This window comes from Acinetobacter sp. IRS14 (genome assembly GCF_034650275.1).
In the GTDB taxonomy this organism is placed as follows: domain Bacteria; phylum Pseudomonadota; class Gammaproteobacteria; order Pseudomonadales; family Moraxellaceae; genus Acinetobacter; species Acinetobacter oleivorans.
Genome location: NZ_JAOVFN010000023.1, coordinates 1 through 50,067, shown reverse-complemented (window position 1 = coordinate 50,067; position 50,067 = coordinate 1). Strand labels below are relative to the sequence as shown.

Sequence of the window (50,067 nt, the reverse complement as noted above, 5' to 3'; positions counted from 1 at the left end):
AAAGTAGCCATGCAGCAAGCCAGCTCAACTTGGGTAACTTAAGCCATCCAAAAGATAAGGCGGAAAGTGATGGTCGTGGTGAAGGCTTCGAACTCAGAACAGACCAATGGGGAGCGGTAAGAGCTGGTAGTGGCTTACTCGTTAGCACTCATAAGCAGGATCAAGCTCAAGGCGTACACCTTGATGCAAATGAGGCCAAACAACAAATAGAAGGCGGCCTTAGCAATGCCAAGGCACTCAGTGAAGTAGCTAAAAATCAGCAAACTGACCCGTTAGAAAATTTAGAAAACCTAAAGTCGTTTATTGAAAAACTTGAGCAGCAAGACAATGCAAAAGCCAAATCGTTTAAAGAAGCGATTATGCTGCTAGCGAGCCCAAATAGCATCGCGCTGAGCAGTAATGAAGACATTCACCTCAGTGCAGATGGGCAGCTAAATCAAACTGCTGGAGACAGCATTAATCTGTCTACTCAAAAGAACTTGATTGCACATGCTCAAAATAAAATTAGCCTTTTTGCGGCTCAAGAAGGGGCGAGACTCTATGCAGGCAAAGGTAAAGTCGAGATACAAGCGCAAGGTGATGGAGCCGATTTAATTGCCCGTAAAGCTGTTCAGGTGATTTCGACCGAAGACAAAATCGAAGCGACCGCAGCCAAAGAAATTGTACTCACCGCAGGTGGCTCTCAGGTCAAAATTACCGGTTCGGGTATTTTTATGACTACAGGCGGTAAGTTTGAGGTGAAGGCTGGGCAACATGTGTTTATGGGGGGCGGGAGTGCGAATTCTAATGTTCCTGCGTTGCCAGATTTACGAATGAAAACTGAGCATCGTAATTTCCAAGCTATAGATTCATCTAAGAATGAACCATTAGAAGGAATACCTTATTCAATTTTGAATAAAAGAACGGGAATAAAATCTTATGGTTTTACTAATGAGAAAGGAATGACGAAAACCATAAAATCAGCTGAAAATGATGAATTAGTTGTTAATTGGTTCGAACAGGAAGATAGGGTAAATGGCGAATAATTCAACAACAAGTACTACAACGAATACAGCTAATCCACCGACCCAGAAAGTTCCTTTGAAACCAGAAGCTGAGTTACATCTATTAGTAGGGAGTGCTTATGGAGAAGGAGATAAAGAGTCGCCCTATGGCCATACTGCTGTTTATATTAAGTTGAAAGGTAAGGATTACATCTATGATTTTGGTAGATATGGAAAAACGAAACCTGAAAGCTTTGGTATTTTTACTTTAGAGGGGGCTAATAGTCCCCGCGGAGAAGGAATATTAAGGATTTGGAGTAGCTTTGACGCTTATATTGCTGATGAAAACAGCCAAGGGGTAGGAACTTCAAAAACTAGGACAACTCATGCCTATGGTTATAGAATTTTTGATAGTCAGGCTATGTTGGTATTAAATTATTATAATAATTTATTGAAAACAGCCACATTAAGACGAAATGAAAAATACTATAAAAGTTATGCTTTATCTCAGGACTATTTTGCTTTGGCCCCTAATTGCACTACTCAAAGTTTAGAGGCAACGAAAAAAGCAATTCCAAGTATGGCGAAATCAGGCAATATGTTTGTAAATGCTGAGAAAGTACTATCTACTACAGTAAAGCTAGCATTTAAAGCAAGTAAATATGAAATGCCAAAATACCTATTTTTACCCGATAATTTAAATGATTATTTAATGAAGTCTCCTGATGTAAAAGTAGATATTAAAAATACATATCATCTTAAAAAGTAGGGATATATGAAAAAAAATCTGGTAATAATCATATTAGGAATTTTGTTTTTAGTTCAATTAGTTTTAAATTTTTATCTGTGGAGCTCTAGAGAAATGCCTAAGATACATATTTTAGAGAGGCCTCTAAAAATTTCTTCAAATGGTGATAATTATTCAGAATATACAATCCTTCCAGCAGGGACTGTTTTATATGATGATAGTGATTCTTTAAATAGAAGAGTTATGGTTTATTTCAACTTGCAAGGTGTTGATTTTAAGTTTGAAGAACAAGATCCAGAAATATCTAAACAACCAAGTGAAGTACGCTCTATTAGAAGCACAGAGCTAAGTGATATTTTAAAAACTATTCCTTTAACTAAGAAAGATATTTATTTAATCATTAAATATGATGACAGTATAAATGACTCTGTACGCTCTATTTTATTTAAAAAATACAAAATTGATCCTTCAGAGTATGAAAATAATTAAAAAATTATAAATTTTAAAAAAGTAGAAGAAGCGTAATTAATTACGCTTCTTCTATGTTGGTTTAACTTTGCTTTTCATTAACCACTACAATTTTGCCAATTGTCTTATTAGATTCAACCAACTGATGTGCTTGCTTAATTTTTTCAGGGTTGATAGGGTGTAGAGATGTAAGCCTTGGTGAAATAATAATATTTTGATCAATTAGCTTTGCAATATGACCTAAAATTTCAGATTGTTTTGCCATATCTGTAGTTTGAAAACTAGAGTGTGTAAACATAAGTTCCCAATGGAATGACAGGCTTTTTTTCATCAATAGATTGAAATCTTGCAAATGAGAAAAAGGCACAATATTACAAATTTTTCCAAATGGCTTAGTAATACTTGGCAGAATATTAAAATATGAATCTGGTGAGTTACAGATCAAGACATAGTCGACCTCAGAGTAACCCAATTTGGCTAATTGAGTTGGAATGTCTTGAGTATGATCTACGATATGATCGGCACCTAATTTTCGACACCAATTACTCGTTTCTTGCCGTGAAGCTGTAGCGATAACTGTTAACTGTGGTACAAGTTTAGCAAGTTGAATTGCCATTGAGCCTACACCACCAGCACCTCCAATCACTAATAAAGATCTTGATTTATTAGTATTTTGAAGCTGGTTGTTTGAATGAGCAGAGCTAATCTGAAGTGATAGTCTTTCAGCTAATGCTTCCCATGCAGTTAATGATACTAAGGGAAGAGCTGCCGCATCTTCTATAGAAATAGTGGTAGGCGCATGAGCAATTAATCTTGAGTCAATTGCATGATAAGTACAATTACCTCCGGAACGGCTAATATCACCTGCATAATAGACTGTATCTCCAATTTTAAATTTTTCAGAAACATGTGAACCCATTTCAGTAATAGTTCCAACAACATCCCATCCTAAAACTGTAGTTTGCTTATCTTTAGTTTTTCTACGTCGCGCACGCGTATCGGCAGGGTTAATTGAAATTGCTTGAACTTTAACAATAACATTGTGAGGCAGTGCTTCTGGGTAAGGAATTTGAACATCCATAAACGAATCTGGATGCTCAAGTTCTAATGGCTCACAAATAGCAACCGCATAATTTATTTTGCTATCCATAGTCTTATGCGATCAGTTTCTCGACATCACTCATCACATCTTGCTTTGTTTTCTCATAGTCAGTATTCACTACTGTAGGTGAAATATGGATATTCTCAATATCACTTACACCAATAAACTTTAACCAGTCATTAAGATAAGGCGTTGCAAAGTCAGAACCGAAATTATTAGAAATACCTTGGTAATACACACCACTAGCAATCACTACATATGCTTTTTTATTATTTAACAAGCCTGCGTAACCAGTAGATGGGTCAAAACCAAAAGCCCAACCTGGCTGAGTTACGACATCAATAAACTGTTTTAAGATGTAAGGAATGTTATTGTTCCAAAGAGGTACGTTAAATACATAGATATCGGCAGATGCAAAGCGGTCATACACCTCTTTAATTTTTGTCCATGCTTCTTTTTCTTTAGAGTTTGAATCTTGTCCTGTAAATAATGCCATTTTGGCACCCACAGCATTTTTATCGAACGCAGGCAGATCATCTTCAAAAAGATTAAATTCATCAACAACCAAATCAGCGTGCTTTATTTTAAGCTGAGTAATTACTTGTTCAGCAATAAGTAAAGACTGACTATTCTCACCACGAGTTGATGAGTTGATATGAAGGACTTTCATAGTTTTCTCTATATTAGAAATATTTTAATACATTGTTATTTAATAAATAATTTTAAATTCATTAAATAAATTTTTCATCAGGAATTGTTTTAGGCAGCTTGAATTGCTTCACCACAAAGAGAGACAGTTTCTTGTTTATGTTGATGTAAGTACCAGAACTGCTCCGCAATCGTTTCTGGATGTACCGTGTAGCTTTTATCTTGTGCGCCAGGTGTTCCATCAACAAAGCCATTCACAATGACTTGGCTCACGTAAACATTTGAGTCAGCGAGACTATGAGCAAGTAAGTTGGTGGTTTTATATTGAGCGGCGGCAGCAATTGCTAAAGATGAATATTCTTTAGCAACCAAATCTATTCCCACTGCATCGAACGCAAAAATTCCATTGGTTGATAAAATACTACCGTTATTCTTCTCTAAATCACGTAGGCAAGCTTGTACCGTAGCAATATAGCTTGAAACACGAATATGGAAGCTTTGGGTGAGGTCTAGCGGATTGGTTTCTAAGATGTTGCCTTCAATATCATGGAAAGCGTTCCAATGAATATTTTTAATCTCTCCGAATTGGTCTTTAATACGTTTTACGAGATTTGGTATGTCTTCCAGAACTGCTAAATCACATGTAAAAGCATAAGCTTCTATACCTTGTGTTTTAAGTTCTAGAATGGCTTTCTCGAGTTTTTCAGCATTTCTTGCCACTAACCCGATTTTATAGCCTTCTTTACCAAACTTATGTGCTACGGCTTTGGAAATACCTGTTCCATAGCCAAAAATTATAATATTGTTGTTCATTATAAAGTTCCAAAAAAACCAACTATTTGGTTGGAAATATTTTATAATATGTTTTAATAATATATGCAAGTGAAAAATAATTATGTCGTGGGATACTGAAGGAACAAAACAAAAAATTTTGAAAGCTGCAATTAGTGAGTTTGCTTTGCATGGTCCAGATGGCACCACTGTTGATAAAATTGCAAAAATTGCAGGTGTTAACAAAGAGCGTATTTATAATTATTTCGGGGCTAAAAGAGATTTATTTGCGGTCGTTTTAAGTAATGAATTAATTAAAGTTGCTCAGTCTGTACCTCTTAAATCTTTTGAAGAAGAAGATATTGCTGAATATGCTGGGCGTGTATATGACTATCATTGTGTACACCCTGAACTGAGTCGTTTATTGCTTTGGGAAGGGTTGATTTACTCTTCACAAGAAGTACCAAATGAAAACATCCGCTGCGAAAATTATAACTGTAAAATTGAAGCAATTAAAAAAGAACAAGATGAAGGAAGGGTAACCGATGAAATTGAAGCAAGCTATTTAACCTTCCTGATTTTAGCACTTGCAAATAGCTGGTTTATGTTGCCTCAAGTTGCCAGAATGTTTACCCCAGTCGAAGATATTGATAATCCTCATGAAAAGCGTAGAGCAATGATTATAGAATCGGCTAAACGGTTGCTAGTGAAGTAGTTTTTATAATTAATATTGATCTTAAGTCAGAACATTCTAAATAAATCACCTAAATTAATTTTTAATTTGACTTCTCTATCTTCCTATCATAAATTAATTGGAACGATCATTCCTATTAAGTGTATGTATGCGTACAAAAGAATTTGAAACTGATGAAATTGCTGATGCTGCAATGCAGGTTTTTTGGCGTCATGGTTATGCTGCTACTTCAGTTCAAGACTTGGTCGACGGTACGGGACTATCTAGAAGTAGCCTTTACAGCACCTTTCAAAACAAACAAGGGCTTTATCAACAAGCATTACAACGCTATGAACTTTTAACTACACTAAATAATGTGAAGCTATTGTCTGGTTCAGGTTCAGCTAAGGCACTCATTCGGCAATTACTTCTTAATATTGTTGAAGATGAGCTAAGTGATCCGGAACATAAAGGATGTCTCGTTGCAAATGCATGTTTAGAACTGGCTGGCCATGACGAAGATGTCGCTAACTTTGTTGTAAGTAACCTACAGAAAATACAATATGCTTTAGAGAGTTTGTTAATTAAAGCTCAACAGTCTGGTGAAATTTCTTCTACCCAAAAACCACGCGCGTTAGCGAGTTTTTTTGTAAATACTATCCAAGGATTACGTGTTTTGGGAAAAGGCAGCCCGCTTGAACAAAGAAAGCAATGTTTAATGGATGTGGTCGAGGTTGCTTTAAACGTTTTATAAAATTCATTTAAACCTTAACTATTGTTGAGCTGAATAGTTAAGGTTTTTATTTAACTTAAATTGGAACGATCATTCCTAAATAATGATTTTAGTTCACATGGAGAACAAATGTCTTCCCATCCTAACCTTATAAAACAAGCTTATAGCGATACAGAGCAGAGTAAGTACGCTTTAAAAGAATTTGAGAGTAAAGCTTTATGAATATTAAGAGTAATGAAACATCTCATCAGGTAACTGATGAGTTCTCTACTCAATTACCAATTTGGAAACTATTGGCTTTTACAGTTGCAGGTTTTCTGACCATCATGACAGAAACCATGCCAGCAGGACTTTTGCCTCAAATCAGTCAAGGCTTACATATTTCAGAAGCTTATGCGGGGCAGCTTATAGCCGTGTATGCATTAGGTTCTGTTTTAGCGGCAATACCTCTTATTAGCCTTACCCGTAGTTGGAATCGGAGACCTTTATTACTCAGTGCTATTGCAGGGTTACTTTTATTTAATGCGATTACTGCCTTATCAAATGATTATATTCTGACTTTGATTGCTCGCTTTATTGCAGGGATGGCAGCGGGTGTTATTTGGGGGCTTTTAGCAGGTTATGTAAGACGCATGGTGGCAGCATCGTATCAAGGACGAGCTTTAGCAATTGCTGGGGTTGGCCAGCCTATTGCTTTATCAATTGGTGTTCCTTTGGGTGCATGGTTGGGAACGTTGTTTGAATGGCGTGGCGTATTTTGGATTATGTCTTTATTGGCATTGATTTTATTTGTCTGGATTCGTTTTAGTATCCCTGATTTTGCGGGGCAGGCAGCACAAAAAAGAGTGCCCATTTTAAAAGTTCTTTTAATGCCGGGCATCAGAGCTATTTTAGCAGTTGTCTTCCTTTGGATATTGGCTCATAGCATTCTTTATACTTATATTTCACCATTTTTGGCCTCAACAGGGCAGCCATACAACGTTGAGACTATCCTGTTTATATTCGGCATTTCTTCAATTGTAGGCATTCTCATTACAGGGATGTTCATCGACCGTTCATTAAGAAAAATAACGCTTTTGAGCTTATTTATCTTTGCAATTGCGACCGCACTCTTGGGTGTTTATAGCTCTTCAAGTTTTGTCGTACTGGTGGGTGTTGTGTTATGGGGAGTAACTTTTGGTGGTGCTCCAACACTATTACAAACAGCTCTGGCAAATACCGCGGGTCACGAAGCAGATGTGGCGCAGTCTATGTTGGTCACGGTATTTAACCTTGCTATAGCTTCTGGTGGAATGGTTGGTGGTGGATTACTTGAAAGTTTTGGGGCAGCCTATTTTCCATGGTTTATGCTGGTTTTTGCCCTGATCGCGCTATGTACTGTTTACCATGCACGTAAACATGGTTTTATTTCTTCATAAAAGATTTTTGCCCTTCATAGTTAAAAAGTGAAGGGTGATTTACTTTTTATAATTTGATGTACTGTCACTCAAAATAGTTAATGAATTGGTAAAATAAACCGAAAAAAACAAATAAAGTGGAATTTAAATTTAACTAATTATTATGAAATGGAAATATATTCTTTTTAATTTGAATTTTTGCGTAAAAATTACCAAAAATATTTAAAATTAGCTGTTCTTAGAAAAACAATCCCACAGGGTGCTGGCTAAACTATATCTCAAGGGTGTGATAGGGATCGAAAAGAGTAGCATGCACCAAAACGTATAACGTTAGTGTGTACTCACCCAAAAGGTCTCGATTCGGCTTAGGACGCTATAGATCAAAAGTTTATAGGCATAAGGTTCTAACTTACAAAGTTATAATTGTTGAAGTAAACCATATACGGTTTCCCTTGACACCCTAAAAAATTCTCTATAATAAAAACGATACTTTACAAGAATATAATTCATGAATAAGCCTTATCTTTCTGCCTTGCCGCATGACAGCCAAATCTCATCTCAATTGAACAATGCTTACTTCCACGACTCATGGAGTATTGTGCTTGGTCAGCCTGACCTGAATGTATTTGAGCAGCTTATTAAACTGTTCCATCACACCCCGCAGTGGATAGAGTGGAGCATGAATGTGCGTAATAAAATTACTTCAAAGATTGGGCTTAAAGATTTAGGAAGTTTTAAGCAGATTGATTCGAATAAAAAAGAAAATGAATATATTGCAGGTGACCGAATTGGAATTTTTACCTTGTTACAACGTACCGAAAATGAGTTAGTCATTGGAGATGATGATAAGCATTTGAATGTGACTTTATCTATTTATAAAAATGAAGATACCCAAGTGCTTACAGTGACTACAGTGGTACATATTAAAAATCTACTTGGGCGATTGTACATGATACCTGTAATTCCTGCTCATCGAAAAATAGTACCAGCGACTTTACAGATATTAGGTTAGAGTACTATTTTTATTTACGATGCGATCAGCAAAAATCGTTTATATACTAATCTTATTATCATAATAACGAGCTGAATAATATGGAAAATAAAAACCATTGTCGCCAATGCGCCGTTTGTGGAAAGAGTTTTCCCTTAAAAGATCTTGTGTCTGGTGAAGTCATTCGGAATGTCATCAGTGATGAAATTATAAAAGATCATCCAAACTGGACTTACTCAAGCTTTATTTGTCGAGCAGATCTGGCAGATTATCGAATTAAATATGTTCAGTCGCTATTACGCTCGGAGAAAGGCGAATTATCTAATTTAGAAAATGAAGTGATTGGCAGTATGCAACGCCATGAGCTGATTAGCCGAAATACAGAAACAGATTTTGATCAAAAATGGACGCTTGGAGAAAAACTGGCAGATAAAATAGCCACTTTTGGGGGAAGTTGGGCGTTTTTAATTTGTTTTGCTCTATTTTTAATAGGCTGGATAATTTTAAATACAGTCGTGATGGTAGTACGTCCAGTCGATCCGTATCCTTTTATTTTGCTTAATTTAGTTCTGTCATGCTTAGCTGCAATTCAGGCACCGATTATTATGATGAGTCAAAACCGTCAAGAAGCCAAAGACCGCTTACGCTCTCAACATGATTATCAAATTAATTTAAAAGCCGAGCTTGAAATTCGTCATTTGCATGAAAAAATGGACCATCTTTTATCGCATCAATGGGAAAGGCTTGCACATATTCAAGAAATTCAGCTTGATCTTTTAGCAGAAATGAATAAAAAACGATAAAGATTTTCTGAGTTTCACGTGGAACATGAGTAGAGCGTTATAGATTATTTTGCGGTAGGTCTGAAATTTCTTTATGATCTGCCGCCATGCTCCATTGCTGTTTCTACGACCATGCCTTTAAACGACAACTTTGTTTACGCTCCACCACAAGAGCCGCTTTCAATTCTATTTGAAGATGACGATTTGATTGTGGTTGATAAACCTGCGGGTTTGTTGTCGGTGATGGGTCGTTTACCTGAGCATCATGACAGTGCTTATTTAAGGGTGCTGGAAAAGTTCCCTTTGGCTAAAGTGACGCATCGTTTAGATATGGCGACGTCGGGCCTACTCATGTTTGCTAAACACCGTGATGCAGAAGTTGCGGTAAGTAAAATGTTTCAGGCTAGAACAGTCAAAAAACATTATATTGCTTTGGTGCAAGGCCAAGTGGCAGAAGAGGGTAGCGTTGAAGTTCCGCTCATTACCGACTGGGAAAATCGCCCGAGACAAATTGTACATTTTGAACTAGGTAAACACGCTAAAACCTTGTTTCAGCCTTTGGTTTATGACGCTCAAACAGATCAAAGTCGTGTTTTACTCGAACCAGTAACAGGGCGTTCACATCAGTTACGTGTGCACATGATGCATATTGGTCATCCGATTATGGGCGACAAGTTGTATCACCCTGAACCGAAACGTTTTCATTTAAACCGAATGGCTTTACATGCTGCATATTTGGCTTTTCAGCATCCATTGCAAGGCATAGATGTAGTCATTGAATCGCAAGTGCCTTTTTAAAATTTATATACAATTAAAAATTCAATTTGGTGCAATTGGGAACGGAATATATACCCAAATTGCAATAAAAGTCGGGTATTCTTGATGTCGAATAATATTAATACTGCGACAACAACAAGGATCACTTTATGACTCGTGACTACGAACAATTTCCAGATGACGATAACGGCAATGTACTTTGGCAAATGGCTGAAGATGGGGATGATTTAACCGAGCTGCATGAAATTGAATTTTCAATTGCTTTTCAAGATCAAAAAAATGCAGAGCAATGTGCGCTTTATTTGCTTTATCAAGAACAAAAAGTTTCACTTTTCCAAGATGACTCTGTTGAGCCAAACGAGTGGGTGATTACCATCTTCGTTAACATGGAACCTGAGTATTCAGATATTGTTGATTTGGAACAATGGTTTGCCAGCATCGCTGAAAAATTTCAAGGCGAATATGATGGATGGGGCTGTATGGCCTATGTCTTCGAGGAAGGCGACGACGAAGATGACCTGTTGCAGTAAGGTCTAAAATAAAGAGTAGGAGATAATCATGAACCTATCTCAAAAACAAATTGCAGTACGGTTTTTAGAGCTTGCCGCAGCTGGCGAAGTCGATGAAGCTTATAGCAATTACACCGCACCGAACTTCAAGCATCACAACCCTTATTATGCGGGTGATGCAACTTCTTTGAGGGAAGGAATGCGTGAAAGCGCGGCTGAAACTCCAAACAAAGTCTTTGATGTTCAACATGTCATTGAAGAGGGCGATTTGGTTGCTGTGCATTCAAAACTTGAAATGCAAATGAATGGGTTAACCACCTTGGCTGTGGTCCATATTTGTCGTTTTGAAAATGGAAAAATTGCTGAGTTTTGGGATATTGGCCAAGTACAGCCCGACCCGCTCGTCAATGAAAATGGTATGTTCTAATAAAAAAGCCCGAAATAATTCGGGCTTTTTGTTTATGTATGAATTAAAACTTCCACTGTGCCGAAATTGAAGCGTTGAGTGGTTCCCCTGGTTGAACCCATAAATCACTATAGCTTGAAACATAGTAAGTTTTATCAAACAGGTTATTTACATTCAGTTGATAGCGTAAACGGTCAGATGGAGCATAGTAAGCATTTAAGTTTACGAGGGTATAGCTTGGTAAATTAAAGCCATTATCAAGATTATGTCCACTGCGTTCACCCACATAGGTAAGGTTGGCACCTACGCCTGCTTTTGTTGAGCCTTCTTGTAGAAACTCATAATTGGTGCTTACGGCACCTTGGTGTTTTGGAACATTGCTTAGACGAGCGCCTTTTGCTAAGTCTTGGTCTTTTTCAATTTGAGCATCGGTATAGCTATAATTTGCATTGACGAACCAGCGGTCAGTGATTTGACTATTTAAGTCAAACTCAATTCCTTTACTACTCACTTCGCCTGCTGCGGTTTGAAAGTTACTGTCAATTGGGTCGGTTGTCAGTACATTTCGTTTTTTCATTTTAAACAAAGCGAGACTCAGCACACTTTGGTCATTCAATTTATATTTGGTGCCGACCTCATAGCTTTCGCCTTTTTCAGGGGCAAAAGTCTGACCATTTCGGTTCATACCACTATTCATGGCAAATGAGCGGCCATAGTTGCTATAAAACGCCCATTGCTCAGAGGCTTTAAAATTTACTCCGAAACGCGGACTATTTTGGTGAAGTGTCTGATTGTTTTCGGTTTGTTTTATATGGTTTTTAAAGTCTTGCTCGACCTGATCAAAACGGTTACCAAATAGCACACTCCACTGATCATTAAAAAAGATCTGGTCTTGAATGTTGAGTGCAAAATAGCGTTGGCGCTCTTTAGTGTTGGTAAATGGAGCTAAGCTAGGTAAATATTTACCATATTCAGGTTGGTAAATATCAATAGTATTCACTGTAGTGTCAGAGTTTGAATCATGGTTCCGACGCAGTTGATATTGTTTATAGTCGAGTTGACCAAGCTCGGTTGAAAGCAAAATTTCATGGCGAGCCCATGAGGTATCAATCTTGCCAAGTAATTCTGTCTGAGCCAGTACGTCTTCACTCGTATAATCACGATAGCGACGTTGACGTTCTAAAGTACGTCCATCGGCTTGCATACGCCGAGGTTCGGTCGCAAAGCCGACCATTTTGGCATCTTTATAGCTGACAGCACTATTTAGCTTCCAGTCAGGGTTAAATTCGTGACTCAGACGTAATTGGTAAAAGTAATCTTTTATTTTCAAATCGCCGTCGTCAGGTTCACCTGTAAAGGTTTTCGGGTCCATCACAAACTGATGATTGACGGTGCTTACACCACGGTCAAAGGTTCCTTTATGCTCTGTAAATTCACTATCAAAGTCGAGTTGTGTTTGGTCTGAAATTTTCCATGTGAGCTGCGGTGAAAAGAACCAGCGTTCACTACTGACATGATCACGGAAGCTTTGATTATCTTCATGAGCTACTGCTACACGATAAGCCAGTTCATCGTTAATAGGGGCAGTGTGTTCCAGACTAATTCGATATTGTTCTTGAGTATTGGCACGTAGGTTAACTTCACTTTCGCTTTCCCACTGTGGTTTTTTACTGTTGAGGTTCAGCAAACCACCTGTTTCGCCGCGACCATATAAAGCCGCCATTGGCCCTTTTAAAAACTCTAAAGATTCAATGTTCACGACATCTTTTGGCGCACTAATCCCTCGGTTGACACTCAAACCATTACGGATCATAGAGGCGCCTAAATTGGGATCGGTACCAAAACCACGGAAAGAGTAGTTATCCCAAAAGCCGCCACCAAAACTGTTTTGATGAAAAACCCCACTCACTAAGCTTAATGCGTCATCAATCCGTTGAACGTCTTGTTGTTCCATAATTTGTTTTGAAACATAAGCACGATTAAAAGGAACGTCTAAAACATCGTGAGAAAATTTAGTCGCCGAGCTATTTTGACTCACACCTTCTTGGGTACTTTCAGCCTGAATACGTATGGTTTCAAGTACCGTTGACGTTTCTTCTGCCCAAGTGAATGTCGATATAAATGATAGACCCAACGAAGACAACAATCCTAATTTGTGTTGCATAAATAATCAGCCATGAAAGACAAAAGAAGTTTAATGTAATAATATAACGTTACATTATTTTATTGATTACCGCTATGTCTTTAGAAAAGAATATTGAACGTTTACAGTCGATTGATGCATTGCGTGGTTTGGTGATCATCATTATGTTGCTCGACCATGTAAGAGAAACTTTCTATTTACATAAACAGGTTACCGATCCAATGGACGTAACAGTAACAGAACCAGCATTATTTGGCAGTCGATTATTGGCGCATATTTGCGCTCCGGTTTTTGTACTTTTAACCGGTATTTCTGCGTTTTTATTTCAATCAAAAAAACAGGACTTACAACAAACGCGTGCCTTTCTATTAAAACGTGGCTTATTTTTAATTGTATTAGAGCTTACGCTTGTGAATTTTGCATGGACAGCGACTTTCCCACCCGAAGTCATTTATTTACAGGTGATTTGGGCGATAGGTATTAGCATGGTGGTGCTAGCTTGTTGTGTAAGTTTGCCTTTGCCAGTTCTTGCTAGTGTAGCTTTGGTCATTATTTTGGGGCACAACTTATTAGATTCTGTGCACTTCTCACAAGGCATCCTACAGAATATATGGTTCGTTTTACATGAACGTGGCTGGCTTGAGTTTGCGGGTATCAAGCTTCGTACAAGTTACCCTGTTTTACCGTGGATTGGGGTGATTTTATTAGGCTACGTTTTAGGCCAGTTCTTTAGTTCAAAATATACAGCAAAGCAAAGAAGCCGCACTTTACTCAGCCTTGGTTTAGCAAGTATTGGGTTATTTATTTTACTGCGTTTTATCAACGTCTATGGTGATCAGCCGTGGCAACATTTTGAGTCATTACAACTGAGTTTGATGAGCTTTTTTAACCTCACCAAGTATCCACCGTCTTTGTTATTTATTTTGCTGAATGTTGGAATAGGGTTGATCGTGCTGGTTGCTTTTGAACGTATGCAGCAATATTCATTTTTAAAACCATTGGTGGTATTTGGCTCGGTGCCTATGTTCTTTTACTTATTGCATTTATATGTGCTGAAACTGATGTATGTGTTTGCACTCAGTGTATGGGGAGCTAATTATGGAAATTACTTATCGGTCAGCCATGTGTGGATGTTGTGGTTAATCACAATTGTACTGTCTTTTGCACTCTACCCAGCGGTTAAGTGGTTCTCAAAGTTCAAACATCAAAATAAACATATTTCGATTTTAAAATATTTCTAATTTCTAAAATGTGAGTAAAGCGAGTTCAATAATGCTCGCTTTACTTGCTTACATCTAAATACAGAGTTTCTTTCACTTCTTCCATGACCACATAACTGTGTGACGATGCCGATGCGGGGAGTTTCTTTAATAGATCGCCTAATAAGCGGCGGTATGCGCTCATTTCTTTTAAACGCGCTTTTACAAGGTAGTCAAATTCACCTGAAATGAGGTGACATTCGAGTACTTCAGGAATCTCAACGAGGTCTCTGGCCACTTGGTCAAATACATCACCAGATTTGGCAGATAACTTAATTTCTAAAAAAACGAGCAGGTTACGGTCTACGTAGGCTGGGTTTAGACGGGCGTAATAACCCATGATAATGCCATCGCGTTCGAGACGTTTTACACGCTCTGAACAAGGGGTGGTAGAGAGGTTGACTCTCGATGCCAATTCACTAATCGCAATTCGTCCTTCGCGCTGCAAAATGTCCAGAATCATGCGATCTATACGATCTAAGGGGCGCATAGATATTTCCTCTTTTTTTAAAATTCTCGCGAGAAAAACATAAATTTACCTAGATTATACCCTAAAAAACAGTGAAATAAACTATTGAAGCAGAAATATACTAGTTAAATAAACTGGTGTGCGTGAGGGAATGGAAATGCGCGTAATTGTATTAGGTAGCGGCGTTATCGGAGTGGCAAGTGCCTATTATCTAGCTCAACAAGGAGCTGAGGTCACTGTTCTTGACCGTCAGGCAGGTCCTGCTGAAGAAACAAGCTTTGGTAATGCAGGTCAAATTTCGCCAGGGTATTCGACCCCTTGGGCAGCACCAGGAATTCCTTTTAAAGCTGTGAAGTGGATGTTCCAACATCACGCACCGCTTGCGATTAATTTAGATGGCAGCATGTGGCAGTTACAGTGGATGGCGCAAATGCTGAAAAACTGTAATCCACAAAGTTATGCTGTGAACAAAGAACGTATGATGCGTGTGGCTGAATACAGCCGTGATTGCTTACGTGAACTTAGAAAAGATACAGGCATTAATTACGAAAACCGCGCTAAAGGTACTTTGCAGTTATTCCGTAAAGAAGCGCAAATGGAAGCGGTTCAACGCGACATTAGCGTGCTACAAGAGTGCGGCGTAAGCTACGAATTATTAAATGGCAACGAACTTGGTCGTGTAGAACCAGCTTTGGCAAATGCGCAAGATAAACTCGTTGGTGGTTTACACTTACCAAATGACGAGACAGGTGACTGTTATTTATTTACCAATGCTTTAGCTCAAATTGCTAAAGAGTTAGGTGTTAACTTCCAGTTCAACCAAGACGTAGAAAAATTGATTGTTGAAGGCGATGAAATTAAGGGCGTTCAGGTCAATGGTAAGGTCTTAACCGCAGATCGTTATGTTTTAGCATTTGGTAGCTATTCACGTGATTTCTTGAAACCACTTGATCTACAGTTGCCTGTATATCCTGTGAAAGGTTATTCGTTGACGATTCCAATTGTTGACCCTGCTTTTGCTCCTCAATCTACAGTGCTTGATGAAACCTACAAAATTGCGATTACGCGTTTCGACCAACGTATTCGCGTAGGTGGTATGGCTGAGTTAAGTGGCTTTAACTTAGGTCTTAACGAAGACCGCCGTGCAACTTTGCAAATGGTTACTCAGGACTTATTCCCGGGTGGCGATATGGCACAGGCATCTTTCTGGACAGGTTTACGTCCAATGACACCAGACAGCACTCCAATTATTGGCGCGACTCGCTTTAAAAATCTGTTCTTGAATACAGGTCACGGTACTTTAGGTTGGACCATGGCATGTGGTTCTGGAAAATTAATCAGTGACATCGTATTGAATCATAAGACTGAAATCAGTACAGATGGTCTTTCAATTCAGCGTTATTCACACGCGCATGCTGCATAACGGACGTTAGGAAAGTACTCATGCCTCGTCCTATTACCGCAGTCATCCACCGTCAAGCCTTACAAAATAACTTGGCGGTGGTACGCAAGGCTATGCCAAACAGTAAGGTCTTTGCCGTTGTAAAAGCCAATGCTTATGGACACGGAATTGAACGTGTTTATGAAGCATTTAAAGCAGCAGATGGCTTTGCCTTACTTGATCTTGATGAAGCAAAACGCATTCGTGCTCTAGGTTGGACAGGTCCAATTTTGTTGCTCGAAGGGATTTTCTCTCCTCAAGATTTATTTGATTGTGTGCAGTATCAACTTAGTTTCACCATTCATAGTGAAGCGCAAATCGAGTGGGTAGAAAAGCATCCTTATCCAGCTCAATTTGATGTTTGTCTAAAAATGAACAGTGGTATGAACCGCCTTGGTTTTAAACCACAGCACTATGTTCAGGCATGGAAACGTTTAAATAGCTTGGCAAATGTGTCCAAGATTACGCACATGATGCATTTTTCAGATGCAGATGGCGATCGTTTCGGCCAGCAAGGCATTGATTATCAAATCACTGCATTTGAAGAAATTATTAAAGATTTACCGGGTGAAAGGTCGGTAAGTAATAGCGCGGCAATTCTGCGTTATCAAGACCAGCTCAAATCAGATTATGCACGTAGCGGCATCATGCTCTATGGCAGCTCGCCAGACTACCCGACGCATAGTATTGCGGACTGGGGCTTACAACCGACCATGAGCCTACGCAGTGAAATTATTTCCGTTCAGCATTTAGAGCCGAAAGAAAGCGTAGGTTATGGCTCAAACTTTGTCGCAGAGCAGCCCATAACGATTGGGATTGTCGCTTGTGGCTATGCCGATGGTTATCAGCGTATTTCACCAACAGGTACTCCGGTTTTAGTGGAATCGGTCCTTACTCGTACAATTGGCCGCGTCAGCATGGATATGTTAGCAGTCGATTTAACAGGCATTGAGAGTGCCAAAGTCGGCAGTGAAGTCGTGCTTTGGGGCCAATCAAGTACAGGCGTCGTTTTACCTATTGATGATGTCGCAGTTTCATCCGGTACGGTGGGCTATGAACTGATGTGTGCTGTCACCGCCCGTGTTCAATTTATTAATCAGGTATAAGGAAATCCGAATGTCTAATTCAGATATACAAAAGATTAACACTAACGAAGTCATGAGCGCCGTGACTGTTTTTAACAAAGTGGTTTATCTGTCAGGTCAGGTACCTAAAAATACCGAGCAAGACGTGGCAGGCCAAACTCGTGAAATTCTTGCAACGATTGATGAACTTTTGGCATTAGCCAATACCGACAAATCTCGCTTGCTCTCTGCACAGCTCTATTTGAAAAATCTTTCTGACTTTTCAACCGTAAATGCAATTTGGGTTGACTGGTTAAAAGGGTGTGTTGCTCCATCGCGTGCCACAATTCAGGCCGATTTGGTCAATCCAGATTGGTTAATTGAAATTGCCGTGACGGCAGCACAAAAGTAATTCGTTTTTACTCCGAAAATGATGATGTATCTAACAGAAGGAAGATAGATACGGTTTAACCAGTCATTTTTGGTGAACAGATTCAGTGACTTATGGTATACGGTTCGATTTTCGCCATAGGTTGCTGATCTTAACAAAGGAATTCAAAAAGGAATTTTAATATGACAACGGCTCGTCATTCAGATACGGAAAATTCTCCTGATCATCTGCAACGAAAACTGTCTAACCGTCATTTACAACTGATTGCAATTGGCGGTGCAATTGGAACTGGCCTATTTATGGGTTCGGGCAAAACCATCTCCCTCGCAGGTCCTTCAATTCTTTTAATCTATATGATTATTGGAGGAATGTTCTTTTTCTTAATGCGTGCAATGGGCGAGTTGCTCCTTGCAAATCTGCATTACAAATCTTTTGTTGATATGGCTCATGACTTGATTGGTCCTTGGGCCGGTTATTATTTGGGCTGGACCTATTGGTTAGGTTGGGTGCTGGTGGGTATTGCGGACCTTTCAGCGGTCATTAACTATTTGAGCTTCTGGCTCCCCGATGGCACGAGCTTTTCACCAACGCAACAAGCCATGATTAGTGCAGGTTGTGTGATGTTTGTCATGGGCCTTAACCTACTGACTGTACGCCTATTTGGTGAAATTGAATTTTGGTTTGCACTCATTAAGATTTTAGCCATTATTGGCCTGATCGGAGTGGGTGGCTATATGATTTTCAGTCATTTCCAAGCTCCGCAAGGCGCTGTTGCAAGCATTAGCAATGTTTGGTCACATGGCGGTTTATTCCCGAAAGGTACAGAAGGCTTCTTGGCAGGATTCCAGATTGCCGTGTTTGCTTTTGTCGGGGTTGAACTGGTTGGTACAACAGCTGCTGAAACCAAAGATCCCGAGAAGAATTTACCGAAAGCAATTAACGCGATTCCGGTACGTATTATTTTGTTCTATGTACTAGCACTCTTTATTGTGATGTCAGTAACCCCGTGGGATCACATTCGTGCAGACAAAAGTCCGTTTGTTGAGTTGTTCTTAAATGCTGGTATTCCTGTTTCAGCTATCATCATGAACTTGGTGGTACTGTCTTCGGTGATGTCTTCAATGAATAGCGGTGTATTTTCAACCAGCCGTATGCTGTTCGGTTTATCAAAAGACGGTCAGGCACCAGGTGCGTTTGGACGTTTGTCAAAACGTGCAGTACCTTCAAATGGTTTGATTTTCTCATGTATTTTCATTATGGGCGGGGCAGTGCTTCAGTACTTTGTTCCAAACACGATGGAAGCATTTACTTTGGCAAGTTCACTTTGTGTGATTCTATTCATTAGTGTCTGGAGTCTCATCATGGTGTGCTATTTACGCTATCGTAAATTACGTCCTGAATTACATGAAAAATCTACTTTTAAAATGCCGGGTGGCATTTGGATGAGTTATATCGTTTTGGCATTTATGCTTTTCACTTTAGTGATTTTGGCACTTGAGCCAGATACATTGAAAGCACTCTATGTTAGTCCTGTATGGTTAGTTATCTTAGGCGTTACCTATCATGTGCTCTATAAACCACGTATGAAAAAACTAGGACGCGAACTCGTCAACGATCATTAAGTTTTATTAAAAGCCAATCAAACATGATTGGCTTTTTTTATTTTCTTTCGATTTTTTATCGGAATAATGTTGTTTATTTTTAACTCAATAGAGCAGTTTAGAGGGGGGCGTAAAAGCGACATCTAGCATTATCACATGCTACACTCCGGCTAATCTGGAGAATCCAGATATGTTAATTAAAATTGCCGTGAAGGCAGTACATAAATAATGTGACTTAAAAAAACAGGACAAACGATTTATCAATTAAGGAAAAAATATACTTGAACATCTTGTCCTGAGGTATAGACTCAGCAACCCACGATATACGGTTCGTTTTTCTCCCTATAGGTTGCTGATTTTAAGTTAAGCAAAATATAAAAAGGACTTCTAATATGACAATGGTTCATCATCCAGATGAGGCAGGCTCCCCTGATCATTTACAACGGAAATTAAATAATCGCCATCTACAAATGATTGCAATTGGCGGTGCAATTGGAACCGGTCTATTTATGGGCTCGGGCAAAACCATCTCCCTCGCTGGTCCTTCAATTCTCGTGATTTACATGTTAATTGGTGGCATGTTTTTTTTCTTAATGCGTGCATTAGGTGAATTACTACTCGCTAATTTGCATTACAAGTCATTTGTCGATATGGCATATGATTTGATTGGCCCATGGGCTGGTTATTATATAGGTTGGACCTATTGGTTAGGCTGGGTACTGGTCGGTATTGCAGATTTATCTGCGGTCATTAACTATTTAAGTTTCTGGCTGCCCGAAGGCGCCAGTTTCTCACCAACACAACAAGCCATGATTAGTGCAGGCTGTGTACTATTCATTTTAGGGCTTAACCTTCTTACGGTGAAGTTGTTTGGTGAAGTTGAATTCTGGTTCGCACTCATTAAGATTTTAGCCATTATTGGCCTGATTGGAGTCGGTGGTTACATGATCCTCACTCATTTTCAAGCTCCGCATGGTGAGGTTGTGAGTGTAAGTAATGTGTGGTCGCATGGCGGTATATTTCCAAAAGGCGTAAGCGGATTTTTGGCAGGTTTCCAGATTGCCGTGTTTGCCTTTATTGGCGTCGAATTGATTGGTACAACAGCCGCTGAAACGAAAGATCCAGAGAAAAATCTACCGAAGGCAATTAACGCGATTCCAGTACGTATTATTCTATTCTATGTGTTGGCACTTTTTGTAGTGATGTCAGTGACTCCTTGGGATCACATTCGTGCAGATAAAAGTCCGTTTGTTGAGTTGTTCTTAAATGCGGGTATTCCTGTTTCAGCCATCATCATGAACTTGGTCGTACTGTCTTCAGTGATGTCTTCAATGAACAGCGGTGTGTTTTCAACCAGTCGTATGCTGTTCGGTTTATCGAAAGATGGTCAGGCGCCAAGTGCCTTGGGGCGTTTATCAAAACGTGCCGTACCTTCAAATGGTTTAATCTTCTCGTGTATTTTCATTATGGGTGGGGCAGTGCTTCAGTACTTTGTTCCAAACACCATGGAAGCATTTACTTTGGCAAGTTCACTTTGTGTGATTCTCTTTATTAGTGTATGGCTTCTGATCATGGCGTGCTATTTACGTTACCGTAAGTTGAGTCCAGAGTTACATGCTAAATCGACTTTTAAAATGCCGGGCGGGGTGTTGATGGCGTATGTTGTCATTGCATTTTTCTTGTTCACTTTAGTGATTTTGGCACTAGAGCCAGATACATTAAAAGCACTCTATGTTAGTCCATTGTGGCTAGTTGTTTTAGGCGTTAGCTATCATGTGTTTTATAAACCGCGCATGAAAAAACTAGGCCAAGAAAGTTTTGATTAATTATTACTAATTTCAAAAAAGCCAATCATCCGTGATTGGCTTTTTTTATTTACACTCTTTAATCAACCAACAAATGCTGATATTTATCGGCTTGTTTACGCAAATAATCCCAGACGAGTTTAATGCGCGGTTCATGCTGTAAATCAACAAAAGTCAGCATCCAGAAGGTATGAGTAAAGCGAACTTGCTGCTCTAAAACGACGTCAAGTTCTGGTTTATCATCTGCTAAAAACTTTGGCAAAATCGCAAGTCCTGCACCAGCACTCACCGCAATTTGTTGGGCTAAAATACTGCTGCTACGGAAGTTCGCGTTAAGCTTTAAGGGTAACCTTTCTAAACAGTACAACTCAGGGCTATAGACCAGATCATCAATATAGTTAACAAAACGGTGTTGGGTTAAATCTTCTAAACCACGAATGGGTGGGTTTTGCGCCAGATAGTTTTGGCTGCCATAAATTTTTAAGCAGTAGTCTGATAACCGCGTAATGATGTAGGGCCCAGACGTTGGACGATCAATTGACACCACAATATCTGCCTCACGGTGGGAGAGCTTAATCATTTTCGGTACTGGAATCAGATCGATGGTGAGCAGTGGATATTGAATAGAGAACTCAGCCAGTAAACGGGCTAAAAATGCAGTGCCAAAACCTTCAGGTGTGCCAATTCGCACACGACCTTGCAAAGGTTGATGTGGTTTCTCAATTTGTAAGAAAGCTTGTTCCATTTGCTCAACTCGAGGAACAAGTGCCATACCTTCGAGTGTCAACTCATAACCAGTCGCTTCACGCTTAAACAGCGTTGTACCCAAAGCAAGTTCTAGTGCCTGAATCCGTCTAGCCACTGTACTGTGCTCGACACCAATAATCCGCGCAGCGTTGGTCAATGTTTTAGTCCGAGCTAAAACCAGAAAAAAATGTAGATGATCCCAATCCACTTTCATTTTTGTTGTCATCCTTGTGCATATTTGCACAACAATCGTGCATGAATTTCCGTTGGTGGTCAAAGTTTTCTTTGTTAGTCTCAATTGAAACTGGAATAAAGAAAATACGATCAAGAAGTATTTTCTAATAATTGAACACAATAAAAATATGGCCTACGGAGAGGTTATGAACACAATCCAAAAAATCGAATTGGAAACCGCTAAATTACTCATTAACGGAAATTTTATCGAATCTGAAACACAGGAATGGCAAGACATTGTTAACCCTGCGACTCAGGAAGTGATTGGTCGTGTACCATTTGCAACGGTTAAAGAAGTTGACGCTGCTATTCAAGCTGCACAAGATGCTTTTGCTTCTTGGCGTCAGACCCCAATTCAGGCACGTATGCGCATCATGCTTAAGTTACAAGACTTGATCCGTGCCAACATGAAAGAAATTGCACAAGTACTAACGGCTGAACAAGGCAAAACCTTGGCAGATGCAGAAGGTGATATTCAACGTGGTTTAGAAGTTGTTGAACATGCTTGTTCGATCGGCACTTTGCAAATGGGTGAATATGTTGAAGGTGTTGCGCGTGGTGTAGACACGTATACCTTGCAGCAACCTTTGGGTGTCTGTGCGGGTATTACGCCGTTTAACTTCCCTGCCATGATTCCACTTTGGATGTTCCCAATGGCAATCGTGTGTGGCAATACATTTGTCTTAAAACCATCAGAACAAGATCCGTTATCAACCATGATGCTGGTTGAGCTTGCGATTCAAGCAGGGGTTCCAGCAGGTGTGCTCAACGTTGTGCATGGCGGTAAAGAAGTGGTTGACCGTCTGTGTACCCATAAAGATATTAAAGCGATTTCATTTGTAGGTTCAACTGCTGTTGGAACGCATGTTTATAACCTTGCTGGACAACATGGTAAACGCGTCCAGTCAATGATGGGTGCAAAAAACCATGTGGCTGTTATGCCTGATGCCAATAAAGAGCAAACCTTAAATGCCTTGGTCGGTGCAGCATTTGGTGCAGCGGGGCAACGCTGTATGGCATTGTCTGTTGCAGTCATGGTGGGTGAAAGTAAACAGTGGATTCAAGAATTAGTTGAAAAAGCGAAGACTTTAAAAGTAAACGCAGGCCATGAGCCAAATACTGATATTGGTCCAGTCATTTCAAAACGTGCTAAAGCGCGTGTGCTTGATTTAATTAATAGCGGTGTTGAGCAAGGGGCGGAGTTGCTACTTGATGGCCGTGATGTTCAAGTCCAAGGCTATGAATCGGGCAACTTTGTAGGTGCAACGATTTTTAGCGGCGTAAATACCGACATGCGTATTTATAAAGAAGAAGTCTTTGGCCCTGTACTTTCCATTATTTGTGTAGACACCCTTGAGGAAGCGATTGCTCTAATCAATGCCAACCCATTTGGTAACGGTGTAGGTCTATTCACACAAAGTGGCGCGATTGCACGTACTTTCCAAAACCTAATTGATGTTGGTCAAGTTGGTATCAACATTCCAATTCCTGTGCCAGTACCTTTCTTTAGTTTTACCGGTTCAAGAGGCTCAAAACTTGGTGATTTGGGACCATACGGCAAACAAGCTGTGCAGTTTTATACCCAAACCAAAACCATTACCAGTCGCTGGTTTGAAGATAGCCATGAAGTTGGCGGTGTAAATACAACCATTAGTTTACGTTAAGGGGATCACGGATGAATATCGCCTTTATCGGTCTAGGGAATATGGGCGGCAGAATGGCCCATAACCTACTTAAAGCCGGAATCAAAGTTTACGGTTATGACCTCAGTGAAGTTGCTATTCAGCACTTCGCCGAGGCAGGTGGCGTAGTATGCGACAGCCCGCAGGCAGCAGTAAAACAAGCTGATGTGGTCATTAGCATGCTGCCTGCAGCCAAGCATGTTAAAGAAGTTTACTTGGGTGAAAATGGTGTATTGGAAGTGCTAAAAGCAGGTAGCTTATGCATTGATAGCAGTACCATTGACCCACAAACCATTAAAGACATTGCCGCTGTTGCGCAAACCAAAAATATTAAAATCTGTGATGCACCAGTTTCAGGTGGAACCATTGGTGCCCAAGCAGGAACTCTAACCTTCATGGTGGGTGCCGATGATCAAACCTTTAACGAAGTGAAACCTGTACTTAGCCACATGGGCAAAAATATTGTTCATTGTGGTGATGTTGGAGCAGGTCAAATTGCCAAAATCTGTAATAACCTGATTTTGGGTATTTCAATGGCTGCTGTTGCAGAAGGTATGGCGCTGGGCGTGAAGCTCGGCATCGATCCACAAGCATTGGCAGGCGTCATTAACACCTCAAGCGGTCGTTGCTGGAGTTCGGATGTATGTAACCCATGGCCGCATATTAATGAAAATGCGCCAGCATCTCGAGGCTACCAAGACGGCTTTGCGACTCAGCTGATGCTAAAAGATTTAGGACTCGCTGTAGAGGCCGCGGGCCAAGTCAAACAGCCAGTGGTATTAGGTGGCATGGTACAGCAGCTCTATCAGCAAATGTGCATGCGCGGGAATGCCAATCTCGATTTTTCGAGCATTATTCAGCAATACCTGCCACAAGAGGCATAACGGTAAAGCCAAAGGATGGCTTTAAACACATTAAACCCTGTCGTGAATAACAACAAATCCGGACTGAGGGAAAAGATATGATGGATTATCAAAATGCTGCACAGACTTTCGATTTGGAAAGCACTGCAAAACAGATGTTATCAGGTTCACTTGATGCCTTAAATGCTTGTTATGAATGCTGTGATCGACATGCAGATGGCGACAAAATTGCGCTGTATTGGCAAGGAAAAGACGGACGAAAAGAGCAATATACCTTCCGTGAACTAAAAGAATGGTCGAGTCAGTTTGCTAACTTTTTAAAATCACAAGGTGTAAAAGCAGGCGACCGTATTTCAGGGCTATTACCGAGAACACCTGAACTGATTGTGACTATTTTTGCAGCTTGGCGAATTGGTGCAGTCTATCAACCACTCTTTACTGCATTTGGCCCAAAAGCGATTGAGCACCGTATTCAGCTTGCACAAAGTAAGCTGGTGGTGACTGATGTAGGTAACCGTAGCAAGCTTGATGAAATTGAAAATTGCCCTGCAATTGTGACTGTCGCCGACGCACAAGGTACTCCGCTTAAAGCAGGCGATTTTAACTTTTGGAATGAAGTGAAGCAGCAGTCTGATCAATGTGATTTAGTTATGCGTAGCATCCAAGATCCTTTCTTGCTCATGTTTACTTCAGGCACTACAGGTCCTGCTAAACCATTGGAAGTGCCACTAAAAGCATTGATTGCCTTTGGTCGATATATGCAAGATGCCATTGGTTTAACCGAAGAAGATTCATTCTGGAATATTGCCGATCCGGGTTGGGCGTATGGTCTGTACTACGCGATTACTGGGCCGTTATTCTTGGGCCACGCTACTTTGTTCTATGAAGGTGGTTTCAGCACGGATAGCCTATGCCAAATTGTGAAAGATTATAAAATCAACAACTTGGCAGGTGCTCCGACTGCTTACCGCATGATGATGGCAGCTGATCCAGCACAAATGGCGCCGTTAAGAGGGCAGTTCCGTGTGGTGAGCAGCGCAGGCGAGCCGCTTAACCCAGAAGTGATTCGCTGGTTTAAACAAATGCTTGATGCTCCGATTTATGATCACTATGGGCAAACTGAAGTAGGCATGGTGGTGTGTAATCATCATGGTTTAAAACATGAAATTCATGCCGGTTCAGCAGGTTTCCCAAGTCCGGGCTACCGTGTTGCGATTGTCAATGAACAAGGTGAAGAACTTCCACCAGACACACCAGGAATTTTAGCAGTCGACATTAGCCAGTCTCCAATGATGTGGTTTGGTGGCTATAAAGAAAGCCGTAAATCGCCATTTGTTGGTCATTACTACTTAACGGGCGACACTGCCGAGTTACATGCTGATGGCAGCATGAGCTTTGTAGGGCGCAGTGATGATGTAATCACCACATCGGGCTATCGGATTGGGCCATTCGATGTAGAAAGTGCTTTGCTTGAACATGATGCAGTGGTTGAGGCCGCAGTGATTGGTGTGCCTGACCCAGACCGTACCGAAGTGGTTAAGGCATTTGTAATTTTAGCTACGGATGCTCAACCTTCAGATGCACTTGCTGAACAACTCAGCCAATTTGTTAAAAGACGACTTTCTGCACATGCGTACCCACGTTTAGTTGAATTTGTGAGTGAATTACCTAAAACTCCAAGTGGTAAAATTCAGCGCTTTTTATTGCGTAATCAAGAAATTGTTAAACAACAAGCTAAAGCAGGGTAAAGGAAATAACAATGCAATTTACCGAAGAACAATTACTTATCCGTGATATGGCGAAAAGTTTCGCCCAAGAACAAATTAAGCCTAATGCTAGCGATTGGGATCGAGACGGGACATTCCCGAAAGAAACCTTGGCTCAAATGGGGCAACTCGGTTTTATGGGGATGCTTGTTTCAGAGCAATGGGGCGGTTCAGACACGGGTAACTTAGCCTATGTACTAGCCCTCGAAGAAGTTGCGGCAGCAGATGGCGCGACTTCGACCATCATGAGCGTACATAACTCAGTTGGCTGTGTGCCTATTTTAAAATTTGGTACCGATGAGCAAAAAGAGCGTTTTTTAAAACCTTTGGCGCAAGGTGAAATGATCGGTGCTTTTGCTTTAACCGAACCACATACAGGTTCAGATGCGGCAGCTCTTAAAACCCGAGCGGTGAAAGATGGCGATGATTACATTTTAAATGGTGCCAAGCAGTTTATTACCTCGGGTGATAATGCAGGTGTCATTATTGTGTTTGCAGTGACTGATCCGAGCGCGGGTAAAAAGGGCATTAGTGCATTTTTAGTCCCACGTGAAACGCCGGGTTATGAAGTAATTCGTGTTGAAGAAAAACTCGGTCTGCATGCTTCAGATACGTGTCAGATTGCTCTGACCGATGTGCGTATTCATAAAAGCCTCATGCTAGGCAAAGAAGGCGAAGGTTTAAAAATCGCACTTGCCAATTTGGAAGGTGGTCGTATTGGGATTGCTGCACAAGCAGTCGGTTTAGCACGTGCGGCGCTCGAAGAAGCGACTCGCTATGCCAAAGAGCGTATTACTTTTGGAAAACCAATTTTTGAGCATCAAACCATCGCGTTTCGTCTTGCTAGCATGGCAACTGAAATTGAAGCAGCAAGACAACTGGTTCACTACGCTGCGCGTTTAAAAGAAGCAGGTCAACCATGTCTAAATGAAGCTTCAATGGCTAAGTTATTTGCTTCAGAAATGACTGAGCGTGTGTGCTCGAGTGCGCTACAAGTGTTTGGAGGTTATGGCTATCTCAGAGATTTCCCAATTGAACGCATTTATCGTGATGCGCGTATTTGTCAAATTTACGAAGGCACAAGTGATATCCAACGTTTAGTGATTGCACGTAGTCTATAAAATCAGAACAAGGAATAAATAATGCAGTGGCAAAGTATTTTATTAGAAAAGCGTAATGGGGTTGGACTGATTACATTAAATCGCCCTCAAGCGCTCAATGCTCTAAACAGCGAATTAATTAGTGAAATTAATCAGGCATTAGATCAGCTCGAAAAAGACCGCGAAATTGGTTGCATCGTATTGGCAGGTTCTGAAAAAGCTTTTGCCGCAGGTGCAGACATTAAAGAAATGGCTGATTTGGCATTTCCAGATATTTATTTTGATGACTTTTTTCATCTTGCAGACCGTATCGCACAGCGCCGTAAACCTCTAATTGCTGCGGTGAGTGGCTATGCATTAGGTGGTGGCTGTGAATTGGCGCTGATGTGTGATTTTATTTATTGTGCTGACAACGCCAAGTTTGGCTTGCCTGAAGTGACCTTAGGGGTAATTCCGGGTATTGGTGGCACACAACGCTTAACCCATGCCATTGGTAAAGCCAAAGCAATGGAAATGTGTTTTACCGCTCGTCAAATGGGCGCTGTAGAAGCAGAGCAAAGTGGTTTAGTCGCACGTGTGTTTAGCAAAGAAGAATTACTTGAACAAACCTTGCAAGCAGCTGAAAAAATTGCGGCACGATCTTTAACAGCAAACATGATGCTCAAAGAAACCATCAACCGAGCTTTTGAAGTAAACCTTACTGAAGGCTTGCGTTTTGAAAGACGTATGTTCCATTCAATATTTGCAACATTTGACCAAAAAGAAGGAATGCAGGCATTCGTTGAAAAACGAAAGCCAAATTTTAAAAATCAATAAGAGATCAATAAAATGAATACAGAAAATCACTTAATGATTGAGCGACAAGGTAAGCTTGGCGTGATTACCTTAGACCGTGTGACTCATCTCAATGCATTGTCGCTAGATATGATCAAAAGTATTGGTGCCCAATTGGAACTGTGGCGAAATGATGCTGCTGTTCAGGCAGTCTTAATCAAATCAAATAGCCCAAAAGCTTTTTGTGCAGGTGGTGATATCCGCTATCTCTACGACAGTTATAAAAATGGCACGGCCGACTACAAAGGCTACTTTAGTGCCGAATATAAAATGCTGAATGTACTGCGTGAATATACAAAGCCAGTCATTGTTGTACTTGATGGCTATGTATTAGGTGGCGGTTTTGGCTTGGCTCAGGCTTGTCACATTGTGGTGAGCAGTGAAAAGTCCAGATTTGCCATGCCTGAAACAGCGATTGGTTTCTTCCCAGACGTTGGTGCAACACACTTCCTGTCTCGCCTTGATGATATCGGTGTTTATATGGCCATTACGGGTGAGCAGATCAGCAGTAGCGATGCGCTTTACCTCGATTTAATTGACTACCATGTGCCAAGCGAGCAGTTACAAGCTTTGCAAGATGCTCTCGTTGAAGCGCCAAGTTTAAGCAAAGAGGGAATTGAACACATCATTACCCGATTTATTACTCGCCCTGCCGAAAGTGAGCTCAAACAGTTGACAGAAGGCATTCGTAAACACTTCGGATATCAGCATTTAGATGAAATCGAGCAAAGTCTTGAAAATGAACAAGATGAAAGCTTAAAAGCTTGGGCAAGTAAGATGCTTAGTATTTTGCAGCAGCGCTCATTTATAGCCAAACAAACCAGTTTGAAACTGCAACATTTAGGCCGTGGGCTTTCTTTACCGCAGTGTATGCAGCTTGAACGTGATTTACAGGATATCTGGTTTGAGCATGGTGACTTTATTGAAGGTGTGCGTGCTCTCATTGTCGATAAAGACAAACAACCGCAGTGGCAAGAACGTAATTCGAAATTTGAGCCAATTTTAGAAAAATTGAGCTAAACCGCATTACAAAAACATAAAAAGCTTAAGGAGATAAAGCGAGACCTGAAAATGCTTATGGTCAGGGCTGGTCATAAGCATAAAAAAGATAAAACAAGAAAATCTAAAAAGGATATTACGATGCAAACAGTACATGGAAACGGTTCAAATACTAAAAAGTCGTCACATAGATTAGCAGGCATCTCAAGTATGGTCGGCACCACCATTGAGTGGTATGACTTTTTTATTTACGGTGCGGCGGCGGCACTGATTTTTAATAAATTATTTTTCCCAAATCTGGATGCCCTTACGGGTGTGCTTGCTGCATTTGCCACCTATGCCGTTGGGTTTATTGGGCGACCACTAGGGGGCTTAGTCTTTGGTCATTTTGGTGACAAGATTGGCCGTAAATCGATGTTGCTACTGACCTTGATGCTCATGGGGATCCCAACCGTACTGATTGGCTTATTACCGACTTACGAATCAATTGGTTACTGGGCTGCAATTTGTTTGGTTGTCTTACGATTCATTCAAGGGATGGCAATGGGTGGGGAATGGGGTGGTGCTGTGCTTATGGCCGTTGAACACGCACCCGAAGGTGGTAAAGGGTTCTGGGGAAGTCTGCCTCAAGCCAGTACAGGTGGCGGTTTAATGCTAGCCTCAATTGCATTAGGGCTGGTGTCGTTATTACCTGAACAAGCACTGTTTAGCTGGGGGTGGCGTTTACCATTTCTTGCCAGCATTATTTTACTCGCAGTAGGTTGGTACATTCGGGTGAAAGTACCTGAATCACCCGATTTTGAAAAAGTAAAACAGCAGTCCGAAGAAGTCAAAGTTCCTGCCTTACAAGTTTTTAAAAACCATCCAAAGCAACTCATCACCATTATTTTAGCGCGTGCTGCCGAGAATGCATGGTTTTATATTGCTTCAACTTTTACATTGGCTTATACCACTGCACAACTTGGGATCGCACGCCAAGATATTTTGTTTGCTACTATTTGCGGTGCAATAGTCATCCTATTTATGACACCGTTATGTGGACATTTGTCAGATAAAGTAGGTCAACGCAATATGTTCATGTTTGGTTTATGCATATTGGCACTTTACTGCTATCCATTTTTCACTATGCTCAACACAAAAGACCCAGTATTAGTCTGGACAGCAATTGTTTTAGCAATTGGCGTGGTCTTTCCCATTATGTACGCACCACAAGCTCAGCTTTTTGCCCGTCAATTTCCGGCAGAAATTCGATATAGCGGAATCTCAATTTCCGTACAGTTGGCTGGGGTACTTGGGGGTGGTTTAGCACCGTTAATTGCGACGAAACTTTTAAGTATCGGGCAGGGTAATCCTTATTTAATTATGATTTATATTGGATCTATGGCTATCGTTGCGATCATATCGACTTCATTTATGCCACGTGATTGGCAGACTAAAACTGATGAGGCTTACCATAAGAAATCAGAATTAAATTTGAAAACCAAAATTACTGAGCAGTCTTAATATTCAGTTTGAATCTTCAAATAAAGAAAAGCCCTAATCTTTTGACTAGGGCTTTTAAAATTGAGCGAGTGAAACGAGATTCGGGCTTAAGACCTTCATCTTTGCTATGTCACCAATATCTTAGACTTTGATTTAGCAAACTAAACTTCAATCAAGCATGCAAACATGGCATATCCACCGATAACCATTGGCGGTCCGGCACGATGGGCGCGAAAACCCGCGGCACGTAATAACCGCTCTACCCCAAGAGGTGAGGTCGTAATGAGTTGTTTTGCACCTTGTTTTCTTGCAAAGTTGATCGCTTCTTGTAGAATTGCAATAGAGACTGGGGATGACACTGCTTGATTAGCAGAGGTCGGCGGATTTGAGAAATCTACGGCTGAAAATCTTGATAATTCCCAAATTTCTGGTGAGCAAGGAATAGGTATTCCATTCATTAATTGAGGAAATATTTCACCCAGTAAATAGGGCTGAGTCGTGGGTAGTAGTCTGGCACAGCCAATAATATTGGATTCTCTATCTTGAGCGACGACGTAAGCTGTATCGATTTTATCAAATTGATCTAGTTCTTCATTATTTGGACAGTTCAACTCCCAACCCAAATGTTCAACAAATACCTTGTAGCGGTAACTTTTAAATTTGGTATATAGGACTTCTGAAAAATTGTTTTGGAATCCAGCAATAACATTCATTACAAGTGCTTCCACTTATTTTTCAGGCGACTTTACTCGACAGCTGAAAAGGTGGTAACTGTAAGAATTTACAGGTTTCTAAGAGAAATTTGGACTTAATTTAGTCTTTGTTTGCGTTGTATTGATTTGAGCATAAATGAACTGTTCCCAAAACAAAGAATCTATTTTTTTTTCGATTAATGTTTCAGTAACATCAAATCCAATATCTGTACCAGATAAATCAACAATCATGATATTGCTTCGAGGTAGCCCAATTCGTTTTAAGCTAGCAATTCCATTGTTCTCAATAAATTCCCAGTCCCATCCGGTACTTAAAGCTGGGCTCCGTAAGGTTGCCCATTCAGTAAACCCACAATATAGAATTCGAGAGTCTTCAATTTGTGTAGTTTCAACAATAGATATGAGGTGTTGGAGGGGGTAATTCATAAGCTGGATTTCATTCATTCGAATAAAACCATCTGTTGAGATTGAAAAATCAGGAGGGATTGTGACCATGCTACCTATTCAAGTGACTTGAATTACAGTTCTATAGATAAATAACATAAATTATTGCCAACAAAATACTGTTAAGTTTTACAGGTTAGCCATAATTTGGTGGTACACAACGTTAAGCTGTTCTTTAGAAAGTACTTCAGACAGGAAGTTTTACTTACGCAGAAATTGCCCCATCTATAGCTTCAATATAAGAGTTGCTTATTTCAAGATTATCAACAGATTAAGTTTTTCATATGTATTGTAGATAATATCTATCCTATTATTAAAATAATATTTTAGAAATCATTCTCATTATTATGTGTTTCATTAAATAATAAATAAAAATTTATACTTCTAGTATCACTAGTAGATGTTATTCTTTAGTTAAATTAATAGAAATATACAAATAAGAAGAAATAATAGGCTCCTTTTAAAAATAAAAAATACTCATTTTTGGAATAAAATGCATCCTGTAAATTTGAGGCTTTCAAGCATAATTCGCATATGCAATATAACAACCTTAAAAAGCTTTCTGAAACCAGTTTATCCGGAAAATTTACCACCCTCTCAGGCTCAAAAATGTTGTTAATTGGATTATGAATTCACTATATGCAACTAAATAAAAATGATTTATGCATGAGGTTTAATGAGAGTAAATGGAAAATTGGCAAGAAGATCTACTATCAGCATCTCTGATGGTAAAAAATGAATATCAGCTATTTGAAGTAGTCAAATCTACAGCTTCAAAGCTTGGATTTGATTATTGTGCTTATGGTATGCAGTCGCCATTATCTATTGCTGAACCAAAAACAATTATGTTGAATAATTATCCCGAAGCATGGCAGAAGCGTTATGTTAAACAGCAATATGTCAGGGTAGATCCAACCGTACAGCATTGTATGCTATCACTTCAACCTCTTGTCTGGTCGAGCCAATCTGCAAATACACAATCTCAAAAAGATTTTTGGGAGGAGGCGCGTTCTTATGGTTTAAACGTCGGTTGGGCACAGTCAAGCCGTGACTTTATTGGTACAAGGGGAATGCTAACACTAGCAAGATCCACTGACCAATTATCAGAAAAAGAGCAGAAAGCTCAATATACCAATATGTTTTGGTTATCTCAGACAGTACATTCCAGTATTGCTAAAATTGTGAATGAAACAGAATTTGCTCAGTTTAATCTTTATTTAACGAATCGGGAAAAAGAGGTTCTACGTTGGACTGCGGAAGGGAAAACGTCAGCAGAGATTGCTCAGATTCTCGGCGTAACTGAAAGAACAGTAAATTTTCATCTCGGAAATTCGATGCAGAAGTTAAATGTGAATAATAAAATTTCAGCAGCGATTAGAGCTGTGATGTTAGGAATTTTATAAAGTTAGATATATAGAAATATAATAATTAATTTTGATAAAATAAATTATTAGATATTTATTTAAAGTGAATTTAATTGAGAATTTTTAATTTAAGAAAATTTTAATTAAAGTCGAATTTATATAGATAATCTTATTTATAGAAGTTTTATTTTAAAAATTGATTTTATATAATAATTTAATTTCATAATATTTTTTACTTAATGATAAAATAACGAATAATGAGCTTTATAAGTAAAATATTTTAATTGATATTATTATTTTAAAATTTAGTGTTCGCGTTTTATCGATTCTCAGAAGATGAAATTTATTAATTTATAGAGTTATATATCAGTCAAGGTGCTATACATAGTTTTAAGCTATTCAAGTACAAATTAAAGCAGATTTCTTTAGTAGCTTTATCCTTATAAATAAAGGCTGTGAGGGGGGTTACCTGAATCATTTATTGCTCTTAAGAAAAGCAAATAAATAGTACATTAGATTGTCAATACAAGACTTCCAATCAAGAGACTCACAAAATAAGAATACGAACAGACCATATGGTTGGCATGCTAAGAAACCTTGCGAAACACTATTAAATATTAACGAAATAAGGGCAAAAATTGAGTTGGAGGTTTAATTTAATTGCCCGCCTTCACAATATTGAACTGAATAAAAATAATTTATGAAAGATATCCAATTTCTTAATTCTTAATAAAAACAGGCCAACCTGTAAAACCTTACAGGTGTAATAAAAAACACTCGCACATAAAATATAATGTGAATTTATATTTTAAACAAAAAGTATATTCATTTTTTATTAAAAGCCCCAGCTAGAAGTGTCATTTCTGAATTAGCGAGTTTAAAGGGTGAATTATAATTAATCGGAGTAAGTTATGGCTGTAATGGGTACGGATAATATCATTGCAACTTTGGAATCCCACGCAAATTCAAATGGAGCTAGGGTTGCTTTCGAGTATTTAGGGCGCCAATCCGGTGGGATTCAATCTCTGACGTATGCAGAGCTGAACGAGCAAGTTCAACGTCAGGCCCAAATCTTAATGAATCTTGTCGATAGCGGTGATCGCGCCGTGTTGCTGTTTGAGCCTGGATTGGACTTTATCGTATCGTTCTTTGCCTGTTTAAAAGCTAAAATTATCGCAGTACCTGTCAGCTTACCTTTTAACCGCAATGGTTTTTCTAATATTTTGAATATTATGAATGACTGTGAGCCAAAGATAGTACTCACAACCAAAAAGATTCTTGAGCTATCAGGTCTTATCACATTAAAAGCCCAAAACGAAAGTTTAATATTGCATGCTGTTGATGCCCAATTGCAGCGTGACTTAGTGGAAAAGGATTTTCCACATATTGCTGAAGACGATATCTGCTTCCTTCAATACACTTCAGGGTCAACTGGTTGGCCTAAAGGGGTAATCGTCACCCATAAAAACATCATGGCAAATGAAGTTATGATTGCTGAAGCTTTTGGTACACAGGCCGATGATATCGGTCTTACATGGCTACCTGTTTATCATGACATGGGATTGATCGGATCAGTTTTGCAGACTGTGTATGTAGGTCTGACCTGCTATGTAATGTCACCGCTGGATTTTATTCGTAAACCACTTAAGTGGCTGCAATTTATTAGCGAAAAAGGTGTCACGATTAGTGGTGGACCAAACTTTGCCTATGAATTGTGTCTGCATCGCATCTCGGATGAGGACGCAGCAGCGCTTGATCTGAGCCGTGTGCGTGTGATGTTTAACGGTGCCGAGCCAATCAAAGCTCATGTTATGCAAAGCTTCATGGAGAAGTTCAATACTCAGTCGAAATTGAGAATGGATACTTTCTTGCCGTGCTATGGCTTGGCAGAAGTTACGCTCTTAGTCAGTGGTGTGACTGGTCCGCTTAATGCTATTTCAATTGATCGTGAAAAGTTGAATGCCAATTTGGTGCAGACCAGTCAAGATCAGACAGCCGTGCAAATAGTAAGCTGTGGCAAGATTTCCGCACACATTGATTGCCGTATTGTTAATCCACATACCCGCAAAGAGGTAGGGGCTGATGAAGTCGGTGAAATCTGGCTAGCAGGTGAGAGTGTCACTGCGGGTTACTGGCAGAAGCCTGAGGTCAATCAGGAAACCTTTGCTGCAACCATCCTCGATAAGGCAGATAAGCCTAGTCAAGTGCACTACTTGAGAACTGGTGATATGGGTTTTGTTAAAAACGGAGACCTGTATGTAACTGGCCGTCTTAAGGATGTGATTATTGTCCGTGGTAAGAACTATTACCCGCAAGACATCGAGTGCTCTGTTGAAACGGCACATCCTGCTGTCCGTAAAGGCTGTGTGGCAGCAGTGAATTTCGGTAATTCTGATGGTGTCACGGTTGTGCTTGAGATCAAAAAGAAGTCGATAGACAAGACACTTAATTTTGAAACCATCAGAACTCAGGTTAAAGAACAAGTCGCGGCTGATATCGGTTTGCCTGTAGAAGGTGTTTATTTGCTGCATCAAGGTCGGATCAACAAGACCACTAGCGGAAAAATTAGAAGAAGAAAAATTAAAGAGCAGATCGAGCGCGGTCAACTGATCTGTTTAACCCATCCAAACCGTAGAACGGTGATGGCTCGAAACTATGTCAAAAATGGCTTAGAAATCATCCGTGATCGTGAGCAGCGGGGGCAACTGATTCGTTATAGCTCCAATCTACTCAACTCAATGATCAAGGAACGAGAAGTGCGCGCGCTCATTTTTAATCGATTGAAAAGTGCTTTGTTTTAATCCTTACCCTTTAATCATTTGAGCAAAAACTCATGTCACTTACATCTAATTTGCGGCAGTTTCAATCTGCTGCTCGTCTGGAGCAAATTTTAGGCTCCGTACATGATACTAACAACGATTTTTCTTGGTCCGCTGCCATTGAGCGTGATGAGAAGGAACAATACCCTCAGCGTGCTGTTGATTTTCTGAATGCCGTAGGCATGAACCGTTTTTATGTACCTTCAGAGCTTGGAGGTCGCATGGAAATTGGTGAAGAGTTGCTATATCTGCATCGTGTGTTGGCACGACGTGATCTAACCATCAATTCGACCTATAGCACGAATGCTTGGTCTGTGATTGTATGGATCGGTGGTAATGCGAACCAATGCCAAAACATTGCTAGTCGAATTTTGAGTGGTGCTGCACCAGCGCTGGCTTATAGTGAGAAAGCGCATGGAGCTGACCTTTTATCTAGTGAAGTAACTGCACAAGCTACTGAAAGCAAGTACGTTTTGAATGGCGAAAAATGGTCAATCAATCGCGCTACTCTAGGTGACTCTTTAAGTCTGATTGCTAAAACGTCGGATGACCGTGGACCACGTAGCCTGAGTGCATTCTGGCTCGATAAGCGTCATATGGTTTCTAAGGGAACTTATAGCCTGAACCGTCTACCAACAGTGGGTATGCGTGGGTTAGATATCAGTGGTATTGGCTTTAACAATGCTGAAATTCACAAAGATGCTCTGATCGGTGAAGAGGGTCAGGGCTTAGAGCTTGGACTCAAGACGCTACAGGTGACGCGTGCATATTGCAGCAGCTTCTCTTTAGGTGCGGGCGATACGATGCTGCGCATCGCGACTGAGTTTGCTATTGAGCGTGAGTTATATAACAAAAAAGTAATAAGCATTCCGCTGGTGCGTGAGCAACTGGCTACAGCCTATGCCTATCTATTGGCGGCTGAGGTGTTGTCACTCGTTGGTGCGCGTGGGTTACATGTTTGTATCAATCAGTTCAGCACATGGTCACCGATTATTAAGGTACTGGTGCCTGAGTATGTAGAGTCACTCGCTAAGATCACTTCCTCAGTGCTTGGGTCACGTTTTTTCTTAAGAAATGCATATGCTGATGGAATGTACCAGAAAGCTTTCAGAGATCATCTGATTGTTAGTGTGTTTGACGGCAGTAGCACCGTCTGTCTAGACAGCCTGAGTTTTCAGCTCAAGTCTGCCAATAAAGGCCGTAGCAAAAAAGTAAACCATCTCGACCAAGCCGAAGCTAAAGCACGCTATCACCAGTTATATGACTTACAGGTGAAGACGGATGCTATTGATTTTCGTGAGCTTGAAATTTTCAACCGCGATGGTGACTTGGTGATGGAGTCACTGGGAACGATCATCGAGATGCTCAACGATGCGGACGTTACAGAGGGAATGACTGCTGAGATTCTGTCCCCGCTACGTGAACGTGCTGATCAGCTTCTTATCGAGCAGCGCACACTAGATCAAAAAATTCAGGATTATTTCTCAAATTCAGAAGCGGCTAAAGAGTTTGAAACATTACGTTTCAGCTTGGCCCGTGACTATGCCGAGTTATTTGCTCGCATTGCTGTGCTGGGTTTTTGGATCTTTAACCGTCATGGCTTAAGACCTGCTTTGCAGGATGGTGCGTGGCTGATCATTTTCCTAAATGCTGCTGAAGGGCAGACATCCCCTCCAATGACATCACTACGTGAAAGCACATTGGCAGATCTGCTAGACCGAATTTCAACCAACCATATGTTATCTGTCATCGATTTTGCACTGGCACCACGTGATGCCAAACCGGTTAAAGAGGAGATTACCCCATGAATAAAGATAAAGCTTACTGGAGCGCAATCATTCGTACGCTAGTAGCCAAAGAAATGCGCGTAGAGCCTGAGACGATTAATCCAGATCAAAAATTTACCAGTTACGGTCTTGATTCGATCGTTGCTTTGTCTGTGTCTGGGGATTTAGAAGATCTGACAAAACTAGAGCTTGAACCGACATTACTATGGGATTACCCGACAATTAATGCGTTGGCTGAATATCTTGTTTCTGAGTTGCAACAGGGAGTTGCTTCGTGAATAACCTTGTACGACTAGAACCAGAAGTTCTGTCACGTCATGCGATTTCTGCAGAACAGCTTGGCATCTGGTATATCCAGCGCCTTGAGTCGACCTGCAGTGCCTACAATATGGTGGTGGCCTTTGATGTGAAGGTCAACCAACCATTAGGCAATAAGCCGATGGAGATTCTAGAAGCGGTAATGCATGATTATCCGCTGCTACGTGTAAGTATGCCTGCCAATGATCAGGGTATTGAGCAACTTATCTGGGATCGAATCTATCCTAATATCGTCTTCTCTGATGCTCGCCATGTCGATGCATCTGATTTGACACAATTGGTCGAGCAGGATACTAAACAGCCGTTTGATCTGACTCAGCCACCGCTGTGGCGTATTCACTGTTATGAACGTGGTGAAAATCACTATGTGATTGCAGTCGTGATTCATCATGCCCTCATGGATTTCTGGTCGATTGGTCTCTTACTGCGTGATGTCGGCAAACGTTTTGGACTAGTTACAGAGTCAGACGTAGTGAACGGAATCGAGTTCGCACAGTATGCTGATAAGCAGCAGAGTACTGCGATTGACGATGCTGATGAGAGTCTACTGTTCTGGAAAAATACGTTACAACATGCACCACACGTACATAGCATTCCGCTTGATTATCCTCGTCCAGCTGTGCAGCAACACAAAGGTAGCTCACTGGTGTTCCGTGTACCTGAGTCAGTGTCGTCTGGTCTTGTGAACTTAGCGAAAGATTATGAGATCACGCTGTTTGGACTCGTACTCTCTGGCTTCTATATCCTGCTACACAAGCTATCAAATGAAAATGAACTTGTTATTGCTACACCTGTAGCTGGTCGACTTGAACGCTCGTTACGCAATGCACTGGGGCAGTTTGTCAATACGATTGCTATTCACATGGACATTGATGCTGACCAGACTTTACGTCAATTTACACAGCAGGTGCAGGAACAATTAAGACAGAGCCTCAAACATCAAAAAGTTGCCTTTTCCAGAGTAGTTGAAGCTGTTTCACCAAAGCGTGATGGCAGTATTAACCCATTAGCTCAGGTGGGAATGTTCTGGGAACGTCTAGGTGGCATGGATGAGTTTAAAGAACTACTCCTGCCAATCCAGACCCCAGCGACTTTGGTCGGCCAAGACCTGACCTTAGGTAGTTTTCCAGTTCGCCAGCAAGAAGGTCAATTAGATCTTACGCTGGAAATGGGCGGTGAATATCAAGGCGAACTAGTTGGTGTACTGAAATATAATTCCGAGTTATTTTCTGCACAGTCTGCCGAGAATATGATGCAACTGCTGCAATCTGTACTATCAGAGATCGTAGCTCACCCTGAACGTAAGATCGTTGAGTTAGATATTGCGCCTGATTATGTGGATGGCATCCAGTTTGAGACCCTTCGTGGACAGGCGACTGATTATCCTCAACATGATCTACTGGCAATGATTCTAAAGCAGATTGATGAGCGTGGTGACAATCATGCTTTGACCTCGAAGGATCATGCGGTTAGCTATCGTGAGTTAGGTCAACATATCGCTGGTATTGCTGAATATTTGCGTGCGCATGGCGTTACCCGTGGCGATCGTGTAGGTCTGATGTTAGATCGTACAGCTTTATTGCCAGCAGCAATCCTCGGGATCTGGGCGGCGGGAGCAGCTTATGTACCGCTAGATCCTAATTTCCCAAGTGAACGTCTACATAACATCATCGAAGATGCTGAACCTAAAGTCATCTTAACTCAAACCGAGTTGATGGATGCTCTTAACGTTTCTGTGCCGCGTTTAGATATCAATCAAGCTGGCGTTGTGCCACTGGAGCAAGTGCGCGAGACGCTGGCATTTGGTGAAACCGCTTATGTGATGTACACCTCAGGCTCGACAGGTAAGCCTAAAGGTGTGCGTATTGGGCATCCTTCAATCATCAATTTCTTGCTATCTATGAATGATAGATTGCAAGTAACGACTGAGACTCAGTTGTTAGCAATCACCACTTATGCATTTGATATCTCGATTCTTGAGTTGCTGATTCCGCTGATGTACGGCGGTGTAGTGCATGTTTGCCCACGTGAGGTATCACAAGACGGCAATCAATTGGTGGATTATCTAAATACAAAGTCTGTCAATGTTTTGCAGGCAACACCAGCTTCTTGGAAAATGCTCTTAGATAGCGAGTGGAGCGGCAATACGGGATTGACTGCACTCTGTGGAGGCGAAGCGCTAGATACTATTCTTGCAGAAAAACTGCTGGGTAAAGTCGGCTATCTTTGGAATGTGTATGGACCAACCGAAACTACAGTGTGGTCTAGTGCAGCTCGTATCACCGATGCAAAGTGTATTGATTTAGGCGAACCACTGGCGAACACCCAACTTTATGTACTTGATGAACAGCAACGTTTAGTCCCACCGGGCGTCATGGGGGAGCTTTGGATTGGTGGTGATGGTCTAGCAGTTGATTACTGGCATCGACCTGAACTGACAGATGCTCAATTTAGAACTTTGCCATCTCTACCAAATGCTGGTCGACTCTATCGTACTGGAGATAAAGTCTGTCTGCGTACAGATGGAAGTTTGACTCATCATGGACGTCTAGATTTCCAGGTCAAGATTCGTGGATTCCGTATTGAACTAGGCGAAATCGAGAATGTTATCAAACAGATCGATGGTATCACCGATGCAGTTGTACTGGTTAAGAGTACAGCCAGCAACGACCAGAAACTGGTGGCTTATTTAACTGGACATGAGATTGACATTGCTAGTTTGAAAAAGACGATGCAAATCCATCTACCAGCTTACATGGTACCAAATACGTTTATGACGTTGGATGAATTTCCAATGACGGCCAACAATAAGTTGGATCGTAAAGCGTTTCCTGAGCCTGTGTTTGAACAAAGCAACGATTATGTTGCACCACGTGATCCGATTGAAATTGAACTCTGCACTACTTTTGAACAGATTTTATCGGTTAAACGGGTTGGTATACACGATGACTTCTTTGACTTGGGTGGACATTCGTTACTTGCTGTGAAGCTTGTTAATCACCTTAAAAAAGCATTTGGCACCGAACTATCAGTTGCTTTGCTGGCCCAATATTCCACTGTGGAGAGTTTGGGTGAGATCATTCGTGAAAATAAAGAAATTAAGCCTTCTATTGTAATTGAACTACGCCGTGGAACTTACGAACAACCACTGTGGCTGTTCCATCCAATTGGTGGTAGCACCTTCTGTTATATGGAGCTTTCGCGCCATCTCAATCCGAAACGTACCTTGCGTGCTATTCAGTCTCCTGGACTGATTGAGGCAGATGCTGCAGAAGTGGCAATCGAAGATATGGCAACGCTCTATATTGCTGAAATGCAAAAGATGCAGCCTGAAGGACCTTATTTCCTCGGTGGGTGGTGCTTTGGCGGTGCGATCGCATACGAGATCAGTCATCAGTTGCGCCAAATGGGACAGCAGGTCACAGGTATTGTCATGATCGATACCCGAGCTCCAATTCCAGAGAATGTGCCTGAAGATGCTGATGATGCGATGCTTTTGTCTTGGTTTGCCCGTGATTTGGCTGCGCCTTATGGCAAGAAGTTGACGATCCCAGCGCAATACTTGCGTGAATTGAGTCCAGATCACATGTTTGATCATGTGCTTAAAGAAGCTAAGGCTATTAATGTCCTACCTTTAGATGCAGATCCATCAGATTTCCGACTTTACTTTGATACCTATTTAGCGAATGGCATCGCACTCCAGACCTATTTCCCAGAGCCTGAAGAGTTTCCGATTCTTTTTGTGAAAGCCAAAGATGAACCAGAAGATTTTGGGGAAAGCTTAGGTTGGGATCAATTGGTCAAAGACACCTTTAAACAGGTGGATCTGCCTGGCGATCATTCATCAATTATGTACGCTGAGAATGTCGTGGCTGTTGCCCAGACAATTGATCAGATGTATCCAATTCCCGCATAAGAAATACAAGAAGGTAGAACCACTATGGTGACCATAGAACATGCTTTCCTCATACCGGCCGAGATTGACAAGGTTTTTAACTATCTTGCAAACCCAGCCAATGATGCAGGTTGGCAATTGTCGTGTAAGCATTCTGAACTGCTAGACAATACTCCACGTGTGGGCAGCAAGTATGAAATCGGTTTTAGCTTTATTGGGCGTGAGATGTCCTTTAAAGGTGAAATTACACATCTAGTACCGAATGAATTGTATGCGTTTAAAGTAGTGGAAGGACCCTTTCACTACACTGGGACTTACCGTTTCAAACCACATGCAGAAGGTACCTGGATTGAATGGGTGTTTGAGGCAGAGCCAGGCAGCTTTTTTGGTGTATTGCCCCCAGCACTACTAAAAAAGATGGTTCTTGCTCAGTTTAAAAAAGATGTTGCTAATCTTGAAGCATTGGCTCAGAAGGGTGAAGCCTATGAGTCGGTTGGCAACGATGGTAAGCAAACGCATGAGACCAATAGTAAACCACTTCGTAAAACTCATCAGATGATGGAACAATACGCGCGTTGGATTCTCAGACATCGCCGTATTGTACTGACTGTGGTGATGCTTTTAACGCTTGCCTTGGCATATCTCGCATCTGGCGTAAAAATTATTATTGATCCAGATGCGCTTGCCCCTAAAGGTCATCCTTATATCACCTCGACCAAGCTGATTGAAAAGAAATTCGGCTCCAAGTACATGGTCGTGATTGGTATTACACCGAAGCAGGGTGATATTTATCAGCCGCAAGTGTTAGAAAAAGTCAAACGTATTACCGAAGAAGTTGATAATGCTCCAGGCGTGGTTCGATCTACTCTAATGAGTCTGGCTGCACGTCAGGCCAAAGGGATCACCGCCAATTCGGATGGATTTGATGCCAAGAAACTACTGCCGAATAGTTCTGTGACCGAGAGTGATGTCGATCACCTGAAAAAACTGCTGGCACTGAATCCAATCTATATGAATTCGGTAGTATCTAAAGATCAGAAAACTGCTGCTATTTTGCTTGAACTTGAGGAAAGTCCAGAAGGCTTCCAAAAGATGATGGGCCCGATCAACAAAATCGTAGCGGCTGAACAGTCTAAGGATATGACCATCAGTGTTGGTGGTAATCCAGTCTATTTAGATAAAGCTGAAGATTACTCTAAGCGTATCAATATCTTGTTCCCAATTGCCGTGTTGGTTATTGGATTATTGCACTTCGAAGCATTCCGCAGTAAACAAGGTCTGATTCTGCCATTAGTTACAGCATTATTGTCTGTGGCATGGGGTATGGGCATGATGGGGCTGTTCAAACAGCCGATGGATATTTTTAACTCTCCTACACCAATTCTGATTCTGGCCATCGCGGCAGGGCACGCCGTGCAGTTGCTCAAGCGATACTATGAAGATTTTGATCGTCTGATTGCCCAAGGGATGGAACCTAAAGCTGCAAATAGCGAAGCCGTGGTGCAGTCTATGGTTCGTGTTGGTCCAGTTATGATACTGGCTGGCGGAATTGCAGCGGCTGGATTCTTCTCACTGTTGACTTTCAACATTCCGACTATTCGCTCATTTGGTATTTTTACAGGAATCGGGATCATCAGTACGCTGATCATTGAGATGACTTTTATTCCTGTACTTCGCTCGATGTTACCACCACCTTCGGTTACTAAGGTTGCACGCAAAGGTTTGCCGATCTGGGACTGGATTCCAAAACGCATTGGTGATGTCATTTTGTCAGTTCGTCCGCGAATGATGCTAATGACTGTGATTGCAGTACTGGGCGTTTTTCTTGCTCTCGGCACGAGTCGTATTGTGGTGGATAACGATAGCCGCAACTTCTTCTCGCGTGATCTACCAATGCAGCAAGACGACAGATTTTTGAATCAGTCTCTTGGTGGTACAAACAGTCTCTACATCATGGTCGATACTAAAGTTCGTGATGGTATTGAAAACCCAGAAATCCTAAAAGCGATTGATAATACAGAGAAGTTCGCGAATTCAATTCCAGAGGTTGGTAAAACCATCTCTATTGTGGACTATATCAAGAGAATGAATCAGGCAATGAATGCCGATCAGCCACAGGCATTTCAGGTTCCAGCAACTAAAGATGTTGTTGCTCAATATCTGCTGTTGTACTCAATGTCTGGTGAGCCGACTGATTTTGAATCTTACATTGATACAACTCAACGCTATGCCAAGATCACGATTCTGCTAAAAACAGGTAGTAATCACCGCATCAAAGAAATCCTTGAGTCGCTAAAAACATATATGGCGGGTCAATTGGGTGATAAAGCAGTCGTGAGTTTTGGTGGTGATGTGACTCAGACCATTGCTTTAACTGAAACTATGGTTCACGGCAAACTCATGAATATTCTACAGATTTCATTTGCCGTATTCTTTATCTCTGCCTTAGTTTTCCGTTCGTTCTCTGCTGGACTCATTGTCCTAACACCACTTCTATTTTCGATTCTTGCAATCTTTGGTGTGATGGGCTGGCTCGACATTCCGCTCAATATTCCAAACTCTCTGATCTCAGCCATGGCGGTTGGTATCGGTGCAGATTATGCCATTTACTTCCTCTATCGGTTGCGAGAAATCTTGAGTGAAGAGGGTGGTGATATCAAAGATGCTATTCGTAAAACTTTAAGTACTGCTGGTAAGGCTTCGCTTTTTGTTGCGACAGCTGTTGCTGGTGGGTATGGCGTATTGTCCTTATCGCAAGGCTTCCATGTGCATCAATGGCTAGCGATGTTTATTGTGATTGCGATGCTTTTCAGTGTATTTGCAACCTTAATTATGGTACCTACAATGATTCTAATGTTGAAACCTCGTTTTATCTTTCCCTCAAATAAGAAGAACATTACCGTTGCACAAACTGTTGTGACCAGTCTCTTGTTGGGTACGGCACTCACAATGTCGATGCCTAAAACATCTCATGCAGATGAAGTTCAAGACATTGTTAACCGTAGTGATGATGCCTCTAAGTTCTTGTCTTCAAGTGCTAGTGCTAAATTTGTGCTGACATCTAAAAGCGGCGAGCAACGTGTACGTTTAACTAAAAATATGACTAAGCTTGCTGGAAATACTCAGAACAATATGCGTTTGACTGAATTCATCTCACCAGCAGATGTACAGGGAACCACGACGCTGTTGATTGAGAATGCAAAAGGCAGTGATAGCATGTTTGTCTATTTACCTGCATTGAAAAAAGTACGTCGTTTGGCATCAGCGAATAAGGGTGATGCTTTTATTGGTACGGACTTTAGTTATGGTGATGTACTTGGCTATAAGCTAAGTGACTGGAAGTACACTAAACTGGCAGATGGCAAATTTAATGGCAAAGATTGCTATACGATTGAAGCAACGCCAATCAATAATACTGTGAAGAGTGACTTTGGTTATAGCAAACGTCGCATGTGCATCCTCAAAGACAACTTTGTTACAGCAACTATCGATATTTGGGATACTGCAGGTAAACCGTTAAAGCATATTGAGTTCACCGATATCCGTCCTTACGGCAAAGTGAAACCAAGATGGCAGGCCATGAAATCTATGGCGAAAAATCTGCAAACTCAGCATATGACACAAGTGATCGTTAATGATTTTGTCGCAGAGAAAACCTTATCCGATAAGCTTTTCTCACCGCAGAGTCTTGAAAAATGACGCAAGGTGCCTATTGGGTATTTGCATGCTGCAGTAGCTTTATGCTACTGCAGCATGCTCATGCAGATGACAGCGAAATTAGTTTTGTAAGCCAGAACTCAGCCAGACTCGATGTGTGGTCATCAGATCGTGATTTAAGTTCGTTAAAAAACATTGGACAAGCAAGCTTCTGGTCCAATGGTACGCTCAAGTTTAATCCAGAGTTTAAGATCCATTACGACATAAATATTGGAGACGAAACGGACCATACTGTAAACCCAGATCAGGTGAGTAAGGTAAATCGCAATTTACGTGAGTTGTATGCCTCTTATAACTGGGATCAGACAGTCTATGTCGATGTTGGTCGCCAGATTGTAGTCTGGGGGAGAGCTGATGGGATTAACCCAACAGATAATCTATCACCCCGTGACTATACGCGCCTAGTACCAGATGAGACAGATCAACGTCTTGGAAATGATGCAATCAAATTGACATATATTCCTGAATCAGGAACCAATAAATGGACAGCATTGTGGTATCCGCGTAGTCGTTCAGATGTGATTCCATTGCGCCAGATTTCTGGTGTCCAGTATGAAATAGATAAGAAGAGCCGACCTGCATTTGCAATGCGCTGGGATTATTCTGTAGATGGTCTAGATGTTGGGGCATCGTATTTCTCAGGTTTGGATCACATGCCCGATCTGTCAATTCTTTCTGCATCTCCAACAGGGGAGGCAACATTGCAGCTGAAAAATAATCCTATGTCTGTCTATGGATTTGATTTCAGTTATAACCACAACGATATCGTATGGCGCGGTGAAGCGGCATATACCCATACTGACTCGAATGGTAGTGAAGATCTTACGCACAAAAAAAATAATCTGACCGTGGTCATGGGGCCAGAATTAGCATTGAAGAATTCCACGCTGAGTTTGGTCGGCGTATACAAACATACGGAGGACTTTAGATCTGCCGATAGCCTAACAAATCCAGTATTGAGCGCAGTCTACCGTTATCAGCAAACAATCAGTGACCAATATCAGCAGAACCAGTATGGAGCTATGCTGCGCTATGCACTTAACTTACTGAATGATAATCTGAAATTAGAAGTAACAGGATTCTACTTTGCACCAGAGCCTAATGAATTGTTGAGAGTACGTATTAATTACAGCCTTGATGATCACTGGCAATTGAATGTAGGTGGAGATCGCTTCTGGGGTAGAAATGATACGGTGTTAGGACAATTTAGAGATAACAGTCTGGTGTATGCCCAGGTTCGATATAATTTTTAAGATAATTCGCTCCAAAACAATGCTGGGAGTGCCCAGTCCCTAATAAGGTGATTTATGGATAATTTAAATAATGCAAAAAAAGATAATTTTTCACGGAAGACCATATTAGTAACAGGTGCAGCAGGTTTTATTGGTAGCAGACTGATCGTTGATCTTCTGCGTGAAGGTCATCAGGTGATTGCTGCGCTGCGTAATGCCGCAACCAAGAAAGATAAGCTGTTAGGTTTCATTGCAACGGAAGGGCTGGTCGATCCGTCTATTTCGTTTGTCGAATATGATTTAAGTCGCGATTTTAAGCTGGACTCTCTGCTAGCGGATGCTCAGGCAAAGATCCATGTGATTTATCATCTTGCCGCATCCTTTAATTGGGGCATTAGCAAAGCTGAAGCTGAGCGTACCAATATTAAGTCAGGACTTGCCTTAATTGAATGGGCTGCAACATTGAAGCAGCTTGAGCGATTTATCTGGATTGGTGGATATCGTGTGGCGGCTCCGCCACACGAGTCGGCTGATGAGTTGTATTGCAAACACGGTGGCTATGAAGCTTCAAAAATTTTGGGTTATCAAGCTTTCATTGAGGCCTGTAAGCGTTTAAATGTGCCATGGACTGCGATAAATCCGGCGACAGTCATTGATGGTTTTTATAACTATGGCGATATGCAATATATCGGTGTTGCTGACATGATTGATAAGCTCTATCAGGGACGTCTGCTGGCATTGCCAGGTGGTCGTGACACATTCCTGCCACTATGCAATATGCAGTATATCGTGAGCTTCTTGATTCGAACGATGTCTTATCCTGAGACTATTGCTCAGGAGTATATGTTGCTTGATCCTGCGACGCCGAAATTTCATCGTCTCGTTCACCTAGCTGCCGAGCATTTGGGAGTCGGCACACCACATTTACAAGTACCCAAAGGTCTATTAGAGAAATTACCTGAGGTATTGCTTGATGGTTCTAAAGAACAACTCTCTTTCATTTCTACCGATCACTATCATGTTGCTGGGGCAGAGGCGATGGCAGCGAAAATGGGCATCGCGGACCTGATCAATGTCACTCCTTATTTTTCTCGTTGGATTGATCGTTTGGTGCTTACACGCTTTGGTCGTATGCAAGTACCAACACCTAGTCATTTCAGCTATCAGAATCGATATTGGACAGAAATCTATACTAAACAGCCGATTAGTTCTGACACATCATCTGCATTATTTTTACATGGGATCCCATTTGATAGTGCATGCTGGACTCCAATCATTAATAAAATTACATATGATCAGGTCGCTATGATGGACCTGCCGGGACTTGGGCGTTCAGGCAGTTATGAGATGATGGAAGACAACAACCATCAATTTATTGATGCCGCTGCAAAGCTTTTAGCGTCAAATAGTGTTGTCATTGCGCATTCGTTAGGATGTCTTTTTGCGTTGAATCTTGCAAAGAAATATCCAGATAAAGTTGCACGTCTTATCCTCATATCACCTTATTTTGTTCAAGCGCAGGCCGCTAAAATGTTTCAGATCCAAGCTATATCTAATCTGATTTTCCGTTTTGTGCCAAAAGATATGATTGCTAAAGACCTACATCCAGATGGACAACAAAATCCGTCTGTTGGTTATGCGATAGATTCATTACGTCGAGTGTCGGTAGCCAAGCATATTAGTGAGTATATGCACCGTATTAGTTTGCCGCAGCAGCGAGCAACTCAGACAGCTTTATTAAATGAACTTCGTTCTAAAGTTGAAATAATTGTGGGAGATAAAGATCCAATTGTTACCACAATAAGCGCAGATATCCCTATACATATTATCGCTGGTGCAGGCCATAATCCACACGTTACACATGTAGATGCGGTTTCTGACTATCTCGCACCTGTTTTAATGAAATACAACAGCACTACCGCTTCCTAATGTCTAATAGTGCCCAAGTGCAGGTTTATGTCTGCCCAGTTTCACGGGTACCACAAGACCATATGGTATTGAGTCATTATCTCGGCTTTCTCAGTTCGGCAGAGAAGCTGAGATATGATCAATATCATCCTAAGGCGGCTCGCCTTTTCTTGATCTCTCGCGTATTAGTGAAGATTGTCTTGGCAAATAAGCTAGGCATCTCACCTCATCAAGTTAATATTCAATTACATCCCAACGGCAAGCCTTTTGTAGAAGGTAGCAAGGCTGTGTATTTTAATCTTACTCACTCAGCGGACGTTATTATTCTTGCTGTGACTGAAGAAGGGGAAATAGGAGTGGATATTGAACAAGTGGATCGTGAGTTCGAGTGGATGCGTGTTGATAGTGTGTTAGCACCGACCGAAATTGAATGGATTAAAGAGAATGAACTCACTGATCCATTCAGTGTATACCAGCGGTTTTTTCAAATATGGACCTTAAAAGAGGCTTATATCAAATGTACTGGCGAAGGAATGAGCGGTCATTTAAAGAAGCTCAACTTTCATGTGTTGCCTGAGCATATACAGTTTCTCGACTCAACCAATGATGCTCAAAAGACAGAAGAGTATTATTTTGAAAGCTATATATATGATTCTAATTTCATCTTTTCTATCTGTTTACAACAAAGTTGTAGCCTAGAGCGCTTTAACTTGGACTGTTTTCAATTATTACCTTTTATATCTACGCATCGAATAACTCCAACGCCTTGTAAATATAGCTAGATTGAATTGTTATAACTGACGATTTAAAAAAGTAAATCTAGTAATGAAATACTTGGCTATGAGCCGAGCCATTCTCAATGAATTATGCTGTGAATAGATAGACCATAAAAAAATTATGAATTAATGAAAAGAAAAAAGCCCCAGTCTTTCGACTAGGGCCTTTTAAATTTGGAGCGGGAAACGAGACTCGAACTCGCGACCCCAACCTTGGCAAGGTTAT

The 50,067-nt window shown here is 40.9% G+C and carries 41 protein-coding genes; 33 read left to right on the top strand and 8 right to left on the bottom strand.

Annotated elements, in window-relative coordinates; translation table 11 throughout:
• From ODQ17_RS16420 to ODQ17_RS16410, 3 genes are all read left to right on the top strand, one after another.
• Positions 1–1,025: DUF2345 domain-containing protein (locus ODQ17_RS16420; protein WP_322904997.1), on the top strand; the 1,025-nt coding region annotated here is incomplete at its 5' end.
• Entirely contained in the window at positions 1,015–1,752 is a 738-nt protein-coding gene (locus ODQ17_RS16415; protein ID WP_144735318.1) for a hypothetical protein, read from the top strand. The genes ODQ17_RS16420 and ODQ17_RS16415, both read left to right, overlap by 11 nt.
• 6 nt (positions 1,753–1,758) lie before the next feature.
• Positions 1,759–2,220, top strand: a complete 462-nt coding sequence (locus ODQ17_RS16410; protein ID WP_322904996.1) for a hypothetical protein — start codon at positions 1,759–1,761, stop codon at positions 2,218–2,220.
• Between the two features lie 61 nt (positions 2,221–2,281).
• On the opposite strand, the gene ODQ17_RS16405 is transcribed toward ODQ17_RS16410, so the two are convergent.
• The 3 genes from ODQ17_RS16405 to ODQ17_RS16395 all read right to left on the bottom strand — a co-directional run bounded on the left by ODQ17_RS16405 (position 2,282) and on the right by ODQ17_RS16395 (position 4,762).
• Complete coding sequence (locus ODQ17_RS16405) at positions 2,282–3,349, bottom strand: zinc-binding alcohol dehydrogenase family protein (RefSeq protein WP_322904995.1); 1,068 nt, start codon at positions 3,347–3,349, stop codon at positions 2,282–2,284.
• A gap of 4 nt (positions 3,350–3,353) precedes the next feature.
• Positions 3,354–3,971, bottom strand: coding sequence for an FMN-dependent NADH-azoreductase (locus tag ODQ17_RS16400; protein WP_199988284.1), 618 nt, complete (start codon positions 3,969–3,971; stop codon positions 3,354–3,356).
• Positions 3,972–4,060: 89 nt separating this feature from the next.
• Positions 4,061–4,762 carry an SDR family NAD(P)-dependent oxidoreductase gene (locus ODQ17_RS16395; RefSeq protein WP_016139631.1) on the bottom strand — a complete coding sequence of 234 codons (702 nt, stop codon included), beginning with the start codon at positions 4,760–4,762 and terminating at the stop codon, positions 4,061–4,063.
• A gap of 82 nt (positions 4,763–4,844) precedes the next feature.
• On the opposite strand from ODQ17_RS16395, the gene ODQ17_RS16390 reads away from it, so the two are divergent.
• From ODQ17_RS16390 to ODQ17_RS16355, 8 genes are all read left to right on the top strand, one after another.
• Positions 4,845–5,435, top strand: coding sequence for a TetR family transcriptional regulator (locus ODQ17_RS16390; protein ID WP_016139630.1), 591 nt, complete (start codon positions 4,845–4,847; stop codon positions 5,433–5,435).
• A 127-nt stretch (positions 5,436–5,562) separates the two neighbouring features.
• Positions 5,563–6,147 (top strand): TetR/AcrR family transcriptional regulator, encoded by a 585-nt coding sequence (locus ODQ17_RS16385; RefSeq protein ID WP_322904994.1) that lies wholly within the window; start codon positions 5,563–5,565, stop codon positions 6,145–6,147.
• A gap of 197 nt (positions 6,148–6,344) precedes the next feature.
• Positions 6,345–7,544, top strand: coding sequence for an MFS transporter (locus ODQ17_RS16380; protein ID WP_322904993.1), 1,200 nt, complete (start codon positions 6,345–6,347; stop codon positions 7,542–7,544).
• 487 nt (positions 7,545–8,031) lie between these two features.
• Positions 8,032–8,535, top strand: a complete 504-nt coding sequence (locus ODQ17_RS16375) for a DUF2867 domain-containing protein (protein ID WP_322904992.1) — start codon at positions 8,032–8,034, stop codon at positions 8,533–8,535.
• An 80-nt stretch (positions 8,536–8,615) separates the two neighbouring features.
• Entirely contained in the window at positions 8,616–9,317 is a 702-nt protein-coding gene (locus ODQ17_RS16370) for a DUF1003 domain-containing protein (protein ID WP_322904991.1), read from the top strand.
• A 111-nt stretch (positions 9,318–9,428) separates the two neighbouring features.
• Entirely contained in the window at positions 9,429–10,094 is a 666-nt protein-coding gene (locus ODQ17_RS16365; RefSeq protein WP_322904990.1) for an RluA family pseudouridine synthase, read from the top strand.
• Positions 10,095–10,222: 128 nt separating this feature from the next.
• The gene (locus ODQ17_RS16360; RefSeq protein ID WP_004795383.1) at positions 10,223–10,603 is read left to right on the top strand and encodes a ribonuclease E inhibitor RraB; all 381 of its coding nucleotides are present in this window, start codon (positions 10,223–10,225) and stop codon (positions 10,601–10,603) included.
• A 28-nt stretch (positions 10,604–10,631) separates the two neighbouring features.
• Entirely contained in the window at positions 10,632–11,009 is a 378-nt protein-coding gene (locus tag ODQ17_RS16355) for a nuclear transport factor 2 family protein (protein ID WP_049838218.1), read from the top strand.
• A 43-nt stretch (positions 11,010–11,052) separates the two neighbouring features.
• Here ODQ17_RS16355 and ODQ17_RS16350 read toward each other — a convergent pair whose 3' ends face one another.
• Positions 11,053–13,152 carry a TonB-dependent receptor gene (locus tag ODQ17_RS16350; RefSeq protein ID WP_322904989.1) on the bottom strand — a complete coding sequence of 700 codons (2,100 nt, stop codon included), beginning with the start codon at positions 13,150–13,152 and terminating at the stop codon, positions 11,053–11,055.
• Between the two features lie 74 nt (positions 13,153–13,226).
• On the opposite strand from ODQ17_RS16350, the gene ODQ17_RS16345 reads away from it, so the two are divergent.
• Positions 13,227–14,372 carry a DUF1624 domain-containing protein gene (locus ODQ17_RS16345; protein ID WP_322904988.1) on the top strand — a complete coding sequence of 382 codons (1,146 nt, stop codon included), beginning with the start codon at positions 13,227–13,229 and terminating at the stop codon, positions 14,370–14,372.
• A gap of 40 nt (positions 14,373–14,412) precedes the next feature.
• Here ODQ17_RS16345 and ODQ17_RS16340 read toward each other — a convergent pair whose 3' ends face one another.
• The gene (locus tag ODQ17_RS16340) at positions 14,413–14,880 is read right to left on the bottom strand and encodes an Lrp/AsnC ligand binding domain-containing protein (RefSeq protein WP_001247568.1); all 468 of its coding nucleotides are present in this window, start codon (positions 14,878–14,880) and stop codon (positions 14,413–14,415) included.
• 136 nt (positions 14,881–15,016) lie between these two features.
• On the opposite strand from ODQ17_RS16340, the gene ODQ17_RS16335 reads away from it, so the two are divergent.
• The 5 genes from ODQ17_RS16335 (at position 15,017) to ODQ17_RS16315 (ending at position 21,182) form a co-directional block, all read left to right on the top strand.
• A complete protein-coding gene (locus ODQ17_RS16335; RefSeq protein WP_322904987.1) occupies positions 15,017–16,282 on the top strand; it encodes a D-amino acid dehydrogenase in 1,266 nt (421 codons plus the stop codon).
• A gap of 20 nt (positions 16,283–16,302) precedes the next feature.
• Complete coding sequence (gene alr, locus ODQ17_RS16330) at positions 16,303–17,406, top strand: alanine racemase (protein ID WP_322904986.1); 1,104 nt, start codon at positions 16,303–16,305, stop codon at positions 17,404–17,406.
• A 10-nt stretch (positions 17,407–17,416) separates the two neighbouring features.
• Complete coding sequence (locus ODQ17_RS16325) at positions 17,417–17,776, top strand: RidA family protein (protein ID WP_000071347.1); 360 nt, start codon at positions 17,417–17,419, stop codon at positions 17,774–17,776.
• Between the two features lie 161 nt (positions 17,777–17,937).
• On the top strand, positions 17,938–19,377 hold the full coding sequence (locus ODQ17_RS16320) for an amino acid permease (protein WP_107882168.1): 1,440 nt from the start codon (positions 17,938–17,940) through the stop codon (positions 19,375–19,377).
• Positions 19,378–19,754: 377 nt separating this feature from the next.
• The gene (locus ODQ17_RS16315) at positions 19,755–21,182 is read left to right on the top strand and encodes an amino acid permease (RefSeq protein ID WP_081399393.1); all 1,428 of its coding nucleotides are present in this window, start codon (positions 19,755–19,757) and stop codon (positions 21,180–21,182) included.
• Between the two features lie 58 nt (positions 21,183–21,240).
• Here the strand turns inward: ODQ17_RS16315 and ODQ17_RS16310 are convergent, their stop codons facing one another.
• Positions 21,241–22,122, bottom strand: a complete 882-nt coding sequence (locus ODQ17_RS16310; RefSeq protein WP_004640467.1) for a LysR family transcriptional regulator — start codon at positions 22,120–22,122, stop codon at positions 21,241–21,243.
• Between the two features lie 166 nt (positions 22,123–22,288).
• Between ODQ17_RS16310 and ODQ17_RS16305 the strand changes: the two genes are divergently transcribed.
• The 7 genes from ODQ17_RS16305 to ODQ17_RS16275 all read left to right on the top strand — a co-directional run bounded on the left by ODQ17_RS16305 (position 22,289) and on the right by ODQ17_RS16275 (position 30,889).
• Entirely contained in the window at positions 22,289–23,806 is a 1,518-nt protein-coding gene (locus ODQ17_RS16305; RefSeq protein WP_005309086.1) for a CoA-acylating methylmalonate-semialdehyde dehydrogenase, read from the top strand.
• A gap of 11 nt (positions 23,807–23,817) precedes the next feature.
• Entirely contained in the window at positions 23,818–24,708 is an 891-nt protein-coding gene (gene mmsB, locus ODQ17_RS16300; RefSeq protein ID WP_322904985.1) for a 3-hydroxyisobutyrate dehydrogenase, read from the top strand.
• A gap of 77 nt (positions 24,709–24,785) precedes the next feature.
• Positions 24,786–26,435, top strand: coding sequence for an AMP-binding protein (locus tag ODQ17_RS16295; protein ID WP_322904984.1), 1,650 nt, complete (start codon positions 24,786–24,788; stop codon positions 26,433–26,435).
• An 11-nt stretch (positions 26,436–26,446) separates the two neighbouring features.
• A complete protein-coding gene (locus ODQ17_RS16290; protein WP_032055721.1) occupies positions 26,447–27,574 on the top strand; it encodes an acyl-CoA dehydrogenase family protein in 1,128 nt (375 codons plus the stop codon).
• A 21-nt stretch (positions 27,575–27,595) separates the two neighbouring features.
• Positions 27,596–28,369 (top strand): enoyl-CoA hydratase, encoded by a 774-nt coding sequence (locus tag ODQ17_RS16285; RefSeq protein WP_005309095.1) that lies wholly within the window; start codon positions 27,596–27,598, stop codon positions 28,367–28,369.
• A 12-nt stretch (positions 28,370–28,381) separates the two neighbouring features.
• Positions 28,382–29,407 carry an enoyl-CoA hydratase/isomerase family protein gene (locus ODQ17_RS16280; protein ID WP_322904983.1) on the top strand — a complete coding sequence of 342 codons (1,026 nt, stop codon included), beginning with the start codon at positions 28,382–28,384 and terminating at the stop codon, positions 29,405–29,407.
• A 120-nt stretch (positions 29,408–29,527) separates the two neighbouring features.
• Positions 29,528–30,889, top strand: a complete 1,362-nt coding sequence (locus ODQ17_RS16275; protein ID WP_151828301.1) for an MFS transporter — start codon at positions 29,528–29,530, stop codon at positions 30,887–30,889.
• Positions 30,890–31,029: 140 nt separating this feature from the next.
• On the opposite strand, the gene abaI is transcribed toward ODQ17_RS16275, so the two are convergent.
• Positions 31,030–31,596, bottom strand: a complete 567-nt coding sequence (abaI, locus tag ODQ17_RS16270) for an acyl-homoserine-lactone synthase AbaI (RefSeq protein WP_322904982.1) — start codon at positions 31,594–31,596, stop codon at positions 31,030–31,032.
• A gap of 63 nt (positions 31,597–31,659) precedes the next feature.
• Entirely contained in the window at positions 31,660–32,076 is a 417-nt protein-coding gene (locus ODQ17_RS16265) for a DUF4902 domain-containing protein (protein ID WP_005309101.1), read from the bottom strand.
• A 635-nt stretch (positions 32,077–32,711) separates the two neighbouring features.
• Between ODQ17_RS16265 and abaR the strand changes: the two genes are divergently transcribed.
• The 9 genes from abaR (at position 32,712) to ODQ17_RS16220 (ending at position 49,847) form a co-directional block, all read left to right on the top strand.
• Entirely contained in the window at positions 32,712–33,428 is a 717-nt protein-coding gene (abaR, locus tag ODQ17_RS16260) for a LuxR family transcriptional regulator AbaR (protein WP_049838229.1), read from the top strand.
• A gap of 872 nt (positions 33,429–34,300) precedes the next feature.
• On the top strand, positions 34,301–36,190 hold the full coding sequence (locus ODQ17_RS16255; protein ID WP_322904981.1) for a fatty acyl-AMP ligase: 1,890 nt from the start codon (positions 34,301–34,303) through the stop codon (positions 36,188–36,190).
• A 50-nt stretch (positions 36,191–36,240) separates the two neighbouring features.
• Complete coding sequence (locus tag ODQ17_RS16250; RefSeq protein ID WP_174743866.1) at positions 36,241–38,016, top strand: acyl-CoA dehydrogenase; 1,776 nt, start codon at positions 36,241–36,243, stop codon at positions 38,014–38,016.
• The gene (locus tag ODQ17_RS16245) at positions 38,013–38,273 is read left to right on the top strand and encodes an acyl carrier protein (protein ID WP_004795344.1); all 261 of its coding nucleotides are present in this window, start codon (positions 38,013–38,015) and stop codon (positions 38,271–38,273) included. The genes ODQ17_RS16250 and ODQ17_RS16245 overlap by 4 nt, the downstream gene beginning before the upstream one ends.
• Positions 38,270–42,229, top strand: coding sequence for a non-ribosomal peptide synthetase (locus ODQ17_RS16240; protein WP_322904980.1), 3,960 nt, complete (start codon positions 38,270–38,272; stop codon positions 42,227–42,229). The genes ODQ17_RS16245 and ODQ17_RS16240 overlap by 4 nt, the downstream gene beginning before the upstream one ends.
• A gap of 24 nt (positions 42,230–42,253) precedes the next feature.
• Complete coding sequence (locus ODQ17_RS16235) at positions 42,254–45,907, top strand: outer membrane lipoprotein-sorting protein (RefSeq protein WP_322904979.1); 3,654 nt, start codon at positions 42,254–42,256, stop codon at positions 45,905–45,907.
• Positions 45,904–47,178: a porin gene (locus ODQ17_RS16230; RefSeq protein ID WP_322904978.1), complete on the top strand. Its 1,275-nt coding sequence runs from the start codon at positions 45,904–45,906 to the stop codon at positions 47,176–47,178. The genes ODQ17_RS16235 and ODQ17_RS16230 overlap by 4 nt, the downstream gene beginning before the upstream one ends.
• Before the next feature lie 54 nt (positions 47,179–47,232).
• On the top strand, positions 47,233–49,086 hold the full coding sequence (locus ODQ17_RS16225; RefSeq protein WP_322904977.1) for an alpha/beta fold hydrolase: 1,854 nt from the start codon (positions 47,233–47,235) through the stop codon (positions 49,084–49,086).
• Positions 49,086–49,847 carry a 4'-phosphopantetheinyl transferase family protein gene (locus tag ODQ17_RS16220; protein ID WP_322904976.1) on the top strand — a complete coding sequence of 254 codons (762 nt, stop codon included), beginning with the start codon at positions 49,086–49,088 and terminating at the stop codon, positions 49,845–49,847. Before ODQ17_RS16225 ends, ODQ17_RS16220 begins: the two co-directional genes overlap by 1 nt.
• Positions 49,848–50,067: the final 220 nt, after the last annotated feature.

Excerpts from the sequence above, each read along its gene's own strand:
- ODQ17_RS16415 (WP_144735318.1), top strand. The coding sequence starts at position 1,015 with ATGGCGAATAATTCAACAACAAGTACTACAACGAATACAGCTAATCCA.
- ODQ17_RS16410 (WP_322904996.1), top strand. The coding sequence starts at position 1,759 with ATGAAAAAAAATCTGGTAATAATCATATTAGGAATTTTGTTTTTAGTT.
- ODQ17_RS16405 (WP_322904995.1), bottom strand. The coding sequence starts at position 3,349 with ATGGATAGCAAAATAAATTATGCGGTTGCTATTTGTGAGCCATTAGAA.
- ODQ17_RS16400 (WP_199988284.1), bottom strand. The coding sequence starts at position 3,971 with ATGAAAGTCCTTCATATCAACTCATCAACTCGTGGTGAGAATAGTCAG.
- ODQ17_RS16395 (WP_016139631.1), bottom strand. The coding sequence starts at position 4,762 with ATGAACAACAATATTATAATTTTTGGCTATGGAACAGGTATTTCCAAA.
- ODQ17_RS16390 (WP_016139630.1), top strand. The coding sequence starts at position 4,845 with ATGTCGTGGGATACTGAAGGAACAAAACAAAAAATTTTGAAAGCTGCA.
- ODQ17_RS16385 (WP_322904994.1), top strand. The coding sequence starts at position 5,563 with ATGCGTACAAAAGAATTTGAAACTGATGAAATTGCTGATGCTGCAATG.
- ODQ17_RS16380 (WP_322904993.1), top strand. The coding sequence starts at position 6,345 with ATGAATATTAAGAGTAATGAAACATCTCATCAGGTAACTGATGAGTTC.
- ODQ17_RS16375 (WP_322904992.1), top strand. The coding sequence starts at position 8,032 with ATGAATAAGCCTTATCTTTCTGCCTTGCCGCATGACAGCCAAATCTCA.
- ODQ17_RS16370 (WP_322904991.1), top strand. The coding sequence starts at position 8,616 with ATGGAAAATAAAAACCATTGTCGCCAATGCGCCGTTTGTGGAAAGAGT.
- ODQ17_RS16365 (WP_322904990.1), top strand. The coding sequence starts at position 9,429 with ATGCCTTTAAACGACAACTTTGTTTACGCTCCACCACAAGAGCCGCTT.
- ODQ17_RS16360 (WP_004795383.1), top strand. The coding sequence starts at position 10,223 with ATGACTCGTGACTACGAACAATTTCCAGATGACGATAACGGCAATGTA.
- ODQ17_RS16355 (WP_049838218.1), top strand. The coding sequence starts at position 10,632 with ATGAACCTATCTCAAAAACAAATTGCAGTACGGTTTTTAGAGCTTGCC.
- ODQ17_RS16350 (WP_322904989.1), bottom strand. The coding sequence starts at position 13,152 with ATGCAACACAAATTAGGATTGTTGTCTTCGTTGGGTCTATCATTTATA.
- ODQ17_RS16345 (WP_322904988.1), top strand. The coding sequence starts at position 13,227 with ATGTCTTTAGAAAAGAATATTGAACGTTTACAGTCGATTGATGCATTG.
- ODQ17_RS16340 (WP_001247568.1), bottom strand. The coding sequence starts at position 14,880 with ATGCGCCCCTTAGATCGTATAGATCGCATGATTCTGGACATTTTGCAG.
- ODQ17_RS16335 (WP_322904987.1), top strand. The coding sequence starts at position 15,017 with ATGCGCGTAATTGTATTAGGTAGCGGCGTTATCGGAGTGGCAAGTGCC.
- alr (WP_322904986.1), top strand. The coding sequence starts at position 16,303 with ATGCCTCGTCCTATTACCGCAGTCATCCACCGTCAAGCCTTACAAAAT.
- ODQ17_RS16325 (WP_000071347.1), top strand. The coding sequence starts at position 17,417 with ATGTCTAATTCAGATATACAAAAGATTAACACTAACGAAGTCATGAGC.
- ODQ17_RS16320 (WP_107882168.1), top strand. The coding sequence starts at position 17,938 with ATGACAACGGCTCGTCATTCAGATACGGAAAATTCTCCTGATCATCTG.
- ODQ17_RS16315 (WP_081399393.1), top strand. The coding sequence starts at position 19,755 with ATGGTTCATCATCCAGATGAGGCAGGCTCCCCTGATCATTTACAACGG.
- ODQ17_RS16310 (WP_004640467.1), bottom strand. The coding sequence starts at position 22,122 with ATGAAAGTGGATTGGGATCATCTACATTTTTTTCTGGTTTTAGCTCGG.
- ODQ17_RS16305 (WP_005309086.1), top strand. The coding sequence starts at position 22,289 with ATGAACACAATCCAAAAAATCGAATTGGAAACCGCTAAATTACTCATT.
- mmsB (WP_322904985.1), top strand. The coding sequence starts at position 23,818 with ATGAATATCGCCTTTATCGGTCTAGGGAATATGGGCGGCAGAATGGCC.
- ODQ17_RS16295 (WP_322904984.1), top strand. The coding sequence starts at position 24,786 with ATGATGGATTATCAAAATGCTGCACAGACTTTCGATTTGGAAAGCACT.
- ODQ17_RS16290 (WP_032055721.1), top strand. The coding sequence starts at position 26,447 with ATGCAATTTACCGAAGAACAATTACTTATCCGTGATATGGCGAAAAGT.
- ODQ17_RS16285 (WP_005309095.1), top strand. The coding sequence starts at position 27,596 with ATGCAGTGGCAAAGTATTTTATTAGAAAAGCGTAATGGGGTTGGACTG.
- ODQ17_RS16280 (WP_322904983.1), top strand. The coding sequence starts at position 28,382 with ATGAATACAGAAAATCACTTAATGATTGAGCGACAAGGTAAGCTTGGC.
- ODQ17_RS16275 (WP_151828301.1), top strand. The coding sequence starts at position 29,528 with ATGCAAACAGTACATGGAAACGGTTCAAATACTAAAAAGTCGTCACAT.
- ODQ17_RS16265 (WP_005309101.1), bottom strand. The coding sequence starts at position 32,076 with ATGGTCACAATCCCTCCTGATTTTTCAATCTCAACAGATGGTTTTATT.
- abaR (WP_049838229.1), top strand. The coding sequence starts at position 32,712 with ATGGAAAATTGGCAAGAAGATCTACTATCAGCATCTCTGATGGTAAAA.
- ODQ17_RS16255 (WP_322904981.1), top strand. The coding sequence starts at position 34,301 with ATGGCTGTAATGGGTACGGATAATATCATTGCAACTTTGGAATCCCAC.
- ODQ17_RS16245 (WP_004795344.1), top strand. The coding sequence starts at position 38,013 with ATGAATAAAGATAAAGCTTACTGGAGCGCAATCATTCGTACGCTAGTA.
- ODQ17_RS16235 (WP_322904979.1), top strand. The coding sequence starts at position 42,254 with ATGGTGACCATAGAACATGCTTTCCTCATACCGGCCGAGATTGACAAG.
- ODQ17_RS16230 (WP_322904978.1), top strand. The coding sequence starts at position 45,904 with ATGACGCAAGGTGCCTATTGGGTATTTGCATGCTGCAGTAGCTTTATG.
- ODQ17_RS16225 (WP_322904977.1), top strand. The coding sequence starts at position 47,233 with ATGGATAATTTAAATAATGCAAAAAAAGATAATTTTTCACGGAAGACC.
- ODQ17_RS16220 (WP_322904976.1), top strand. The coding sequence starts at position 49,086 with ATGTCTAATAGTGCCCAAGTGCAGGTTTATGTCTGCCCAGTTTCACGG.